Origin of the sequence: Emticicia sp. 21SJ11W-3 (assembly GCF_024138715.1) — a bacterium.
GTDB lineage: Bacteria > Bacteroidota > Bacteroidia > Cytophagales > Spirosomataceae > Emticicia > Emticicia fluvialis.
In genome coordinates, this window is the sequence record NZ_CP092074.1 from 2,075,391 (window position 1) to 2,133,061 (window position 57,671).

Below are 57,671 nucleotides of genomic sequence, written 5' to 3' on the forward strand. Positions count from 1 at the left end.
CACAGCTACTTTTGGTGAAAAATATGGTGATTTTGTGCGTGTAGTAATTTTTGACCCTCAGTTTTCGGTTGAGCTTTGTGGAGGTACACACGTGCCCTCAACCGGGAACATCGGCTTGTTTAAATTTATTTCAGAAGGGTCGGTTGCCGCCGGTGTGCGCAGGGTAGAGGCTTTGACAGGCGAAAAAGCAATGGAGAGAATCAAGGAAGACCTGAAAGTAAAAGATGAGATTGCAACTTTACTGAAAAATCCTGCTGATTTGTTAAAAGCTGTTGAAACGCTCATTGCCGACAAGGCCGCCTTACAGAAAAAACTGGAGGTGCTTGAAAACGAGAAATTGCAGGAATTGAAGAAAGAATTGCTCAACAGGGTTGAAGAAATTAACGGGGTAAATGCTTTGACGGCCAAGGTTACCGTACCATCAGCCGATGCACTGAAACAACTGGCCTTTGAATTGAAAAATCAGGTGGGTAGTTTCTACGGGGTTCTAGGTGCCGAAATTGGTGGCAAACCTCAGTTGGCGGTAATAATTGATGAGGCTGTGCAGAAAGACAGAAACCTGCATGCAGGCAATATTGTGAAAGAACTGGCCAAAGAAATGAAAGGCGGCGGTGGTGGACAACCACATTTTGCAACCGCAGGCGGTAGTGACGTGGCAGGCCTTGAAAAGGCCATCGAGAAAGGCAAAAGCCTTATCTAGAACCACGTTATGGTTTTGGCAACATTTAAAAGGCCCTTCCCTGGCAACGGTGAAGGGCCTTTTATGCTATTAGCTTTGCTGCTACTTTTAAACGTTAATCGGTTATAGTTTTTAGCCTTTTCTGGTTGTATGAGAATCAGTCTGCCAGCCGTACCATACATTTTACAAGGTTATCGTCCAGATACCACTCTATGCAGGCGCCATTCGGGTCAATACCAGGAAACGAAATTAGCTTCTGAAAGCCAACACCAATGGCCTCTATGTTTTCCATGAAATCAGGTATATCAATGCTAATGTAATTCCCTTTTTTAATAACAAAAGTTTTTAGCCCTAATTGGATGGCTTCGCCATCTGTAACCTCCTCAGCTGCGGCTTTATAGATAATAAAGCCGCTCCGGTCAGGAAAGGAAATGCCGAAGTATTTCCGGTTTTCAGTTCTTTTCACGAGGCCATGCAATTGTTGGTGGGCTTTCAAGACACCGTCAGGATAAGAATCCGCTTCAATGTACATGGCCTTTATGTCGGCATCTAAATCATAACTTACCATATCTTTTATTTTATGGGGTTTAGTTTATGATAATACACATAAGAAACCATCAGAATAGCCAGAATGATTAACGGAAAAGGTGTCTGGGCATTCATGCCGTCAACAGCCCAGTGACTGATAAAAGCAGATATTAATGAGAATGAAAGACCTGCATACGCCCATTCTTTAATACGTGCAGGAACCACAGGTAAAATGAGGGCAACAGAGCCAGCTACTTTGTACACCGTCAGCATAACCCCGAAATAAGCAGGGTATCCTAAGTGGCTGATGCCCTCTTTAGCTAATTCAGTTTGCGATGTAAGCGCAGGCATAACCCCTTCCCAAAGGAAAATAATAGTAGTAGCAACCCAGTAAATAATTTTGTCGCGTTTCATGCTCTTAAGTATTTAGTAATGATAGTATTTATTTAAAAATGAGGAGATAGACAGGTAACGTTAATGATTGCTGGGGTATCCGTTCGGGTCCATCCAAAATACCTCCCATTGATGACCTTCGAGGTCGGCAAAGGCATGATGGTACATCCAGCCATAATCTTGCAGATTTCTAACAGGTAGATTCAAAAAAATCTGTTTTGCCATTGTAATTATAATATTATTTGGTTCAATTAAGAATCAACAATACAAAAGTAGAGCAAAGCAGATTGTCAGTTGGTGGTTAAATACGCCAATAAAAGGGCTATTTACGACAAGTTGATGATTAATAATCAAGACCTGCTCAGGACTTGAATAAAGTAGAGTAAAGAATAAGTCAGTTTAAATTATAACGAATCCAGATATTTCAATAAATCGTCTTTTGTGGTAGAGACGAGTTTAATTTCAATAGTTTGTTTTTCCTGAACCCTTGTTTCTGCCAGAAAAGAGTACCATTCATCTTTGTCAGTAATCGAGATAGCAATTATTTTAACTTTGCTTCCAATGGGTACTGGGTCTAAACTTCCGTTATTCACTTTCACAACTGATTTCATATCAGGGAAATACAGGAAAATGTTAATGTTTTTAATTTCGGGGTATTCTGAAACGAAATTTATGTTGGTGAATGGTCCAGGCGAGTCAATCAATTTGTCGCAATTAATCCACCCAATTTGTGAAGGGAAAGCGGTATATCCATCTCTATCAGGGTACAAAGGCAGATTTTTTCCTGTGGTATCGGCCGGAAGCCATTTTATTACGATGCCATCTTTTTCAACTCCATAAAATAGCCCCATCTTTTGGTCTACGCCATTAGCAGCCGGAAACGCAATTACTAAATCGTTGCTTTTGTTTAGTTTTAACTCTTTCGCATCTTTAAAGGCTGTTACTTTTATTTGTCCGGCCGTGCTTAACATTCCTCTGTCAGTTACCGTCGATATACCGTTTAAAATCATATCTTTTGGCTTATATACCTCAAGTATTTCAACCTGAATTGGGTAGGTGGCCGGCTTGCCATCAGGTAAAACCAAATCATCTGGGGTCAGCCAAATCTCAGTACCTTGTTTACCTTTTATAGGTAAGTCTGTGTCCTTGCCAATCGTTTTCTTTTCCGGAAGCGTGGCAGCCTGTTTGAGTTTTTCTCCTGCAGTATCAGTAAACTTTTTTCCTTTGATACCCAGGTCTTTCAGAAAAACGGCTCTGTCATTAGAGCAAGCAATTGTAAGCAAAGTTGTTAACAGAATTATAAAACTGTTTCTTTTCATAATCTATACGGGCAGTTGTTTTTTCGTGGAGAAGGCGCATTGAACGGGAATAGCAAAAAACCTATTTCGCCATAGCTTTCCTGCCAAAGCATGTTATATTTTACCTCAGCAAATACCCTCACAAAATTTAAACCGGCCGATACCCCTATACCTGCTTCAGGTAAAAGATTTTGAGCTTTTGCCTTGCTGTTTAAGGTAGCTTCATAATTCAGCCATTTATTGTAATCAACCCCGGCAGAGACATATACAACCGGGCGGTTTGGCACCACCAGATTTTTTGTACCACGGGCAACGGTGTTATTTAAGATGTTGTATTGAAGGCTTAGGCCGCCATAAACCTCCTGAATGGTATTAAAGGCCGGCATGTACTTCAGCTTTGGTACAAGCGAGATCCGGTGATTAACAGGTAGCTGGATTCTGAAACCGCCGCCAATTGAATGTAAAGGGAAATTGTAAATACCAGAGAAGCCGACGGCGGCTTTATCCTGAGCAAAAAGTGCACAGGAGGTCAAAAGTAGTATTGCAGCAGTTTGTATTAATTTTATCACGAATAGCAAAAAGTAATAGCACAAAGTAATTTACAAACCCTTAGAAATCAAACAGGGATTTTACGTGACTTTTTAAATATTATTGGCAATTAATATTAATTAAGAGGATTTCTGCTTGAAGTGGCCTACTCTTTAAACGCAGTTGCTTATAAGACAAGAATATTTGTTGCATAATTACCTTACGGGCCATAAAAAAGCCCCCGCCTGTTTAAAGCAAGGGCCATTTTATTATATTGCCAAACCTGTTTACTGAACACTCACCAGCTCAATTTCAAAGATAAGGTCTTTACCTGCTAATTCATGATTCGCATCTAATTTTACTTTAGTGGCAGTTACCTCACGAACAATAACCGGAATGGCCTGTTGCCCATTATGCATATTCAGGGTGCCGCCTATTTCAAGAGGTACATCGTCAGGTATATCCAGACGATTAAAAGTAAATATCATATCTTCTCTTACAGGGCCATAGGCTTCTTCTGCCGGTATGTACACGGTTTTCTTATCTCCAATCACCATTCCTGCTACTCCGTTATCAAAACCAGGTATTACCATACCGCTACCTACTGTAAATTGTAGTGGCTCGCGCCCTTCCGAGCTGTCAAAAACTGTTCCGTCGCCTAAAGTACCTTTATAATGAACCTGTACTGTATCGCCTGATTTAACCATAGTCGTAAATTTTATGTCTGTTTTAATTGTAACGTTTTAATTCTTACATAAGCTTCTGACTTACAAAGTTCTGTAAATGTTTTTGTTTTAAAGTATTATATTGTAAAAATGCAATTTAATTTTCAGGTTTGTATTATCAAATTGCTAATTATTAGCTATTTATGTCTTGGTTTTTTTATTTTAATCTTCTTTTAATGCTTGTTTAATTTGGGTATAATTCAATAAATACAATTTTGCTGAATCAAAATCACAAAAATGAAACGGATTCACTACGCCTTTTTATGGATAAGCCTTCTGGCAGCACCAATTGCCAAAGCCCAGGACTCGCTGAGCCTGAACCTACCCGATGCAGAACAACAGTTTAACCAGAAAAATCTCCAGTTAATTGCTGCCAGACTTGGTATTGCAGAAAGCAAAGCCTATGAGATTCAGGCCGGTTTAAAACCAAACCCATCAGTTTACCTTGAACACATGCCTTATAACACGCAAAAAAAAGAAATAGGCGGTTTTAGCAGCAACAATGCACAGCAGGTTGTGCAATATCAGCAGTTAATTGAGGTGGCAGGTAAAAGAAGCAAGCGATTGGCATTGGCCAGGTTAGGAACAGAACAGGCGCAAAATCAGGTTCAGTCGCTATTAAGAGACCTTCAATATGCCCTGCGCACTACTTTTTATGACCTATATTACCAACAACAGCAATTAAAAGTGTATGATGAAGAAATTCTGACACTTCAACAAACGGTAAGTCTGTATCAGCAGCAATATGATAAAGGCAATGTGCCTTTAAAAGATTTGGCTCGTCTGAAAGCATACCTTTTTAATCTGAATAGCGAGAGACAAACGATTCTTGCCACCATTGCCGACGACGAAGCCGACCTGAACATTTTAACAGCCAACCGAGGCAAATATTTTATAGCCGCAGCCAATTTGCCGGAGGTAAACCTTGGACAATTTAAAATAGGCGATTTATTAACACAGGCAGAAGACAACCGGAGCGACCTGAATTTAATAAAAACCGGCGTAAAACTTGAAAACCAGAATCTTATCCTGCAAAAAGCCTTGGCGAAGCCGGATGTGAACCTTCAATTTACATACGACCGAAACGGAGGGTACATTTCCAATTATCTGGGTGTAGGTGTTGGTGTTACATTGCCGTTCTTTAATAAAAATCAGGGAAACATCGAGGCCGCCAAAATCAGAGTTCAGTCAAGTCAGGCTGCTTTGCAGGCCTACCAGTTGCAGGTTCAGCAAAATGTAATAACGGCTTTCAATAAGGCGCTTCAGGCAGATAAAATGTACCAGACCTTTGATAATCGTTTTGCTGTAGATTTTTCAAAACTCATTGATGGCGTTATACTCAACTACAAAAAACAGAATATTGACGTGGTTGAATTTATAGACTTCTTTGATTCTTATAAAAGTACGGTTATAGAGTTTAATCAATTACAAAACAACCGTATGAAAGCCATTGAAGACCTCAATTATGCTGTTGGCAAGATAATCATCTAAATAATAAAGCGGGTATACTGCCAATTGCAGCCTGGGTGAAGTTGATAACCTTCGCCCAAAAAAAAGTACTAACCAAATAAATGAAATATAAAATAAAAAAGAAATGAAAACGCTTCGTGTATTCAATATAGTTATTTTCTCATCTTTCATCTGCCTTTCGTCTATCGGGTTTACCTCATGCACTGGCGCTGGAGGTGAAGAGAAAAAGACAGATTCTGCCGATAGTTCCTCGCCTTTATCTGCAGAACAAATGAAAAGGCTGGTGACAGAAACTGCTGAAATGAAGACAGTAGCCAATGACCTGAACCTGACAGGAAAAATTCAGTTTAATGAAGATAAAATTGTAAAGGTATTTCCGTTAGTGGGTGGGCATATTGAAGATGTTAAAGTTGAACTGGGCGACTACGTAAAAAAAGGGCAGGTATTGGCCATTATTAAAAGTGGTGACCTGGCCGATTTGCAGCAACAAGCCATTACGGCTCGCTCGCAATTGTCGGTAGCGCAGAAAAATGCACAAGTGGCAGAAGATATGTCTAAATCCGGGTTGGCATCTCAAAAAGACCTGGTAGCTGCGCAAGAGCAATTACAGGCAGCCAAAGGAGAATTGCACAGGGTGGCCGAACGCCAGAGTATTTTGGGTGGCAATGGTGCTGCTTATGTAGTAAAAGCACCAGTAGGCGGATATGTGGTTGAGAAAAAGGCTGCCCCCGGTATGGAGTTACGGTCTGATGACCCCGAGAGCTTGTTTACGATAAGCAATCTTGACCAGGTATGGGTTATTGCTAACGTGTATGAGTCTGACCTGGCCAATGTAAAGCAGGGTTATGCCGCCGATATTTCAACGCTTGCTTATCCGGATAAAGTATTTAAGGGTAAAATTGATAAAATTTTTGATGTGCTTGACCCGTCATCAAAAACTGAGCAGGTAAGAATTGTATTACCTAATAATGATAAAAACTTTTTTCTGAAACCCGAGATGTTTGCCAACGTGCATCTTGAATATGCCGGAACCGACCAGAAAGTGTCTGTTCCTTCTAAAGCAATTGTATTTGATAAAAGCCAGAATTTTGTGGTGGTTTTGAAAGGCAGTAAAGACCTGATGATAAAAACGGTTGATGTTTACAAATCAACAGGCACAACTACGTATCTGAATAGTGGCCTTGAACCGGGAGAAAAAGTTGTTACCGAAAATCAGCTTTTAATTTATCAGGCTTTAAACAACTGATAAACCGGTTAGGTTATTAATCTATTATTTTCGATTCAGCATAAAAACAGGTCTTTTGTTTCAGCAGAGCCACCGGCTTCCTGCATGGCCCCAGACCGTGCCTAAATCACAAAAACCATGAACAAATTCATAAAAAATATAATAGCATTTTCATTGAAAAATAAGTACTTCATATTTTTCATGACACTGCTTGCCATTGTAGCCGGGTTTATCAGCTACCAGAACACTCCGGTTGAGGCTTTTCCGGATGTAACCAATACACAGATAACTATTATTACGCAGTGGCCAGGCCGTAGTGCAGAAGAAGTTGAAAAGTTTGTAACTATTCCGCTTGAAATTGGTCTGAATCCGGTTCAGAAGAAAACAGATATCAGATCTACCACCGTATTTGGTTTGTCGGTAGTAAAAGTAATGTTTGAAGATGAGGTAGATGACGCCTTTGCCCGCCAGCAGGTAAATAACCTGCTGCGTGAAGTTGACCTGCCCGATGGCGCCAACCCTGAGGTAGAGCCTCCGTATGGTCCAACAGGTGAGATTTTCAGATATACCCTTGAAAGCCCGACCAGAAGTGTGAGAGAACTAAAAACACTGCAAGACTGGGTTGTAGAAAGAAATCTGAAAAGTGTGCCAGGTGTGGCTGATGTGGTTAGCTTTGGCGGCGAAGTAAAAACTTATGAAATATCTGCCGACCCACGTCGGTTGCTCGACTATGATATTACACCGATACAATTGTATCAGGCGGTGTCGAATGCTAATATAAATGTTGGTGGAGACGTAATTGTAAAAAACTCTGAGGCTTACGTTGTGCGAGGTATAGGGTTACTGAAAGGCGTTAAAGACATAGAAAACATTGTAATTAAAAACAGCAACGGTGTGCCCATTTATGTTCGCAATGTGGCTAACGTGTCAGAATCAGCACTGCCAAGATTAGGGCAGGCCGGAAGAGACGAACGCAGCGACGTGGTTGAGTGTATCATTGTAATGAGAAAAGGCGAAAACCCAAGCCAGGTAATTGAAAAAGTAAAGGCAAAAATTGAGGAAATCAACACCAGTATTTTGCCTAAAGATGTAAAAATCAATACTTTTTATAACCGCGAAAACCTCATTCATTTTGCTACCCATACAGTAACACATAACCTGTTAGAAGGAATAATATTTGTTACCTGTATTGTGTTTATTTTCATGGCCGACTGGCGCACTACCGTAACGGTTTCTATTGTTATTCCGCTGGCATTGTTGTTTGCTTTTATATGCCTGCGCTTAAAGGGTATGTCGGCCAACCTGCTTTCAATGGGCGCTATTGATTTCGGTATTATTGTTGATGGCGCGGTGGTAATGGTTGAAGGTATTTTTGTAACACTTGACCAGCTCTCGCACAAAATAGGTATGGAGCGTTTCAACAGGTTGTCTAAACTGGGTTTGTTGAAAAAGACCGGAACCGAGCTTGGTAAAGCCATTTTCTTCTCCAAAGCCATTATTATTACCTGTCTGATGCCCATTTTCAGTTTTCAGAAAGTAGAAGGGAAGATGTTCAGCCCTCTGGCCTGGACCCTTGGTTTTGCCTTATTGGGCGCCTTGATTTTTACCCTTACGCTTGTGCCGGTTCTTGCCAGTATACTGTTAAAGAAAAACGTAAAAGAAAAACATAATTTCTTTGTTGATTTTATTGAAAAGAAATCACTGAAGTTGTTCTCATACACTTACAAGCACAAAAAAGTAAGTATTATTATCGCAGCGATTCTGGTTGTGGTAGGTTTCTTTAACTTTAAGTTTCTGGGTACAGAGTTTCTTCCTGAGCTGAACGAGGGTTCAATTTATGTAAGAGCAAGTATGCCTATGAATATATCGCTGGAAGAGTCGGTAAAACAAACCCAGCAGATGCGCGCGATATTCCGTAGTTTCCCTGAGGTAAAACAGGTTATTTCTCAAACCGGAAGACCCAATGACGGTACAGACCCAACCGGGTTTTACAATATTGAGTTTCTGGTAGATATTTACCCTAAAGAAGAATGGAAACGGCGCATTTCAAAAGAAGAACTGATTGACGAAATGAATAAGAAGCTGGAAATTTATCCGGGTGTTCTTTTTAACTTCTCGCAACCTATTATGGACAACGTTGAAGAGGCTGTGTCGGGGGTAAAGGGTAGTATAGCGGTTAAAATATACGGACAAGACCTGCCTACTTTAGAGAAAAAAGCCTTAATGGTATATGACCAACTAAAAACCGTAAAAGGAATTGAAGACCTGGGGGTTATCAAAAACATTGGCCAGCCTGAATTAAGGATAGAGCTTGATGAACAAAAGCTGGCACTTTACGGAGTAAATAAAGCAGATGCCCAGGCAGTTATTGAAATGGCAATTGGTGGCAAAGCCGCTACCCAAATTTATGAAGACGAGCGCCACTTTGACCTCCGAATTAGGTATGCGCCGCAGTTCAGAAACAATGAAGAGGCCATTGGGAATCTGATGATACCTACTTCAATTGGTAACCAGATTCCGTTAAAGAGTGTGGCGCATATTTACTCGCAAACAGGTCCGGTTCTGATTTTCAGAGAAGCCAACCAACGTTTTATTGGTGTTAAGTTCTCTATCAGAGGCCGCGATATGGGGTCGGCCATTGCAGAAGCGCAAAAGAAAGTAAATGCAGTAGTTAAGCTAGATAAGGGATATAAAATGAAATGGGCCGGTGATTTTGAGAACCAGCAAAGAGCTACTGCCAGACTGGCTCAGGTAGTGCCTATCAGTCTTTTGCTCATATTCCTGATATTGTTTGTGCTTTTCGGCAATATTAAAGATGCAGCCCTTGTGCTCACCAACGTGCCGTTTGCAATTATCGGTGGCATTGCCTCATTGCTTATATCTGGCACCAACTTTAGTATATCGGCGGGTATCGGGTTTATTGCGTTGTTTGGTATCTGTATTCAGAACGGCGTTATTTTGATATCGGTATTCAAGAAAAACCTGCACGAGAAAATGACACTTAACACGGCTATCTATGAAGGGGTGCGCTCAAGGGTTCGCCCGGTTATTATGACAGCCCTCATGGCCATGATTGGTTTGATACCTGCTGCCATTTCAACCGGCATTGGTTCTGAAACCTCAAAACCGCTGGCTATTGTAGTTATTGGCGGGCTTATTACAGCCACAGTTTTAACACTTTTCGTATTTCCGCTTATTTTCTTCGTGTTTTATCGTAAGAAATTTGCAGCTGCACTTGAAGAGTAATATTTGGATACAATATTTTTTTTATATTTCACGGTAGTTTCTAATAACAGGGGGCAATGCCCTCTGTTATTATTTGCAAAAAAATATTTGAACCTAAAAAACAGCTTTATGAATAAGGATATTCTGAATGAAGAAGATAATGCAAACCTGTCGTTTGGTGACAGAATGGCTGATAAGATAGCCACCTTTGGAGGAAGCTGGACATTCATTCTGTCGTTTATTGGTTTTTTAATAATCTGGATATTTATTAATATTTTCTGGCTAAAAAACCGTGCTTTTGACCCTTACCCGTTTATTTTACTTAATCTGATATTATCTTGTATAGCAGCTTTGCAGGCGCCTGTTATTATGATGAGCCAGAACAGGCAGGAGGAAAAAGACAGAGAGCGCGCAAAGATTGATTTAAAAATCAACCAGAAAGCTGAGAAAGAAATCAGGAGCCTGCATAAAAAACTGGATTTGCTGATAAAACAGCATGACGAGTTCAGACATGAAATGAATGAACGCCACAGATAATGCTGAAAACCCAGGTTGGCTCAATCAAAAGCATGCATAAGTTCGTTTCCTTTCATCAGAATAGGCAGCGAGTCTACATCTCTTAAAAAGATGAGGTCTTTTTCAAACTCATACATCTGGTAGGTTTTATTAAACTCTGCGTCTCCATCCAGCAGGCGTATGGTATCCAGCGCAAAATTGGCACCCCCGGCAGCAAAGCACTGGGTGGTAGCAATATGCCTGATGTTTACCTCTGTTATATACGGCTTACCGTTTTCATCTTCTTTCAGGTCTACCGTAAAAAAACCGTGTTTTTGGGCGTTGGTGTAGGCAAAAAGGTAGTTCATGGCTCTTTCAACCTCCTGAACCAGCAATGGGTCATTGATTAACCTTCCGAATGAAACATTTCCTGTTATGCCAGATGGTGCCACTTTAGCCATAATGTATTTCATACGCTCGCAGCAGGCTGCCCTCAGAAATACACCTTCATAATATAGCACCTTACACGCCAGATTTCGGCCTGGCAGGTATTGGCTTGCCATAAATTCCTGCACGTTCGGGTTAATTTCAATCCAATTGCGCAAGGCGGTTTTATTTTCAATTTTCAAAGCGCCCAGGCCACTGGTGCCGGTGGTGCTTCGCACCCAAAAGCTTTTATTGAAGGTATCGAATATTTCGTCGGCATTATAGTTGTCTCGAGTAAAAGTAATCGACAAGGGGGCCATGTCTATGCACTGAAGCACAGCTGTCATACGTGATTTATTAACTAACAACTCTGCAATTGAGTTATCAGGTATTAAAGTTTTGCAGGGTAAATTACCGGCGGCTTTCTTTTTGCTCCATTCAATTACTTCGGCCTCTGGCAAAATAACAGCCAAATCAATGCTTTGCCCGGTTATCAGCTTTTCTATTACCGGCCAGTAATCGGGGCTGCCAGCTGGTGGCACAATAAAAGTATGATTGAATAATTCGTTCTGATAAAGCCCAATAGCTAAGGGGTTGGTATCGGTTCCAATAAGTTCGAAACGCTTGTAAACGGAGTATTTTCTTAATGCGGTGGCAAAACTTCTTGGGGTAGGGCCGCCAACACCGGTTATAAGTATTTTCATGCTATAATTACAATCTGGTTCTTAAAATCCTTCAAACAATAGCTAAACTGCTTAAAATGTAAATTTCATGCTTATCCGGTAAAACCGAATTATTTTTTACTTCTGGATAATAAAAATAAGATATGTGAATATTGAGCCGTAAAATACTATTACAACCACGGCATTGTACTTAATTGCAATATTGTAAAAAAAAATTATATTTTACAAATATTCGTTTGGCCAAAGGCTGTCAATGATGCTTCTACAACGAAGGTTCGGCAACTATAAGTATATATCAGGAACAATTAAGGCCTGATATGGAATAAACAATGAAACAATAAATTTGTTTAGTCTCAAACCTGAAAAAAAAGCAAATGCCTGAAAGACCTGGCTTCAATATGAATTACGGTCTTTCAGGCATTTGCTGTGAAACTCACAAACAACTTATTAATAAGCCCTTGCAAAAATAACTCTTTTTGATGAAGGTTTGCCAGTTAAAATACACTTGCCTTCTTCCTCTTTAGTGTCTAACGGAATACAGCGGATAGTCGCTTTGGTAAGCTCCTTTATTTTTTCTTCTGTTTCTGAGGTACCATCCCAATGGCAGTGCAAGAAACCACCTTTTTCTATCTGTTCTTCAAATTCCTGCCAGGTGTTTATTTCAAAAGAGTTTTCTTTTCTGAAATTCAATGCTTTCTGATAAATGCTCTCCTGAATTTCATTCAACAAATCTTTTACATAAACGGCTATGCCTTCTATTGGACGTGTTTCTTTGCTTAAGGTGTCTCTTCGGGCTACTTCTATTACACCATTTTGTAGGTCTCTCATACCTATGGCCATGCGTACAGGCACCCCTTTCAGTTCATATTCTGCAAATTTCCATCCCGGGCGGTTGGCGTCGCTGTCATCAAACTTAACGCTGATACCATAAGATTTAAGCTCTTTGATAATTGGCTGAATGGTCTCTTTAATGGCCGATAAATCTTCTTCACCTTTATAGATAGGCACAATAACTACATGTATTGGCGCTAATTTTGGAGGAAGCACAAGCCCGTTGTCGTCTGAGTGAGCCATTATTAAGGCACCCATTAAACGTGTGCTCACACCCCATGACGTACCCCATACGTGTTCCAGTTTCCCTTCTTTCGACTGGAATTTTACATCAAAAGCTTTTGCGAAATTCTGCCCAAGGAAGTGGCTGGTACCAGCCTGCAGGGCTTTACCGTCTTGCATCATGGCCTCAATACACATGGTTTCTTCAGCACCGGCAAAACGTTCATTTGCAGACTTGAAACCTTTTACCACTGGTACTGCCATAAATTCTTCGGCAAAAGTGGCATATACATCAAGCATTTGTTTGGTTTCTGTCAAGGCCTCTTCGCTGGATGCATGAGCGGTGTGTCCTTCCTGCCAAAGAAATTCGGCTGTACGTAAAAACATACGGGTGCGCATCTCCCAACGCACTACATTGGCCCACTGGTTAATCAGTATCGGTAAATCACGGTATGATTGTATCCAGTTTTTGTAAGTGCTCCAGATGATGGCTTCACTGGTAGGTCTTACAACTAATTCTTCTTCAAGTTTAGCTTCAGGGTCAACCATGAGCGAGCCAGGTTTATCCGGGTTGCTTTTCAATCTATAATGCGTTACAACGGCACATTCTTTGGCAAAACCCTCGGCGTTTTTTTCTTCAGCTTCAAACAAACTTTTGGGTACAAAAAGCGGAAAATAAGCATTGGTATGCCCTGTTTCCTTAAACATGTCGTCAAGGGCGCGTTGCATTTTTTCCCAGATTGAATAACCATAAGGTTTTATAACCATACAGCCTCTTACTGCCGAATTCTCGGCCAAGTCTGCTCTTTTAACTAATTCGTTGTACCACTCCGAATAATTCTTACTGCGTTTTGGAAGACCTTTACTCATAATTGTCAGTTAAATTAAACTTTATCGCCTGTAATGAATCTAACAGGTGTATATTTACGTTATATCTATAAAAAGCACAATCCTGCCTACTTTTAATTAAACTTTCATTTGGATTGGCTTGCAAAGATAAGTTTTTATATTAAGTTTGTCATAGTTAAATTCGTTACTTTTAGGTAATCTGCGGTAACGGAATGTGATGTAAAAATCTGGTTTTACTGGTTTCTGAATTTTTTTTAATTTTTTCAATAAGCCATACAACCATTTAAGGTGCCTGTGCATCATTCACATAGACAACAGGTTATATTTGCTCACAATTAATTCAATATAAAATGAACACTTTCAAATCTTTCAGGTATCTGTCGGTTGCAGTGCTTTTGGGTGCCTGGGGTTGTAGTCAGAAGCAGGTTGCCACCAAGGGCGATTATGATGACTTGTACGGTTCATCAAAAGATGCCCCCGAGGTAGCTTATAAAACATCTACACGACCTTCTATATACCAGAATCCGGACTTTGAAGATAATTTGCGTTATCAAAGAGAAGAGTCGCCAGTTCAGGCTGAAGGAACTGATGAATATTATGATGAAAATTACGTAAACTCACGCAAGGTGAAACGTTCGTATTCTGCCGAGCCGGGTTATTCATCAGGTTTCTCAGACGGATATCAATCAGGTTGGAATGATTATGCCTGGAGCCAGCCAATGGGATGGGCAAGTCCGTTCAGCCGTTTCGGATATTATTCGCCATTCGGCTATAATTCTTTTGGTTACAATAGCATTAATATTGGTTTTGGTTTGGGCTTAGGCATGGGTTATGGTGGTTTCGGTGGCAGATATTATGACCCTTTCTGGGGAAGCCGCTTTTATGACCCATTCTGGGGCGGTGGTTTTTACAGCCCATATTACAGCTCTATTTATTCGCCTTGGGGATACTCTCCTTGGGGTGGTGGTTTTTACAGCCCTTACGATTATTATGGTTATGGTGGATACTACGGTGGTTACCCGGGCTATTATTACAACGCAACAGCGGGTGTAGTTGGCGCTGCAAGAAACCGTACTTATGGCCCACGTGACGGTGGCAGAGGCTCAGCTTACTATAATGATCGCTTCAATAATACCGCTATCAGAACCAATGAAAGCGGACGCCGGGCTGATGGAAGCAATGCCAGAACTACCTCGGTAGGTAGCGGTGGCAGAACTTATACCGGAAATGATGGTTATTATGCCGCACCAAGAAGAAACGGAGGCTATAACTCTTCATTTGATAATACCCCGAGCGCTTCGCGTTCAAACAGCAGCAGTAATGATACTTACTACGCCCGGCCTCGCCGAAACGGTGGTTACGAAACCCCCGGCAGTAGCAGTAGTTCATATAGCCGTCCGTCTTCAAGCAACACCCGTTCGTCTAACAGTTGGTCAAGCGGTAGCGGAAGCTCATCAAGAGGTTCTGACAGTTGGAGAAGCTCAGGCTCTTCAAGCAACTCAAGCTGGAGCAGCGGAAGCAGTAGCCGTGGTTCAAGTTCAGGTAGCAGCAGTAGCAGCGGCGCCTCACGCGGCGGCGGTGGTGGTGGCGGCGGAAGCCGGGGCCCAAGATAATAACCTGCCGGCCGAACAATTGAACGATGGTGCTTGTTAAGCTCTTGCGAGCGTACGTGAAAACGGTTTTATTTTGTAAAATATTCAGAAACCTCGCTGAATCAACTTTGTTTGGCGAGGTTTTCTATTAAATGAAAAAGCTTTTTTGTTGTACCCTTAATTTAGAAGAATGGTAAAACTTATACACGGTTAATACCGGTAAATGCATGTTGTGGCATGCAGGCTGATTCTTCAATCATAAAGTATAAAAAAAATGAAAATCTCACGCATTCTGATTACCGCGTCCTTTCTTTCAGGAGCAATCGGAGCCAAGGCACAATTAAGTTTGGGTGGCCACTTTTATGGTGAAGAAGCCCTCAGATTCTCGGAAACAAAAATTTCAGGTTCGGCCCGTATGCAGGGTTTAGGTGGTGGATACGTTTCTTTAGGTGCAGATGCTACCAATAATTACACTAACCCCGCCGGATTAGGATTTTACAATCGCTCAGAGTTGAGTATTACCCCTGTATTAAATTCTATTAATACCTCTTCGGTATATGCCGGTGAACAATTCGGCAGATCTACTACCAGTCCGAACATCGGGCAGCTAGGGCTTGTTTTTAGCAGTGGTGGCGTTGGTACAAGAAAAAAACGCTCGGCATTTGCCATTACCTATTCAAGACAAAACAGTTTTTTGAGTGATTTCCGCTATAACGGTCTTAATCAGCGAAGTTCAATGATGGATTTTTTTGCTCAAAAGGCTTCGCTGCGCGGTGCAGATTCTAAAACACTTGATGATGAGTTTAACCCTAACACCGGTACGGCGTTTACTTCAACGTCAATGTATTACCAGGCCTACATGATAGACCCATCGCAAAATGGCGGAGCGCCTTACAGCAAAATTGAGCAGGCTCTTCCGGCTGACCAGGTAGGTAATGTTTCGGCAACTGGTTCTACCAGCCAGTGGAATCTCGGTTATGGTATCAACTTTGACGATAAAACCTATATAGGCCTTGGTATTGGTTTTGTTAGACTGAACTATGAAAACACCAATTCGCATAGTGAAAGATTTACCAACGGAGTTATTTTTAACGGATTCGACTATAACGAGAACCTGTATGTTAGAGGCTCAGGCGTGAACTTTTCACTGGGTGCTATTTACAAAGCAACAGAGTCAATCAGTCTGGGTGCCAGTTTAACTACCCCTTCCTGGATTAGTGTTAGCGAAATTTATAATTCAAACATAAGAACAGACCCCAAACCCGGAAACCCGGTAATTCCTTCTAAAGCTTCTAACTATGTGGCTACAGAAGAGAACGTATTTTCTTATAACCTTACTACCCCATTAAGAGCCAGTGGTGGCGCTACTTTCTTTTTGCCTAACAAAGCAGGTTTTATTACTGCTGATGCTGAGTATGTTGGTTATAGAGGAATGGGAATAAAAGATACTCAGGACAAAGACTGGAGTTCTGATCAGAAACGTGGTATACAATCAACTTATGTAGACGCTGTAAATGTAAAAGTAGGGGCAGAGTACCGTATTCAGAGTATAAGATTACGCGCCGGGGCCAAATATATGCCAGACCCTTACAAAGTAAAAGCAGATAATCTGGACCGTTCTCAAATGTTGTTTACCGGTGGTATTGGGTACCGCTCTTCCAAATTCTTTATTGATTTGGCGGGTGTATTTAACCAGTTTAAAGGCGCTTATACTCCTTATGAATTGTCTAATCCAACAAATTATGGTTCTGCTGCCTTAACTACCAAGGCAACCAGTTTTGTGGTGTCGGTTGGTACATTCTTCTGATAAGGTTTTGGAAATGATATTAAATAAATGAAATACAAAGGTGTATAAACAAAAATGACAACCCGCAAGAGTTGTCATTTTTGTTTTACCGGATTTTCCTGGCAAATTCAGCCTCTAAAATCCAGAGAATGGCATCGGGGTCGGTGTCTCCCTCAATGGTAATATCGGCCTGTTGATAGTAGGTCAGGCGTTCATTATATTTTTCTGTTAATGTGTCAAGCAGATTTTTATTCTCGAGGTCATAAAGGGGTCTTTCATTTTTCTTCGATAACTGCATTCTTTCCAACAATCTGTCGGGCTTTACATCCAGAAAAATACTGATACCATTTTCTTTGATATACGCCAGTCCGTCCAGAAAACAAGGTACACCTCCTCCTGTGGCAACTACAGAACGCATATCTTTTTGAACTTTCTTCAACTGCTGATTTTCTACCTTACGAAAATATTCTTCGCCGTTTAATGCAAATATTTCAGAAATCTTCTTTCCCTCTGCAAGCTCAATCCGGGCATCTAAGTCAATAAATTCGTATCCTAAACTCTTGGCCAGTTGCCTCCCCAAAGTACTTTTACCTGACGACGGCATGCCAATCAAAAAAATGTTAGTAGTCATTCTGTCTGCTTGGGCGTAATTATTAAGTATTTAGTATATAACTATTTGAGCAGTTTAGTTAAATCTTCTTTATTGGGTATGCTATTGTTGCCCCATTTGCCTTTTACCACTCCGTTTTGTAACAAAATCACGCAAGGATTTGTTCGTGCCATGGTTTTTAATACGGTGGCATCGGCAGTAAAATAAGGAATTGAAAGGGCATTGGCCTGCCTGAAGGCTTCAAATTCAGTTTGAATGGCCGAAGTTAATATAATGGGTTTTATACTGCTGCCTTGCACGCTTCCGGCCAAAGCTTTTATCTCAGTTATTTCTGCCTCGTTTACGTCTTTTATATTTTTGAAAACAAACATCAATTTATTGCCAATAAAAGTAGAATCGGTATACACGTTTCCCTGCGCATCATTCACAAAATAATCGGTGATTTTTGGCTTTACTTTATCATCATTCAGAGTAATGGATGTTACATATTTATATGTGGTGGTATCCATCAGAAACTCTGCCGATTTTACCTCTTCGTTGGTTTTTTTGTTCAGAAAAGTATATTCAAAAACGGGTTTAATGCCCGTGGGTTTCATCTGCTCGGGTATGCTTTTGCCAACTGCATAAGGAAGGAAATCAATAGGAGGCAGGTAACGGATGGCGTAAATGCCAATACCAAACGAGACTACCGAAACCAATGCCATAACACTATGCAGGTTAGAATCTTTGTATCCGTTTCTGTATATAAATATAATTACAATCAGTACCGTAAGGAAAATGTCCTTGTTGAATGACGTCCACGGTTTTAGTCTCAGAAAATCGCCAAAACATCCGCAGTCTGTTACTTTATTGAAATAGGCAGAGTAAAAAGTAAGGAAAGTAAAAAATACAATAATGCCAAGCAGCAACCACGAGGTGATTTTCATGCGGTAAGAAAGCAACGTAGCAACACCCAGAATAACCTCTAAAGCGCAAAAAATAAGCGACAACGCAAGCGAGTTATGCGCAAAAAACATAAAGAAGCCCTCTAAAGTTGGGATATCCTGCGAGAAAACCTCAAAATATTCTTCCAGCTTTATGCCTGTTCCTACGGGGTCAACTACTTTTACAAAACCAGAAAAAATAAAAATGACACCCACTATGATGCGAGCAATTTGTGCAGGTATTTTCATAAAAGAACAAGGTAAAGTTCGAACAGCTTATTGAATTATAATTTAGTTTTCTGCTTGTAGCGCTTTATTGCTGGCTTTGTGCCTGGCCCAGTTTTATCATGCAGAAAACGGCATAATTGATGATGTCCTGATAGCCAGCCCTTATGCCCTCAGAAACAATGGTTTTGCCCTGATTGTCTTCAATTTGTTTGATTCTGAACAGCTTCATTAGAATGATATCAGTCATTGAACCCACGCGCATATCGCGCCAGGCTTCACCGTAGTCATGGTTTTTATTGAATAAAAGTGCCATTACTTCATCTATTTCCTTATTGTACAGTTCATGCAACTCATCAAACGGAATCTCGATTTTGGTTTCGTCAACCAGCTTTTGTTGAATAAGGGCCATTACGCAATAATTGATAATGCCTATAAACTCTGGCACTATGCCTTCGTCTACTTTGCTGAAGCCTTTATCCTGGATGGTTCTGATGCGCTGCGCTTTAATAAAAATCTGGTCGGTGATGCTCGGAAGGCGCAGAATACGCCACGAAGTGCCGTAATCTTTGTTTTTTTTCTCGAAAAGATCCTGACAAATTTTTATAATATATCTGTATTCAAATTCGGTCTGATTCATGCGCACAATCCAAAAAAGGATAATTTTAAGGAATTCCGGAATATATAATCTATTATTGCAAAACTATAAAACTTCATGGCTATAAACAAATGTCAACCTTAAAAAGCAATGCCCTGGTGTGTCTTCCGAATGGACGATTGATGGATTTAACACGTCCGTCAGTAATGGGTATTCTCAATATTACACCCGATTCTTTTTTTGAAGGAAGCCGTTATCTGGCAGCGCCACAACAGATTGTAGATGCGGCAGGGAAAATGCTGGAAGAAGGCGCATCCATACTAGACATCGGCGGATACTCAACACGGCCCCATGCAGCAGATGTAAGTATTGAGGTAGAAACTGAGCGAATTCTTAATGCTATAGAACCAATAGCCAAGCATTATCCCAATGCCGTTATATCTATAGACACGTTTAGAAGCGCAGTAGCTAAAGCAGCTGTAAAGGCAGGGGCATCGATAATTAACGATATTGGCGGCGGCAATTTAGACAGCCTTATGTTTGGCACAGTGGCTGAATTAGCCGTTCCTTACATACTTATGCACAGCAGGGGCAACCCGGAGACCATGAGCAGGCTGAATGATTACCACGACCTGACTGTTGATGTGCTGGGCGAACTGCAAATAAAAGTAAACAGTTTAAGAGAATCAGGAGTAAAAGATGTTATCATTGACCCGGGTTTTGGCTTTGCCAAAGGCCCCAGACAGGGTTTTGAAATGATGAAAAATCTACCTGCCTTTCAGGTGCTTGGCCTACCAATGCTGGTGGGGGTTTCTCGCAAATCAATGATTTGGAAAACTCTGGGTATAACTGCTTCAGAAGCTTTAAACGGCACAACGGCACTGAATATGGTTGCGTTGACGAATGGTGCGAATATCCTGAGGGTACATGATGTGAAAGAAGCCATGCAGACCATCAGGCTCTATGAAGAAATTTACGGGTCAACGGCTGGAAGCAATGTTTCTGATTAGACGAATAACTATGCCATAAAAAATAACAGCTCCGATAAATATCAATCCCCATGATACGAGTTTGCTTTCAGTAAAGTACAGAAAAAAAGCAGTACCTGCTATGCCCACCCAAAAAAACAAACGGGCGGTAAAACGTTGCAACTGGCGATAGTTTTTTTCTTCAAAACTCTTGGTAAACCAGTTATTACCTGCAAATGCGCTACTTGGGTGCAAATTTGACTGAAAATTACCACTGGCAAATAAAAATAATGATAAGGCCACACCGAGGTAGCGGGGAGGGATGCTTTCTCCTTCAGAATCATGCAGCACATAATAGAAAAGAATAAAACCCAGCGCTGAAAGGTAGGAAGACCAGATTAGTCTGATGCGTTTATCGCTGCGAATGAGAAAATCGGCATTGGGTTTCTGGCTGTCAAGATACTGCATCACTAAAGGCAGGAAATAAAAGAAAAGTGCTGCCAGGCCGTATAGTACCAGAATGCGTATTTGCGCATCTAAAATGGCATGGTTCCAGCTAGCCAGCAAGTAAGCAAAAGGGGCAAGTACAATGCCAATAATGAGCATTTCGAACATCAAACTGCGTTTCATGACATTCAAAGTTTTGGTCGGCTTTTATTCAGAAATAGTGCGGGAATTAACCTGAAGACGGATTCTTGGTTTTTCGGCTGCAGCAGGTTTAAACTGAATAAACCACGCCAGAATTTCGTCCATCACAGTCATATTAAGCGAGTAATATATAAACTGCCCTTTTTTTACGGCAGCCACAAGGTCGGCCTGTTTCAGCAAATCAAGGTGATGCGAAATGCTGGGTTTGGTCATATCAAAGCGCTCTGCAATGTCTCCTGCAGTCATGTCTCCATCTTTCAGCATCTCCAGTATTTCCCGACGGGTAGAGTCGTTCAGCGCTTTAAATAAACTATTCATTTGGAAAAGAGAATCGGTAGTTATTGAACAAATGTTATTGATACGAAATTCTGAAAAAAAATCAGTTTTGCCAAATAATACTGCTTAAATATTTAGATAATCTTCTAAATAGCGTTTGCCTTCCGAGTCTATTCTTTGAAAAACACAATTTTGCAGCTATTTTTCTTTCTTTGGTATTTAAATCATTATATTTGCGCACACTTCATCAATAAACGCCCCATTCCTTGCCGAAGTGGGGTATTTTTTTGTTCGGCGGCAAACAGAAGCGTAATTGCTTGTGCAGATTAATGATGTAGTAATTTATCAACCAGAAGATAATGAAAGTTTTAAAGTTTGGGGGCACCTCGGTAGGCACAGTAGAAAGTATCAATCAGGTTATTCAGATTATCAAAGAGAATCTGGACGAAGGAAGTAAAATAGCTGTAGTGTATTCTGCTATGGGTGGTGTAACCAACAGGCTGATTGAAATTGGCAAGATGGCGTCGCAGTCAGACCCTGAATTTACCGAACAATTGCGTTCGGTAGAAGACAGACATTTCAATGCAGTTAAAGGGCTTATTGATATAAAGAACCAGAGCAGTGCCATTGCAAAAGTAAGAGGGCTGTTTAATGAACTGGAAGACCTGCTCAAAGGCGTGTCGCTTATAAAGGAATTATCGAATCGGACACTGGATTTAATAGTGAGTTTCGGTGAAAGGCTTTCTACTTCTATTATTACCGAGGCTTTAAAAAACAAAGGCATTGAAGCAGAGTTTTTAGATGCACGAAAGGTAATTAAAACTAATGATGCGTTTGGGCATGCTGATGTAAATTTTGAGCTGACCAATGAGCTGATTCGCAAGCATTTTGCCCAGACTAATAAACTGCAGTGTATTACCGGCTTTATTGGTTCTACTATAGACGGGGTTACTACTACCTTGGGCAGAGGAGGCTCTGACTACACCGGGTCAATTTTTGGTGCTGCCCTGAACGCCAGCGTGATAGAAATCTGGACGGACGTAAACGGTATGATGACGGCAGACCCGCGCAAGGTAAAGAATGCTTTTACGATACCAACCATAACCTATGCCGAGGCCATGGAGCTTTCGCACTTTGGGGCTAAGGTTATATATCCGCCAAGTCTTACACCTGCTTTTTACAAGAATATCCCAATTAAGGTTCTCAATACTTTCAATCATAAGCATCCGGGTACGTTTATCAGCAAAACCGCCGAAACCAAAGAGTATTCTATAACAGGCATATCTTCTATTGATGACATCGCCCTCATCAATGTACAGGGTGGTGGTATGATAGGCGTGGCGGGTATATCGGCCAAGTTGTTTTCTATACTGGCCAAGAACAAAATCAGTGTAATACTGATATCGCAGGCTTCGTCTGAACATTCCATCTGTTTTGCCGTAGAGCCGAAGTCAGCCTATGGCGTAAAAGAAATTCTGGAAGAAGGATTTGCTACTGAAATAGCCCAGGGATTGTTAGATAACATAGCCATTGAGCATAACCTTTCTGTGCTTGCCGTTGTAGGCGAAGGAATGAAATCAAGCTCGGGTACATCCGGCAAGTTGTTTTCTGTTTTGGGTAAAAACGGTATTAATGTGGTGGCTACGGCTCAGGGGTCTTCTGAGCTTAACATTTCGGTTGTAATACATAAAAAAGATATTGGCAAGGCGCTTAATGCTATTCATGAAACCTTTTTTCAGGTAGATGGGCTTACGCTCAATCTGTTTGTGGTGGGTGCAACCGGGCTTATTGGCAGTACGCTGATACGCCAGATTCGCGAGCAGAAAGATTACCTGAAGTCTCGCAAGAATTTGAATATCAGGCTGGTGGGTATCACCAATACCCGTAAAATGATATTGAATGAAGGAGGCATAAGCCTGGAAACCTGGAAGGAGGAACTACTGGAAAACGGAGATATAGCAAACATAGGCTCTTTTGTATCTGACGTACAGGATCTGAACATGCCCTATAGCGTGTTTGTTGATTGCACGGCCGATAAAAACATTGTTCAGTACTATTATTCGCTTCTGAGTTCAAGCGTATCAATAGTAACCCCTAATAAGGTGGCTAATTCTGGAAAGTTTGAGCAATACTTTATGCTGCAAAAAGCTGCCCAGAAACACGGCGTGAAGTTTTTGTATGAAACCAACGTTGGGGCAGGGCTACCCATTATTAACACGCTTCAGGGGCTTATAACGAGCGGAGACAAAATTCATAAAATAGAAGCCGTATTGTCGGGTACATTGGCCTATATCTTCAATAATTTCAGAGTAGGCGAAAGATTTGTGGATGTAGTTAAGGAGGCCAAGGCCAAAGGCTACACAGAACCAGACCCACGTGACGACCTGAGCGGCCAGGATGTAGCCCGCAAGATTTTGATTTTATCAAGAGAATGCGGATTGAGACTGGAACCCGAAGACGTAAAAATCATCAACCTTTTGAACGATGCCTGTCTGCAAGCCAAAACAGTTGAAGATTTTTTTGTGGAATTAGAAAAAGATAATAACCGTTTTGAGCAACTTCTGGCTGAAGCCGAAGCAAAAGGCGAGGTGCTGCGCTATATTGCTACTCTGGACGATGAAAAGGTTACCATTGAACTGAAATCGGTAGGTCGTAACCATCCGTTTTTTAATCTGGCGGGTTCAGAGAATATTGTGTCATTTACTACCGAGCGGTATAAATTTAACCCATTGGTTATTAAAGGCCCGGGTGCAGGTGCTGAGGTAACGGCATCTGGTGTATTTGCCGATATCATGAGCATCAGCAGTTATCTGGGTTAAATGTCGGTACCCATTATTGTATTTAATAGGCAGATTGAAAGTAGCCTGATTGGCAGATAATTATTTAATTGTTCAGATACCTGGCATGGTAATTTTTTTTAACAGGCAAATTCTGACGGCATAACACTACTTAATATTTTGGAAAAAGTAATTCTTTACAAAAACGCTCAGGCATTTGATACTAAAATTCTGTTGGCTTCATCTAAATCTGAAAGCAACAGAGCCTTGATTATCAATGCACTGTCTGGTTTTAAAGGCGATTTGAAGAACCTTTCTTCGGCTCGTGATACCCAGACCATGATTCGCCTTTTGCAATCTGCTGATTCAGTGGCCGATGTGATTGATGCCGGAACAACCATGCGTTTTTTAACCGCCTATTTTACCGCAACCAACCAAAACAAAACCATGACAGGTACGCCTCGTATGTGTGAGCGCCCCATAGGTATTTTGGTTGAGGCCCTTAAAACCATCGGAGCCGATATTGAATATCTGAAAACAGAAGGGTATCCGCCTTTACATATAAATGGCTTGTCGGCGCAGAAAAGTAGTGAAGTAACTATAAGAGGAGATGTAAGCAGCCAGTATATTTCAGCTCTCTTGATGATTGCACCCACATTACCGCAGGGGCTGACCATTTGTCTGACAGGTGAAATTGGGTCAATACCTTATATTAACATGACCCTGGCGCAGATGAAAGCTTTTGGGGTAGATGCCAAAGCCGATTGGGATGCCAAAGTGCTGACAGTTGCTTCTCAGCAATACAAGCCAACCAGCTATCAGGTAGAGTCTGACTGGTCTGGGGCCAGTTATTGGTATAGTATTGTTGCGTTATCAACCTTTGAAGACACCCGGGTAGAATTATTAGGTTTGAAAGAGAACTCATTGCAGGGCGATAGCGCTATTGTAGCTATTATGACCCAACTGGGTGTGAAAAGTACTTTTACTGCCGATGGCGTATTGTTAACAAAAATACCTGCCCAGCCTAGCCTTCAATGGGATTTTGCCAATTGCCCCGACCTGGCGCAAACCGTTGCAGTAACCTGTGTAGCCAAAGGTATTGAAGCTGTTTTTACAGGCATAGAGAGCCTTAAAATAAAAGAAACAGACCGGATCTTAGCTTTGCAGAACGAGCTTAAGAAGTTTGGAGGAAGCCTGACAGAAGTAGTAACCAATACCGAATACCGGGTGTCTGGCTCAGGTTTTGAGTTCGGCAGCGCCCCTGTAAGCATTGCTACTTATGACGACCACCGGATGGCTATGGCTTTTGCACCTCTGGCAATGCTGACAGACGTAACCATAGAAGAACCCAATGTGGTAGTGAAATCGTACCCGAGTTTCTGGGACGATATCAAAAAAATTGTTGAGATAGAACGGCAACCGGCTGCCAATGTTTCATGATTTTCATTAGCCCCTTTTGTGTATTGGGGCTTTTTTTTTAATTTTGCCAAACATACTTCTCTTATTAAGATGCAATCATTGAGTACCAAACATCTACTCGGTATAAAAGACCTTACAACAAACGATATTCAGCTTATTTTAGAAACTGCCAAAGAATTTAAGGAGGTTATTAACCGACCGATAAAAAAAGTACCTTCGCTGAGAGATGTAACAATTGCCAATGTTTTTTTTGAAAATTCTACCCGTACGCGTCTGTCATTTGAGTTGGCTGAAAAAAGGCTCTCTGCTGATGTCGTTAATTTTTCGGCTTCAGGTAGCTCTGTAAAAAAAGGAGAAACCCTGCTTGATACCGTTAATAATATTCTGGCTATGAAGGTAGATATGATTGTAATGCGCCACAGTAGCCCGGGAGCGCCTCATTATTTGTCTAAAAAAATAAAGGCCAATATTGTAAACGCTGGTGACGGTACGCATGAGCACCCGACACAGGCTTTGCTTGATTCTTTTTCTATGCAGGAAAAACTTGGAGACCTTACCGGTAAGAAAATTGCAATTATTGGCGATATCCTGCATTCGCGCGTGGCGCTTTCGAATATTTTCTGCTTGCAGAAACTGGGTGCAGAAGTTACTATTTGCGGGCCTAACACCCTTTTGCCCAAATATATTAATGAAATTGGTGTAAGAATCTCTCATAGCGTAAAAGAAACACTACAATGGTGTGATGTGGCCAATGTTCTGAGAATACAACTGGAACGCCAGCAAATTAAGTATTTCCCTTCATTGCGTGAATATTCGCTCTATTTCGGAATCAATAAACAAATGCTCGATGAGTTGGATAAAGAAATTGTACTAATGCACCCCGGGCCGATAAACAGGGGTGTTGAGTTATCGAGCGATGCCGCTGATTCACATCATTCAATTATTCTCGACCAGGTGGAAAACGGCGTAGCTGTCAGAATGGCCGTACTTTATTTGTTGTCTCAGCAAAACTAAATTTAAAAAAACTACAAAAACAAAGGCATAACCGGTAAAAGTTATGCCTTTGTTTTTTAAAGCCTGGGCTTATCTTCTTCCTCTTCTTTCCTTCCAGTTATCCCTTATTTCGGCTCTTCTTTTTTTAGCTTCTTCACGTAATTTTGTCATTTGCTCGGGTGTCAGAACACTCTCATAGCTTTTCATGGCGGCGTCGTAGTTAGACTTCATTCTTTTACGGCTGGCAAGCATTCGTTCTCTTTCTTCGTTTCTGTACTCATCCCTTTTTTTCTCCTGCTCCAGATTAATAGCCAGCATTTTCTTATATTGATCATCATTTAAGGCCAGCGATTCCTTCATGCGGTTTGTTCTCATTTCTGCGCGTTGTTCTGGTGTTTTATGAGGTCCGTCTCCACGCCCTGGTTTGTCTTGCTGGGCAAATGCTCCGGTAAGTACTCCGCCAATAAGCGTGCACACTAAAAGTATTTTTTTCATTTTTTGAATTGGTTGATTGTAAGAAAATTGTCCTTTTTACAACGTTGCAATTGTTAGAGTGAAATCATTAAAAAAGGTTTAAAAGCCATAATAAACTAATTTGATTTTCAGGATAACAGATTATGTTTTAACTTTAGGAATCAATATATATTAAACAGATGGTAAAGGTATTGACGATATATATAGGAATGTATTAATCTGTAAATAATCAGTCAGTCACGCATGCACCCAATTGGATAATTATGGATTTTGAACAAATAAAGCAGGTAATTGCAGATAAGTTTGGTGAAGCAATTGTACTGAAAGTTGAGAGCAATGTTCTTCAACCCAGCTTAACGGTTCCGGCTGAAAGCATTGTGGATGTCTGCACATTTATGCATGAAAACCCCAATTTGTATTTTGATTTTCTGGCCTGCATTACAGCCATTGATAACGGCCTTGACGTTGGCACCATTGAGGTAATTTATAATCTTACCTCAATTCCGTACGAACATAATTTCGTTTTGAAGGTGGAAGTACCCAGAAATGCAGAAGGAGAGCCCTTGCCACAGGTGCCTTCAGTAGCAGGTATCTGGCGCACGGCAGACTGGCACGAACGTGAAGCCTTTGATTTGGTTGGAATTGATTTTACCGGCCACCCCGACTTGCGGAGAATACTGCTTCCGGCTGATTGGGAGGGGCACCCATTAAGAGCTGACTATCAGGAGCAGGAAGAGTACCACAGCATAAAGGTAAAATATTAATAAAAATGGTTTAGTGAGCGTTTCACTAAACCATTTCTGTTTTAAATTCAGAAGTAGTATGAAACTTGATGTCCGGATTATTCTGGATATTCATTCGTAATATCCAGTCGGTCTCTGCCAGAAAAACCGGATTCTGGTCTTTATCATAAGCAATATAATTGCCTTTCAGGCGTACAAACTCAGCCAGCTTATCTTTATCTTCTGAGGTTATCCAGCAGGCTTTAGAGTAAGGGCGGGCATCAAATCTACAGCTGGCGCCATATTCATTCAGCAGTCGGTATTGAATAACCTCAAACTGAAGCTCACCAACTGTGCCTATTATCTTACGGTTACCTGGTTGCTGGGTAAATAACTGGGCCACGCCTTCATCTGTCAGCTGCTGCACACCTTTTTCTAATTGTTTCGATTTCATAGGGTCATTGTTAATTACCTCTTTGAATATCTCTGGCGAAAAGCTTGGAATACCCGTAAATTGAAGCGCTTCTCCTTCGGTAAGCGTATCGCCAATTTTAAAAGTACCGGTATCGTATAGACCAATTACGTCTCCCGGGTAGGCATCCTCAACTACATCTTTTCTGTCGGCCAGAAAAGCAAACGGGCTTGAGAAACGCATATCTTTACTTAAGCGTACGTGTTTATAGAATTTTCCACGTTCAAACTGTCCGCTGCAAATTCTCAGGAAAGCAATTCTGTCACGGTGGCGTGGGTCAATATTGGCGTGGATTTTAAAGACAAATCCGCTGAATTTCTTTTCCTCAGGTTCCACCATACGTTTGTCTGTCATGCGGTGCACAGGCAGAGGAGACACATCACAAAAAGTATTCAGAAGTTCCATCACGCCAAAGTTGCTTACGGCACTACCAAAAAATACAGGAGCCAGGTTTCCTGCCAGGTAAGCTTCTTTATCAAATTCGCTATACACCCCTTCTATCAGTTCTACATCTTCCCTTAGCTGGTTGGCATCTTTTTCACCAACTTTTTTGTCCAGCACCTCCGACTCCAGCTCAATCACATCAATATCGTCTTCCAGGCGTGTTTTGTTTACGGCAAAGTGGTTCATCTTTTTTTCCAGCAGGTGATACACCCCTTTAAAGTTAGAGCCACCATTAACCGGCCATGTAATAGGGCGTACACTGATATTCAGTTTTTGCTCCAGTTCATCCAGCAAATCAAAAGGGTTTTGTCCCTCGCGGTCCAGTTTATTTACAAAAATAATCACCGGCGTATTACGCATCCGGCAAACTTCCATCAACCTTTCGGTTTGTTCCTCAACGCCTTTTACGCAGTCAATTACCAGAATTACACTATCTACGGCAGTAAGCGTTCGATAGGTATCTTCGGCAAAGTCTTTGTGGCCGGGGGTATCCAGAATATTGATTTTAAGCCCTCTATATTCAAAAGTCATTACAGAAGTGGCCACCGAGATACCTCTCTGCTTCTCAATTTCCATGAAATCGGAAGTAGTAGATTTCTTGATTTTATTCGATTTTACCGCCCCTGCCGTCTGAATGGCACCTCCGAAAAGCAGCAGCTTCTCGGTCAGTGTGGTTTTCCCGGCATCGGGGTGGGCAATGATAGCGAACGTACGGCGTTTGTGTAATTCTTGAAGAAATGACATTTTTATCTAATTTTGCGAACCTGATGTTTACAGCCTTGGTCTGTAAGTGTCAAATAAACGGCCTTGTGGCCAACCTTAAAAACGGGTGCAAAATTACGCATAAATTATGGAAGAAACATGGCAAGTTGCATTTGAATCAATAATTTCTCAGATATTAGACCGGGGCTATGGCATTTTGGACGGATTCCTGTCTGACGAAGAAATATTAGCGCTTAATGAGCGTTTTCTTTTACATTATCAGGCACAAGCGTTTAAAAAGGCTGGTATCAGTAAAAGCCATGAAGTGGTAAAGGATATAAGAGGCGATGAGATTCTGTGGCTGGAGAAAAGCAATGCCGTAGGAATAGAAACCGTATTTCTTGACCGCCTTGAACAATTTATGGGCTATGTAAATTATACCTGTTTTCTGGGGTTACGGTCTTATGAAATCCATTATGCGTCTTATCCGGTAGGTACGTTTTATAAACGGCATCTCGATAAATTCAGAAATGACTCTGGGCGAAAACTATCTTTCATTTGTTATCTGAACCAGAACTGGCAGCCTGATAATGGCGGAGAACTCGTTTTATTTTTGCCGGACGGCGACAAAACCGTTTTGCCGCTGGGTGGCAGGCTGATTGTATTTGAAAGCGATAAAATAGAACATGAAGTACTACCTGCGAACCGCGAACGCCGAAGTCTGACAGGCTGGTTACGCAATATTGATTAATGAGAACCTTTAAATTTAGTATTGCTTTTACAAACGCGTTATATGGCTAAGCCTTTAAAGTTTTTTTATAAATTTGTACAAAATCATGAAACTATGACTTTCGAAGAATACCTGATAAGCAAAAAAATAGATAAAGATAAGTTTGCGCAGGCCGAGCCTGAAAGGTTCAGAGAATGGAGTGTGCTGTTTAGCCAGATGCACCCCGAAAGTTTTACCATGCACAAGAAGTTTCTGATAAATCCCACGCGCCGCAAATACCATTTATAGTATTCTTCAGCTTTTCTTATTCAAGTCTAAAGTATCGCTTATCTACTTTTCCGGTACTTTCATCTATTGTTTTCAGGTAATGGTGTTTTTTATAAATCTTTTAATGTGAAATACGGTATTTAATGAGGGTTTGAGTGGTAATTTTGCACAAAATCAAGATTTTTTAGCCACGACAGACACCATATTTTTTAACCGTTATTTACACAAATGAAAAGAAAATTTTTACTTACAATCCTTTCATCGGCATTACTTCACACAGCTTTTGCGCAGTTTCCGGGTGGAGGAGGTTTTGGAGGAGGAGGCCGTAGTGGGGGAGGCTTCCCGGGGGGTAATCCACAGCAACAGCAAACGCCACAGAATGATGTGCCTCGTGGTTCGGCTAAAATTGTTGGTATTCTGGTAGACTCTACAACCAAAAAACCTGTTGAATTTGCCTCGATTGCAGTATATGACAAAAACAATAAAGTAGTAGAAGGCTCAATGACCGATATGAACGGTGCATTTACTGTGAAGAACCTGGCTAAAGGAACTTACAAAGTGGTGGCCTCTTTTATTGGTTATAAAAATACCACATTAAACAAAGTTGATGTTCCTACCAATAAAGCAGAGGTTAATCTGGGTAACCTGGTGATGGCTACAGATACCAAAATTCTGAATGAGGTAACGGTAGTTGGGCAGGCTGCTCTTGTAGAAGATAAGGTTGACCGCCTGGTTTACAATGCCGAAAAAGACATTACCAGCCGCGGTGGAACAGCAGAAGATGTATTAAGAAAAGTACCTATGCTTACCGTTGATATGGACGGCAACGTGCAGATGCGCGGCAGCAGCAATATCAAGGTATTGATTAATAACAAGCCGTCGAGTATTCTGGCAACGAATATTGCCGATGCCTTAAAACAGATACCGTCTGACATGATAAAATCGGTAGAGGTAATTACCTCGCCGTCTGCCAAATATGATGCAGAGGGTACGGCCGGTATTATCAATATCATAACCAAGAAAAATACCCTGCAAGGCCTTACCGGATTTGTAAATGCAGGTGCCGGTGTGCGTGGCGCCAATGCCTTTGGTAATCTTAACCTTCGTCAGAAAAAAGTAGGTACTTCGTTGAGCTTTGGTGGTAACTCAGGTTATAATACACCCAGTGACGGAAGCACTACCCGCGAAAGCTCGGTACGCGGCACAACCACAACCCTGGCACAGACTGACGCTAATAATGTGAGACGTATAAATGGTAATACGCAGTTGAGTATTGATTATGACATTAACTCAAAAAACTCAATGACATTGACTGGCCGTTTGGGTATCGGAAATTTTGATACCAGAGGGCCACAGACATCTTTACTGACAGGGTCGTCAGGTGAGGTAATGCAACAGTTTACACGCTATGTGAAACAGCTACGCACCAACAACAGCCTTGATATTGATTTCAACTATACACGTACATTTAAACAACAGGGGCATGATTTTACTTTGCTGATACAGCATGGCAGAAATACCCGTGATACTGATTTCAGAACTGACCAGGATAATAAACCATTTAATAAAAGTAACAATGATGGGCTGAATAACGAGACTACCTTTCAGGCTGATTATAACCTGCCTTTTAAAAAGAATATATTTGAAGCAGGTGCCAAGTATATTATCCGCGATGTATCCAGTGGTTATGACTTCCTGCAGTTTAACGAGCAAACAAATGATTATGTAATCATCCCGTCAAGAACCAACGACTTTAACTACGAGCAGAAAGTAAGTGCAGCCTATACCACACTTACCCTGGCTTTACCACAAAAATGGGGCTTGAAAATGGGTGTTCGCTACGAAAACACCTCAATTAATGCCAAGTTTCAGAATTCAGACAAACCTACTACCATTGCACCTTATGATAACATAGTGCCTACGGTTACGGTTTCTAAAGATTTTCCTAAAAATCATAAGGTAAGATTCAGCTACGGTCAGCGTATTCAACGCCCGTCTCTTGAGTTCCTGAACCCTTTTGTAAACTATGCCGACCCTCTGAATATCTCTTACGGTAACCCGCTTTTGAAACCAGAGCTGAGCCATAACTTTGAAATCAACTACAATACTTACTTTAAGGCTAACTCGGTTAACGTAGCTGTTTTCAGAAGATTCACGAATAACAACATTACATCAGTTCGCTCGGTTGATGAGAAAGGGGTTGTTACATCTACTTTCGACAACATCGGTAAAACCAACTTTTATGGTGCCAATATATTTTTAAATGTGCAGCCAACCAAAAGCCTTAGAATAGGTGGCGGAGCCAACTTTACTTATAATCTGTTAAATGGTACCGTTGTGATTCCGGTATTACAGGCAGACAATACGTATAAGAGCAGTCTGGTGGCTATTGAAAACAAAGGGTGGAACTCCAACTTCAACTTCAATGCCTCTTATACCTTTACAAAAGGCTGGGGTGCGCAGGCTTTTGGGTTTATGGGTAGCCGCCGGGTGCAATTACAGGGGTATCAGGGAGCTTTCCGCTTTTACAATATCGGGGTGAAGAAAGACTTCAAAAACAAAAAAGGAAGTTTCAATTTTGGTTTAGATAACCCGTTTGCCAAGAAGATGGTTATCAAAAGCTATGCAAGCGACCCAACCTTCGTATCCAATTCAGTACGTAATGTGTATAACAGAGGTGTGCGCTTCTCTATCAATTATTCATTCGGCAAGATGGATTTCAACGGTGGTGGTGGTTTATTCCGCAACAAGAAAAAAGTTAATAACGAAGACATCAAAGAAGGTGAAGGCGATGGCGGCACACAAGGACAGCAAGGTCAAGGTGGCGCTGGCGGTGGCGTACGCCCGCGCTAAACATTTTCGGTTATAATCAGTAATATCCAAGTTTTTCTTCCCATTTTGAGAATTTGTTACTCAGGAATAGATTCACAAAATGGGATTCTTTTTTAGAGATATCTTTATTGCTCCCGGCTTTCAGAAAATTAGTATCTTGCTTGGCTGTTTAAAAAGAGCTAAAGCTCCATCAGGATATTTTTTCGACCTGTTTACCTGTCTATTGTTATGAAATTACGCACCAACTCATTTATTTTTACTCTTCTCTTTTTGTTTTTTTATCAATCCTATGCACAAAGCACTGCTGAGCCACCTGGGATAGTGATAGACTATATGGCGAAAGAGACAGGTAAGTATATTGGCTCGCCTTCGATCTGCATTTTGCCGGACGGTACCTACATGGCATCGCATGATGAATTCGGACCTAAATCAAAAGAGTTTGCTTCAGCCCAAACCAGAATTTTTTTTTCTAAAGATAAGGGCAAAACATGGCAGCAAATCGCCATTATTGATGGTCAGTTCTGGTCGAATCTGTTTACGCATAATGGTGCCTTGTATATTATGGGTACTAATAAGCATCATGGCAATTTCATTATTCGTAAATCGGTTGATGGTGGACACAGCTGGACAACCCCCTACAGCAAAACAACGGGTTTGTTACTGGAAGGCGAGTACCACACGGCCCCTGTGCCAGTGGTTATTCATAAGGCAAGAATCTGGCGTGCTTTGGAATACGCCACTGCCCCCACAACACGTTGGGGCAAGCGCTATAGTGCTATGATGATTTCGGCGCCTTTAAATTCGGATTTACTGAATGCAGATAACTGGAGGGCTACTAACAAGCTGCCTTATGATTCTACCTACCTGAACGGCAAATTCAATGCATGGCTTGAAGGCAATGCAGTGATTAGCAGAAATGGTGAAATGCTTGATATACTAAGAGTTGATGTGCCGCAAGGTAATGCAGAAGTGGCAGCTTTTGTGAAAATTGGCAGGAATGGTAAAATGGCTACCTTTGATAAGCAAACAGGGTTTGTACCCATGCCCGGTGCGAGTAAGAAATTTAGTATCAGATATGACAGCAACTCTGACAGGTATTGGGCATTGGTGAATACGGTGGACACACTCTATAAAAATAAAACACCTGCTTCAATTAGAAATCAATTGGCGCTTGTTAGCACTAAAGACCTGAAAAAATGGGAGATTCACCGACAATTACTGTACCATCCTGATGTAAGCAAACACGGTTTTCAGTATGTTGACTGGCAGTTTGAAAATGACGACATTATTTTTGTTTCAAGAACTGCCTATGATGATGCCGTAGGAGGCGCCAATAATTTTCATGACGCCAATTTTCTTACTTTTCATCGCATTGAAAACTTCAGAAAGGAGATTGATAAACGCTTAGAATAACTGCCAAATTAAATATATCTGTTTATTCTGAAGCTTTTGACTGTTAATTTGTAGATAAATTTAAAAAGATTTTAATAGGAAAAGCCATATCATTAGATGTGGCTTTTTCGTTTTTTTTGTACTTTCGCAAATCACGCACAAAAAATACCAACTTATGCAAATTGGCTTTCTGGAGATAAAGTGGACAGATGTATTAGATGTTGTATTAGTAGCTTTTCTCTTATATTATATATATAACCTGGTTAGAGGTAGTGTAGCAAGTAAAGTTTTTCTAGGGTATTTGCTCATTTATTTGTTCTATTTAATAGTTAAAGCCATTGGACTGGAGCTGCTTACCCGCATAATGGAGTACTTCATGGGGGTAGGAGCGGTGGCGCTTATTGTGCTTTTTCAGCAGGAGATACGCAGATTTTTATTATTAATTGGTAAATCAACCACTTTAACCAATAACAAGTTTTTTGCCAAACTATTGGGCACCAAACTGGAGGAAGAAGAAAGTACTACTCCGCTTAAAATTATTACCGAGGCTACCAAAGCTATGTCGAGCGAGTTTACAGGTGGAATTATTGTTATTCAGAAAGATGACGATTTAAGCAAGTTTGTAGAGTCTGGCGATGTGCTTGATGCCCTTTTATCTAAAAAATTATTGATTTCAATTTTTAGTCAGTACAGTCTTCTTAACGACGGAGCAGTGGTAATCAGCCGCAACCGCATTCAGGCAGCTCATTGTATTCTGCCAATTGCCAGTAGCGACGAACTGCCTACGCATTATGGTTTCAGGCACCGGGCAGCTTTGGGTATTTCGGAGGCGACTGACGCAGCCGCCATTTGTATTTCTGAAGAAAACGGCCGTATTTCTCTTGCGCTCGACGGGAACATAAAAGTTGTAACACCTGTTGAACTGGAAAGAGAACTAAGTGCCTATTTTCTTGACCAGATGCAATAAAAGGCCAGTGCGCTTTAAATGGTTTTAGCCGATACTTCCACAGTCGGTTTTTCCGGCTGTTTTCCTGTTATTTTTAAACCCATGATTACATTCTATCCGGGGCCTTCAAAGATTTACCCACAAGTAGCAGGGTATCTGCAAGATGCCTTCAATGAAGGAATTTTAAGCCAGAATCACAGAAGTACTGCTTTTATGGGTTTACTTCAGGAGAGCATTGAACTTCTGAAACAAAAACTTAATATCCCTGCTCGTTATCACGTTTACTTTACCTCGTCAGCTACTGAGTGCTGGGAAATAGTGGCGCAGTCTTTTACTTCTAAAGGTAGTTATCATTTGTATAATGGGGCATTCGGACAGAAATGGTTTGAGTACGCTCAAAAAATAGCCGGAGGCAATGTGGCAGGGCAAAAGTTTGATGCAGAAGAAACCATACCAGTTATAACACAGGCAACTGGCGAATTTGACGTTTTTTGTATTACTCAAAATGAAACCTCTAATGCTACTCAGGTAGATTTAAGTAATATACCGTCGCTCAATGCAATGGTGGCTTTTGATGTTACGTCGTCTATGGGTGGTGTTGCCTTAGATTGGGTAAAAGGAGATATCTGGCTGGCCTCGGTACAGAAGTGTTTGGGCTTACCGGCCGGTCTTGGGTTAATGGTATGTTCGCCCAAAGCCATCCGACAGGCAGAAATGATCGGAGAGAGGCAGCATTACAACAGCTTTTTGTTTATGCACGAGAATTTTGAGAAATACCAGACCCATTATACGCCTAACGTGCTGGGTATTTATTTGCTAAACAGGGTAATGCGCCAGGTAGAAAACATTGAGCTGGTTAGTAAAAAGACAGTTGCCAGAGCCTTAAACTTTTATAAGTTTATAGAAAACCAAACGGCGTTTGAGTTATTGATTAAAAATGCCCGAGTGCGCTCAGATACCGTAATTGCAATTGAAGGTAGTGCAGCCGCCATCAGGCTTTTAAAAGACAAGGCAAAAGCCGCAGGTGTAACCTTAGGTAATGGTTATGGCGCCTGGAAAGAAACTACTTTCAGGATAGCCAATTTTCCGGCCATTGAGGATTGGGAGATGGAGCAACTAAAGCAAGTTTTAATTGATTTTTGAGGTAATTTTAACAGTTAAGTATTTTTAAAAACCTATATTACTCAGATAATGAACTTCAGTTTTAAAGAAATTATTTCTGTTACAATTATTCTTTTTTCAGTAATTGATATTCTTGGGTCAATACCCATAATTATTGATTTACGGAAAAAAGCGGGCGGTATACATGCTGAGCAGGCAACTGCCGTGGCCGGATTACTCATGATTATCTATTTGTTTCTGGGTATCAGCATTCTGAAACTCTTCGGGGTTGACGTGGAGTCTTTTGCAGTGGCCGGGGCATTGATTATCTTTCTGATAGGTATGGAAATGATATTGGGCCGGAATATTTTCAAGCATGAAACGTCGTCAAGTAAAGCTACTTCAATTGTGCCGCTGGCGTTTCCGATTATTGCCGGAGCCGGAACCATGACCACTATTTTATCTTTGAAGGCGGCCTATCAGCAAGAGAACATCATTGTGGGTATTGTGCTTAATCTGGTAATAGTTTATATTGTTTTAAGAAGTTCGGTCTGGATTGAAAAGAAATTAGGACAAACAGGTGCTGATATTCTGAGAAAAGTATTCGGGATGATTCTGATAGCCATTTCTATTAAGTTAATTAAAGCCAATCTGGTTTAGAAAATATAAGGGCAAGACAAAGCCTCGCCCAATACTGATAGATTAAATTGTATGATTAAATTTGTTTTTCTAACCTAAAAGAAATGAACGGTGGGTTAAATAATACGTCGTTGCTTTCAAAACTGGTTTAAAATACTAAACGGTAAACAAAAATCTATTGCTGGATGCCATTAGCTTTTGAACAGATTCATCTGCATCAGTTTTACTGCGCTTTACTTTATTTAGTTTTTTTTTGCCGTAGGTAAATATTACCATGCTCTGACTTTAATTCTACCAGATTTCCTCCACCGTTCAATTGGGTGGTTATTGTATTCTGATTGTTTTCCGTTACCGGCAGCTGAAAATCTGTAAAAACATCGTTCCATTCTGAAGTCTTGATTTTCAGGTCAGCTTTAATGGTTGGGGGTAATTCAGCCACTACTTTGCCAAAAAGGCTTGACAGATACAAACTATGGGTTTGGGTCAGATAAGCATTTACTGAGCCATGCCTGCTATATGCTTTTATGCTGCCACTTACATTCTGCAGGTAAATGTGGCCAAACTCGGTGCTTGCATCAAAGTTGCCTTGCATATCTTTAACAGCCCAGCGTTGCCCGTTTTGTGGTGAGTTTTCATAAAGCATCAGGTTTAACCTGTTGGGCAGATACACGGTGTATGTTCCGTTGTAACAATTACATACTTCCCTTATTACCAGCATTGAATCTTCCTGCAATACGTTTAATCCAAGTTGGGTATTATCTTCCAGTCCCTTTATGGGTACTCGCTTTAATCCATCAGCCTGCTTGGGTGTCGAAATTGGATTTTCAATTTCAATCCTAATTTCATTTCCATCATAACCCTGAATATGGATATTGTTGCGATCTATTAAAATGGCGGCGTCTTTAATCGTATTTTTAGCAACAGCGGCGTATCTAACCTGAGCAAAGCCAACCGGCCCAGCTATAAGGCAGAAAAGAAGTAATAGTTTTTTCATAATCAGGTTCTGGGTAATCAGGTAGCAAACCAGCAAGGCTTGCTACCTGATTGGTTGGCTTATTTTTTCTTTCTGATGTAAATATTGCCGTTGCTCGACTTCAGGTCAATAACCACACCTCCACCGTTAATAGTGCCTTCAAAAGCATCAGCCTTGCTGAATGTTGAACTCACATATACGTATTGGTCTCTTTTAAAGATATCTTTTTCGTCGCAATCGCTACAATCTGCTCTGGCGGCAATTTTAGCTCTAGTGTTGCTGGTAACTTCACTTATTTCACCTTGCCCGTTTATTGTCTTAGCACCTGAACTGGCTACACTTTTGTTATCTTTTTTTGTGGCAGAGATATCCCAGTCGGTAAACAAATCGCCATAATAGTTACGTACTTTCAGGTTAGCCTTGGCGTCAGAAGGAAGTGTTATGTCAATTGCTCCGGAAGCATTAATGGAACTGGGTGAACTTTGTGACAATTTAGAGTAAGTTACAAAAATTTTACCATAGCCGGTATGCGCTACCAAAGGGCCTGTGATATCGTTCAGATAAGCTTTAGAGTTATTGGTTTTCAGTTCAATTTCACCGGCTATATCGCTGATTACGATTTTATGCTCATTCATATTCTGGCTTTCGGTTACACTCAAATCCAGGTTTTTAGGTACTTTAATGCTCAGAATACCAGTGTAACGATTTTTAGGTATAGTAATTTTTAACAGGTTACCTTCTACTTCGGCGTTGGCACCTAAACCGGTGTTATCAACCACACCCCCGGTTACCAGTCTTAGGCCCTCAGCTTCTTTAGGTAGCTCTTTACGGTTTTCGCCTGTTTGCTCAATGGTTACCTCGTTGCCATCAACACCCTGGATACTAACAGAAGCCTGTTGAACAATTATCTGAACTTTTTTGCCCTGTCCGCTGAACGATACTTTATATGGTTTGGTTTGCCCGAAAGAATTGGCATAAGCCATGCAGATTAAAACCGCAATTATTATTTGTTTCATGATTATTTATTGGTTTAGTATGATATATTTTTCTTGAAATTTTACTGTTTTATGGTGAGCCGTTATTTTAGGATATTCTTATGCCCTATGATTAATCGCCACTCTTTTTGTCATCATTGCTGATGCTTTTCTTAGAGCGTTGCGGTTGGCTGGTCATTTTGCCGAACTGGTATGAGAAACTCAACCTCCAGCCCTGATTATAGTATCTTGATTTAGTGGTTTGTGTAAAAGTTGGCCCCGAAAACTCACCGTTTTGTGTAAAGTAAGGTGCCAGAAAGTTGTCGAAACCTAAACCTACCGTGGCTTTTTTATTCATTATTTCTTTCTGGAACCCTACGTTGTAATAAGCAAAGCCGCTTACTTTTCCTTGCAACATTACACGTGGTGAATTAAAGAATCCGAAGAACTGTGCTTTAAAGCCTTTTCCGAAATCATAGCTTGAATTCACATTGAAGCGGTACATCAGGTTTTCGTTCTTGGCCTGTAGGGCGGGGCTGTTCAGAATGTTGTAATACACATTTACTGCGCCGTTTGCTGTAAACTTCTTTATCTTGGTGTTTCCGCTCAGGGTTAGGCCATAAGAAGTATTCTGCGCAATGTTCTGGAATGCTAGTGTTGCTACACCTTCCTGGTCAAATGTTCTGATACGCTCAATGGCATTGTTGGTGGTACGCATGAACAATGAGGTATTGATTGACGATTCTTTGATGTACACATTATAGTTTATTTCTGCACTATGGGTTAACTCAGGTTTAAGATACGGATTACCGGTGTATGTCATCAGAGGTTCGCTGGCATTTACGTAAGGGTTCAGATACCAGAGCATCGGCCGTTGAATACGTTGCGTATAGCTTATTTTCAATTTCTGGTTTTTAGGTAAACTTCTCGACAAACTAATATTTGGAATAATGTTACCATAGTTGTTTGAGAACGGTACTTTACCAGCCAGAAACTCAGCATTGATAAACGTGTGCTCGTATCTTACACCGGCATTTATGCCCCACTTGTTTTTTGATGTACGAGAGTAGGTAAGATAAGAACTGGCCACTTGCTGTGCGTACTCAAAAACATTGGCAAGGGCAGGTACATTTTCAAAATTGGTTGAGCCATCAATTGCATTAGCCACCTGATAATCGCTTTTTACATTTCTGAAAATTGATTTAACCCCTATCTCCATGGTACTGACACTATCTAGCGGATTAGTGAAGTCGAGCTGAACCGTACCTTCATAATTAGCGCTATAGTTTGTACTTTTCTCGCGGTAATTAATTGCTTTGTTTTCGTTGGCCTGGTCTAGCTTATAAAAGCTGTCTTCGCCTTCTTTTGAGAACATGGTAAGCACATTAAATTCTCTTCTCGGTTTTTTGAAAGTCTTGGTATAGTCCAGATTCAAGGTATTGCCTTGCCAGTCATAAATCCGGTACAGATTACGGGTGAAATACTGGTTGGTTACACCTTGTGTTGAGTAATCGTTCAGGTAGTCGAAATTCATACCGTTTTTGCCGTCGTATAGATTCAGGCTGGCACTCATGCGATTCAGCGAATCAATATCCCAATCAGCAGATATAGTGCCGTATCCGTTTTCCCCATCACCTCTGAAGGTCGTTGTCTGAAACAAGGCACTTGAAACACCTTCCACATTGGTTACGCGGTTGCTTTCGTTGCCTCCCTGATTACGCCAGCGGTTAAAACCACCACGCGCCGATATACCAATTGCTTTTTGCCTGTAGTTTACCGAACCATTCATGCGGTCGTTCCAGCGTCCTACCGATAAATCGGCATTACCATTTATTCCCTGAATGCTATTCTTTTTTGTAATAATATTAATGATACCTGCTGTACCTTCTGCATCATATTTGGCCGATGGTGAAGTAATAACCTCAATCTGTTTGATGTCGTCGGCGGGTATCTGTTTCAAAACGTCTGCAATGCTGCGTGCCATCAGGTTTGAAGGCTTGTTGTTAATTAATACCTTAATGTTGGCACTTCCGCGTAGTTCAACGTTTCCGTCCATGTCAACGGCTATTGATGGAATCTTCCGCAGTACGTCTCCGGCGTTGCCACCTTTAATGGTTATGTCTTTTTCTGCGTTGTACACCAGCCGGTCGGGTTTTTCTTCAAACAGTGCTTTTTGCTCAACTACTGTTACTTCCTGCAATTGCTGAGCCGATTGCCCAATTTTAATTACGCCCAGGTCCAGGTCTTCGTTTTCAGTTTTAACGTTGTTGATGATTTTGTCGCGGTACCCTACAAATGTGATTTTGACTTGATAATTGCCTTTGGTTGCTTTTGTAAGTGTAAATTTCCCTCGTTCATCGGCAGTGGTGCCTTCAATAGGGGTGTTATCTTTCAAGAGCGCCACGGTGGCAAACTCAACAGGTTTGTTAGCGGTTGAATCTAAAACAAAGCCTGTAATTTTAATTTTTTGGGCAAATAAAGACCCTGTTGCTCCTAAGAGCAATGTGCATAGTAATAGCTTTTTCATAATTTTTGTTTAAAATTTGATAGTTTATTAAGAGTAACTTCAGATTTTAAAACGTTGCAGTTTCAGGCAATTTTTTTTGAAATGAAACGGTCTTAATTCTCTGAGTCACCAACCCAAACTATCAGGGTTACCATTGTGTGAAAACCAACAAGCAAACAGTTAATACTAAAAAGATGCAGGTTATTGCTGATTCATAAAGTGGGCAATATTACATGCTTAACACTTTTACGCTTTCCTGTGCTTTCCGTTTAACAAAGTCTTCGGTTTCATTATTTTGTAATAGCTTTTGTAATGGTTTTACGGCGCGTTTATCGCCAAGGTTAGCCAGTATATCAATCACGGTTATTTGTAATGTTGGCTCTTGCTGCGTAAGCAGTGTTTGTATCAGGGCATCACGCGCTACTTTCTCATCTCCGAAGTGCGACAGCGCCTCTGCTGCTGCCGTGCGCACATTTATATTCGGGTCATTATTCAGTGTTTTAACCAACGCTTTTAGTACCTCAGTGTCGGGCTTATTAATGTCGTATGAGTAATTAACTGCCTGGATTCTTTCAGAGGCCGACTCCCGCTTTAACATCGACAGCATTACCAGTTCTTTGGTTTCTTCAACATCTCTTTTTAGCTGTGTAAGTTCCTTTAAATCTCCCAGGTCTTTGTCAGCTGTTTTGCGGCCTATCAGAAAAATTCCTAATAAAAATACAACTCCGGCGGCGTATTTTAGTGCTGGCGAGTTTAACCAGCTAACGCGCATATTTCCCTTTTGTGCTTTCTCTTTTCTTTTTTGTTCGGCTCCTTTTTCTTTTTCAAGCATCATATAGAAGCCAAGGTCAAGGTTAGCGTCGGGCTCATGTGCTTCGGGCTGAGGCATATCATGATAAAATGCTTTGAGTTCTTCAAACTCAGCCCTGAGCGATTCGTTGTCTGCCAACAGGGTTTCAAGTTCCTGCTTTTGTTTAGTTGTCAGTTTATTATCCAGGTAATCGGCAAATAATTGTTCCATATCCACATTCCTCCTAATTAGTAATTTAATTTTAAAAATTCTTCTTTTAATTGTTTTAAACCTCTGTGCACCCGTACTTTTACCAACGACACCGAAATATTGAGTACGTCGGCAATTTCTTCGTATTTCAGGTCTTCATATCTGCTCAACCTTAGTACTTCCTGGTACTCCTGTGGTATTTTTTTTAAGGCTTTCTGAATTAAAAGGTATTGTTCATCATCATAATTTTCTTCTTCGGCTAAGTCAAAGTTTTCGTTTAAATCTTTGTGGTTGTGCGATTGCTCTTTCAGGTAATCGTGGTAAATATTTCTGGCTATCCGGTATATCCATGTTCTGAACTCGTAACCATCTTTATAGCTTTGCCGGTAATGAATGATACGATAGAAAACCTGCTGAGTCAAATCCTGACTCGAATCACGCTCTACACCAAATCTTAAATAAAAATTATATAATGGGCGTTTGTATCTTTCGTACAAAATCGCAGCCTTATCCAAGTCGCCTCCGGCTACCAGTTGCATAGCTGCTTCGTCTGTCATAGAGAGCTTTTTCGTTTTAGGTTTCTGAATATGATTACTTGGGTACAGGTAAAAGGTTACAGCGATTCTGAAAATATTTTTGTTATTTCTTGAACATTGCCTGAACTCTGCCGCGACGGCGTACCGTTTTACCTGATTGAATGATTTAGTTGACTACATGCATTTTAACCTGATTATTGTTAAGACGATTGAAGCAGGTATTAATTACATACCAAAACAAATTTACTTTAATGCCAATCAGTGTAATCATTTAATCTGGTAAAACGGTTCACCGTCACGGCAGAGTTCAAGACAACCATTTCACAAATTAGTTGATGCCACAAAGTAAAATTTACTGCAAATTTGGTATTTGGTCTCATATTCAAATTAATTCATCAACATTTAAAAAATTATTCTTTCTCTTCACTTACATTTATGAAATTTTTTTCATCACACTATTATTAATTAATTATGAAATTATTACGCCTTGCACTTGTACCCTGTGCCATTTTTGGTATGACCCTGACGGGGAATGCCCAGAAGAAGGACGACAAGAAAAAAGAAGAACCTGCAAAAACTACCCAGACGCCAACCGCAACACCTCCTGTAGTTAAACCTGCCGAAACCCCCAAACCAGGGCCGAAACCTTACAAAGATGTAATTACTGATAAGGCCAAAACCAGCAAAGGATTGATAACGGTGCATAAAATTGATGAGAAGTACTTCTTTGAAATTGCCGATACCCTGCTGGGCCGTGACATAATGACGGTTACGCGTTATTCTAAAACTGCCGCCGGTGGTGGTATCTTTGGTGGAGAAGAAGTGAACCGTCAGATGATCAGATGGGAGAAAGGACCAGACAATAAGATTTTCTTACGTTCTATCTCTATCGTTATGTCAAGTCCTGATAGCACCAAGCCTATTTTTCAGGCCGTAAGAAACTCAAGCGCCGACCCAATTGTGGGTGCATTTGACATTAAAGCCATTAAGAAAGATACGGTTTCTGTAATTGAAGTAACTGATTTCTTCAAGGCTGATAACCAGATTTTTTCATTAGACCCTGTAAGCAAACAATTACTTAAAATTACGGCGCAGCTGCCAGACCGTTCGTATATTCAGCACATACGGTCTTACCCAATTAATACCGAAATCCGTACGGTTAAAACCTTTGGCGTAGTGCCGCCGTCGGTTTCTTTAATGCCTATTCCGCAAATTGGCCAGTATTTGCCGGCCTCGCGCGATGCAGGTGTGGTAACTATGGAGTTTAATACCTCAATGATATTGCTGCCTAAAGTGCCTATGCGTAAACGATTCTTCGACCAACGTGTAGGGTACTTTGCCAACCAGTACTCTGTATTTGGAGAAGAGTCTCAGAAATCAGACAACGAAGTTTTTGCTGTAAGATGGAAACTAGAGCCAAAAAGCAAAGAAGATGCCGAACGCCAGAAACGTGGTGAAGCAATTGAGCCTAAAAAACCAATTGTTTATTATATAGACCCGGCCACACCTAAAAAGTGGCAAAAATACCTGAAAGCCGGTGTTGATGACTGGCAAAAAGCTTTTGAGAAAGCAGGTTGGAAAAACGCTATCCGTGGCGAATACCTTGACCCAAAAGACAGCCTGAGCCTGGAAGATGCCCGCTATTCGGTTATCCGTTATTTTGCGGCTGATATTCAGAATGCTTACGGACCAAACGTGCATGACCCACGCAGCGGCGAAATTCTTGAAAGCCACATAGGCTGGTATCATAACGTAATGCGTTTATTGCGTAACTGGTATATGATTCAGACAGCCGCCGTTGACCCACGTGCCAGAACCAAAAATTTCAGTGATGAGCTGATGGGAGAGCTTGTACGTTTTGTGTCGTCGCACGAGGTAGGCCACACGTTGGGTCTTCGCCATAACATGGGTGCCAGCTCTGCTACGCCGGTTGAAAAACTACGTGACAAAAACTGGGTGGCTAAAAACGGACATACGTCTTCTATTATGGACTACGCCCGTTTTAACTATGTTGCACAACCGGAAGATGGGGTAACAGATTTGTTTCCGCGTATCGGTGATTATGATGAGTGGGCTATCAAATGGGGTTACGGATACTTTGCCGACGCCAAAGATGCCAAAGAAGAGAAAAAACTGCTTAACGAGTTAACAAAAGAGGCAACCAAAGACCCTCGCAAGAGATTCGGTACTGAAATAAGCCCTTATGACCCTCGTTACCAGACTGAAGACCTGAGCGACAATGCCATGAAAGCTTCTGACTATGGTATTAAGAATCTTCAGAGAATATTGCCCAATCTTACAGAATGGAGTAAGGAAGACGGAGAGTTCTACAAAGAGTTATCGGAGCTATATGGCAACGTGGTAGGTCAATACCGCCGTTATATTGGCCATGTTACCAAAAATGTAGGTGGTGTTTATGATACACCAAAAACCTATGACATGGAAGGTAGTGTATATGAAGTGGTGCCAAAAGCAACTCAGAAAGAAGCCGTTGCATTCCTGAACCGTCAGGTTTTTGCCACGCCAACGTGGTTAATTAACCCTGCCATTCTAAATAAAATCAATATCGAAACAGGTATTGAAGCCATCAAGTCAATTCAGGAGAGTACCTTGAACAACCTTTTGGCTGGTGACCGTGCCGCAAGGTTGATGGAAACAGGCTCAACAAACCCTGCTAACTATAATCTTGATGAATTGATGACCGACCTTCGAGGTGGCATCTGGGCAGAGTTAAAAACCCGCAAAGCGATTGATGTGTATCGTCGTAACCTTCAAAAAGTTTATGTTGAGAAGGTAATTTCATTGCTGAACCCAACTTCAACAATGTTGATGTCGGTACCTCCGGGGGTAACATACGGTTATGAAACCCGCATGGTGGATTTGAAAAAGACCGACTTGCCGTCAATTGCAAGAGCAAATCTTGAATCATTGAAAGCAGAAATAAAAGCAGCTTTGCCTTTAACAACCGACAAAATGAGTAAATACCATTTACAGGATGTGCTAAGCCGAATTGAGAAAGCTTTAGACCCTAAATAATATAGTATTTAGTATAAAACATAAAAGCGGAGGGGCAACCCTTCGCTTTTATGTTTTATAAGTATAAACTGAACTGTGTCTATCTTGAGGAATAATTTCTTTTTATAACACAAAATCAACTTTTTAAATGGTAGGAGATTGAAAAATACAATTGTCTCACATCAAGGAATGCACCTTTTATATTAGCAGCATTGATAACAGATAGTTTATTTGTATAGCATACATAAAAAGCAAAAAATGAGAATTCGACTGGGCAAGCATTGGCATCACCTTAACTCCAGGTGCAAAATCGGAAAAGGCTTACCGGTTCCGTCTAGTTCAGACCGGCTAATCACCGTAAATCCATGATGCAGATAAAACTCAAGGGCTTGGGTATTTTGCTCGTTTACATCTACTTTACTTATTTTTTGTGTGTCTATTGCATGGTTTAACAATGCTTTACCGATTCCTTTGCCAATGGCATCGGGGTGAAGAAAAAGCATTTCGAGGCTATCGTCTATGGTGCCTGAAAAACCAAGAATTTTTCCGCCTTCGTTTCTGATACTATTAAGCTCAACCATTTCGAAATAGTTATGTTCATAAATGGTTTGTTTGAAAAACAAAATGTTCTCTTCTTTCAGAAAATGATGGGTGGCTCTTACAGATGCTTCCCACAAGTCAAGCAGTTCGTCGTATTCTTCGGGTAAAACTCTTGTAATGGTATAACTCAGGTCAGTCATTATTTTAGTGTCATGCTTAGCATAATCATGTGTTTACACTGAACGCCGTTTTCAAGGATGGGTTCAGTATAATTGTTAATAAAGAAATTGAATTTTATATCAGAGAGTTCAAAACCCAGCTTTTGATACAAGTATAATTGCCCAATACTGGCATTACTTGTGCCAATCAGCAATTTTTTAAAGCCCTGTTCTGTGGCAAGTCTGATAGCATGTTTCAAAAGTAGCGTACCTATACCTTTTCTTTGGTGTGCTTCATCAACGGCTATATTTTTAATTTCAGCCTCTTGGGCGTTGATACTACAAAGCACATATACACCAATAATATTGTCTGTGGTTTCAGCTATGTATACTTTTGAATTGGGCAGATAGACCTGAATAGCATCTACTGATGGATCAGCAGATAATAACAATTCTAACGGCAGGGTTTCTTCTGCCCTTAAAAGCCTTAAATGGATATTGGCCATAAATCAGCTATTAGAAATGTCTTTTAATCGGCTGACCCTTACGGATTCATCAATCATTTCTCTCAGCACGTCCATGCTAATATCTGCCATATTTTTTATGTAAATACAGCCTTTGCCTGTTTTGTGCTTACCTAATTTTTGCAGAAGTGCCTCTCTTTTGTCGGGGTCCAGATACGTATAAAGACTGATGGCATCTTTTCGCGGCGAAAAAGCAACCAATGGCGCGTCACCTTCATGCCCGCTATCATATTTGTAATGATAACTGCCAAAGCCTATAATTGATGGCCCCCACATTCTGGCTTCGAGGCCGGTTTGCTGAGACATGATTTGAAGTAGCTGAAAACCGTCCGTTTTTCTTTTCTCTTCAGTAATCTGGTTCAGAAAGTCTTCTACTTTTATTGCTGTTTCGCTGGTTTTATTCTTTGCCATAAGTTTATGAGCAATGGTTGAATTGAAACAAATATAACATATTTGTACTTACCTTTGTATGATAAACTTATAACCGAAGAATGATAAAATTAATAGTGAGCGATATGGATGGCACATTGCTCGACGACCACAAACAACTGAATGAAGAATTTTGGGAAATTGAACAGAAGCTGACCGATAACGGAATAATATTTGCTATTGCCAGTGGCCGGCAATATTATAACCTGGCCGAAAAATTTGCAAAAATAAAAGATAAGCTGATTTTTCTGGCCGATAACGGGTCGTATGTTGTGTATCAGGATGAGCAGATACATATTGACTCCCTTGACAAGGACGCAGCCAACAGGTTTATTGAAATAGGCAGTAAGGTAGAGCAGGGCTATGTAATTGTAAGTGGCAAAAACTCTGCCTATGTTGAAAGTACGGATGAGCGTTTTCTGAGCGAAGCCGGAAATTATTTTAAGCGGATAAAAGTGGTGGAAGACCTGACCAATTTAGAAGACACGATTCTGAAAGTAACTATCTGCGATTTTAATAACTCTGAAACCAACAGTTATCTGCATTTTAAGGCCTTTGAAAACGATTATAAAGTAGCCATTGCCGGGAAAATCTGGTTGGATATAAGCGACTGGGGAGCGAACAAAGGCACAGCGATAAGGAAAATTCAGGAGAAATTAGGTATTTCTTTTGAAGAAACGATGGTGTTTGGCGATTACCTGAATGATATGGAAATGATGACAGCAGGTAAATACAGTTATGCCATGAAAAACGCCCACCCGAAAATTCTGGAAGCGGCTGGTTTTGTAACCCGCCACACCAATAATGAAAATGGCGTTTTGCAAACCATAAAAGAGATGGGTTTGGTATAACACCCATACTGAATAACAATAAAGGGCAGATGAAGAATTGTTTCAATCTGCCCTTTATTGTTATTGAATCAGATTTCAAAATTGTCAGATTCCTGATACGCTTTTATGAGCGCCTGTTCTCCTTCTTTTCCGGGTTTTGAATTGCCATGCTCCATACCAAAAATAAAGGTTTTGTTTTCGGCCTTGCTTTTGTTATAAACATGCTTGAAAATGTTTTTGTAGTTAATCTCGCCTGTTGTGGGTTCTTTTCTTCCCGGGTTATCACCAATCTGGAAATAGGCAATTTCGCTCCAGGTCCAGTCAATATGCGGAATAATGTGGCCTTCATTTTTTTGCATGTGGTAGATATCAAACAATATCTTGCATGACGGACTGTTGACACCCCGGCATATTTCATAGGTTTGGTCTGAGGTACGCAGAAATAAATTCGGCGAGTCGCTCAACGGTTCAAGAACCATTACAATGCCGTGTGGTTCAAGAATCTCAGCTCCACGGCGCAGGGCATCAATAACGTTTCCTGTTTGCACACCAATGGGCAGGTTACGCTCAAAGTCACCCGGAACAACCGTAACAAATTTGGCATTGCAGCGCTTGGCTACATCAACTGCACGTTTGCAGCCGTTCAGAAAAATGTCAATATATTCCTTTTTACCGGCGGCCAAAGTATTGGCGCCATTACCACCTTTATCTACTACAAAGACGCCCATTTGCATACCCAGTTTGGCCATTGTTTCGCCAATTTTGGTTTGCATTTCAGGGGTGCGCCCCATCATTCCGTTATCTTCAAGTGCTGTGAAGCCAACGTCGGCCATAAATTTAAGCTGGTCTATCAAATCTTCTCCTGCCGAATGCCTGAACATACCAAAGTGTGGTGCATACTTTATCTTGAAATTGTTCTGCCCAGCCAAGAAGTTAATTTTATCAGTAAACGGAACGGCCGAAACCCCTGCTACTGAAAATGTGTTTTTAATAAAATTTCTACGTTTCATTGTTATAGTGTTGAATTAAGATGCTTTTAAAAGAGTTCAATAGAAATTACTATTGCCTGGTGCCATGCACTTACCAGATGGCTTGTATATCATGGCAGCCTCTGGGCATAAAAAGTTTGAAATCCTGTTTTTGTAAAGTGGGCTTGTCTCCGTTTTTTACCCGCCAGAATTCAACAGCGCCAAAATGTTTGGCATATACAAAATAATCAAACACGGTAACAGCCAGATTTTTTCCGCTTTTATCAAAACAGATACTTTTGGGTAGTATTCCGTCAAATTCATAGTTGCTGATGTGGGTTAACCGGCCATCTGAAGTCAACTTCAAAAGACTTAGAGAGGCCTTTTTGGTTAGTTCTGCACTTTGCCACGGGTAATGTGTTTGTCTGGCATTGGCAACCACAACCAGGCTGCCATCTGGGCTTAACGCCAGGCCTTCGGGGTTCTGGCCTACTTTTATCCGTGCTAAAGGCGTATGGTCTGCCTGACCCTCCAAACTAAAACGGATAATAAAAACTTCTCCGTCTGCGCCATGCTCGTCTTTTTTGGTGTCAACAAGCAAAAAAAACTTTCCATCAGCAGTAAACTGCCCGACACCGGGAGAAGAACCGACCTTGAGCGATTTACCTTGTAATTCCAAGCGGATAATTTTATTACTTGGCCCATCGCGCGTGGTTTTTACCAGAGCAATTTCGCGCTTGTCGGCCAGAGTAATAGCAAGGTAATTACCCCCCGGATGCCAATTAACATCTGTCATTTTACCTGAAGGCAAGCCCTGAGGTTTATGGATTATCCTGACGGGTTTCCCGTTCTGGTCTAGCTCCAGAACCTGAAGCTCTTTTCCTTCTTCTTCTGAACAGATGGCAAGGTAGTCGCCCTGAGGGCTCATTGAAATTCCGGCTGGGTTTCTGCCCGTCGGGAATTTATATAATACTTTCGGATTACCGATATCTGCAATATCTATTACTGAGATAAATCCACCGGGTGGCAGGTCTTCCTGTATATTTTTTACTTCATTAACGTTATCGGCGATTATGCCCCGACTTTCCAAAACATAGGCAAGACGATGTCTCTGCGACACCACCATACTTTTGGAACGGTTGACTACCGAAGTAGAAACCATAAAGCTGCGGGCGTCATCATAAGACGTACCTAACGGAAGCCGAATGGACACAAAAGCGTCTTTTGCTCCTTTTTCTTTATATAATTTGCCATCAAAAATTGCAGAGGCTGCCTGGTCTGCATCTGAAACAGCAATTAACCCTTTGGCCTCAAACTCTAAACTCTGCGAAAAAGAAGTAATACTAACAAACAGAAATACATAGGGTAGGAGGTTCTTCATAATTAGTATAACTTTGGTTTAATGCAAAAACAAAGGGTATGGTTACCAAAAGACCCTGTTAACTTTCTGCATCATAAACCACTACTTTCTCCCACAGGTGCGAGCATTTTTCAACAAAAGCAAGGTGGTCGGGGTCGGTCTGATACGCCGCCTGTTGCTCTGGGGTATCGAACACAAAGGTGATTGAAAACTGATAAGAAGAGTCAATAACAGCGCGGTTGGTATCTGCAGGCAAGCCTACGTAGGCAGTCTGAATTAAATCAATTTTTGATAGTTCAAGCAAACCTGCGTGCAATTCTTTGTGGTCTGCCTCATTTGTTTTGTCTTTTAACCAGAAAAATACAGTGTGTACGAATCCTTTTTTCAGATTAGCCATGTCAAAAAAGTGTTTTTTATTATTTAATTATTGATAGGATGCAAAAAATGAAATGGTGCTGGTAAGAAAAGACTCAATAGATGAACTATGCGTGCCATTGTTTATACCTATGAGCTTTACGTTAGTGGCTCCTTTTTTCAACATGGCGTCATAAGCGGTTTGCGAATTGAAAAAAGGTACATAAGTATCAGCGGTGCCGTGGACCAGTTGTGTTGGGGTTTTGGGTTTCCAGTCAAAAATATCATTGTCTTTTACTGCATTCATTAATGCGGTGTCAGAACCGTTTGCAAGACTTTGTTTCAGGGCATCGGTCAGAATGGTATTAAAACTTACCGATATGTTTGCGTTTTGCTTGTCTTTCTGAATCTGGCTTGCGTAAGGTTCAATAAAATAGCTTGTTAAAGGCCTGTTAAGTTTATAGATGCGGTCGTAGGTAAGTAATACCCAGATGTACGAAGCATTGTAGCCCGGGTTACCGTCTGTGGTGGTTGAGGCAATGGTTTTAAAACTAAGCGTTTTGTTGTATGCGCCTGCCCCACAGCTTGACGCCTTCAAGTTAAACTCGTTTGTGGTTTCTTCTTCTATTTTTTTCTGTAAAGCCAAAGTTGCAAAACCACCCTCTGAGTATCCGCCTAAAAAAAGATTGTTGTTCCAGTTTATTTTTTCTTTGGCTATAAACTCTTTGGCAGCGCGTAGCATATCCAGGCTGGCAGTGGCCAGTCCTTCGCGTTGTTCGTATGTATGAGGCAAATTATTGCTTGCGCCATAGCCGATGTAATCCGGGGCGGCTACAATATAACCCAGAGTAGCTACCAGAGAAACCAGAGAGCCTTCGCCATCGCTTGTAAAGTAAGAGGGGGCGTCTTTGTCATTAAAAATAGTGCCATGCTGGTAACTTACCAACGGATACGCTGCCGTACGATTGGAGATTACCGGCACAACCAGTGCACCGGAGGCCTGTATCTCGGTACCATCGGTATTTTTAGTTTTATATACCAGCTTGTATTGCTTTACGCCACCTTGTATAAATAAGGCAAATGCCTGGCCCTGAGTGCCAAGCGAGGCAATAAGCTGGTCTTTTGAATATTCTTTAACTAAGGTAGAACTAACAAGTGTAACAGCCTGCGGACTGGGTTCTGAGGTTGTTTTTTCGCATGACCACGTAAAAACAGCAAGTGTGATGGATAAAAAGAAATACTTTAAGAATCTGTTTTTCATGTTGTTAGTGATTGTCAAGACAAAGTTATTAAATTAATTGGATAAGGCTCAGCCGTAAACCCCCTTTTTTGAGCCTTGATCGGTATTTTAGGTTTGCGTTTTTCTTTTTCCGGCTGGCCTGTCAATGCTGTATCATCATTGTGTTAATGCGGTTCTGAACAAAAAAAGCTGAAATGCTATTGCATGTCAGCTTGTAAGCTCAGGGCAAAAGGTTTGGTTGCCTTTACTCGTCTTTTTTGCTTTTGGTGTTCGACTTGATTGCCGCCTGAATGATATCCCACATTTCGTTAGGTATAGCACCCAGATGGTTAAACTGCCCTGCGCCGTTCAGCCATTCGCCACCGTCTATGGTTACCACTTCTCCGTTTATGTAGGAAGAAAAATCTGATAACAGGTAAGCAGCCAGATTGGCCAGTTCCTGATGTTCGCCAACGCGCTTCAGAGGCACATTGCCAAAGTCTGAAAATCTTTCTCTGAGATGCTCTGGGAATGCATCTACTGGAAACAGCCTGTCCCATGCACCTTTGGTTGGAAACGGCCCCGGTGCAATGGCATTAAACCTGATTCCATATTTTGCCCACTCAACCGCCAGGCTTCTTGTCATTGATAACACGCCAGCCTTTGCCATGGCTGATGGCACAACAAATGCAGAGCCTGTCCAGCTATAGGTGGTTATAATGCTTAATACATTTGCCTTTTGTTGGGTTTCAATCCAGTGTTTACCAAAGGCGAGCGTGCAGTAATAAGTTCCTTTTAGTACAATGTCTACAACAGTATCAATGGCGCGGTGCGATAGCCGCTCGGTAGGTGATATAAAGTTGCCCGCTGCATTGTTTAGTAAACCGTCTACTTTGCCAAATTCGGCAATGGCTTTGTCTTTCATGGCTTCAATGGCGCCGTAGTCGCGCACATCGCAGGCTATAGGTAATATTTTGCCACCAGTTTCGCTGGTCAGCTCATGCGCGGTTTCTTCCAGTACATTCAGCTTCCGGCTTGTTATTACTACGTTTGCACCCAACTGCAGAAAATATTTTGTCATTGATTTGCCCAGACCTGTGCCACCACCTGTTACCACAAAGGTTTTACCTTCTAGTGCGCCGTCTCTCAGCATTGGTTCGTTATAAGCCATTTTTGGTATCGTTTTTAATTGTTGATTTGTATTATTTCAAGAAAAATTTAGGCGAAATAATTTTTGTAAAGCTAAAATAAAAAAGCCACAGATGAAACATTCATCTGTGGCTTTTTCGAAACGAATACTCTAAAATCTGCTAACAATTATTTAGCAGCTACCAACTTCACATCAACAAGGAAATTATCGTGGATAGCTTTGTCGCCAATGGCATCAAAGAATGATTTTGAAGCATATTTGCTACCGAATTTAGTGCGGTCAACCTCAAATTTGGCTGTAGCAGTAGCAGAACCTTTTTTATCTACACTTACGGTAGCAGGAAACGTGATAGCCTGGGTAACACCATTGATAGTAAGGTTACCAGCAATGTCATAGTTAGCGCCACCTTTAGGTGTAGCTTTAGTGATTTTAAAGCTGGCTGTTGGGTATTTTGCTGCATCAAAGAAATCAGGGGCTTTCAGGTGGCCTGTTAGTTTAGCGTTGTATTCTGCATCTTTCAGGTCTACCACTTTAATGCTGTTGATGTCAATTACAAAATCTCCACCAACCAGTTTGTCGCCATCAACGGCAAGGCTACCACTTTGAATGTTGATAGTACCGTTGTGTTCACCGGTAATTTTTTTACCAATCCAGTTAAAAGAGCTGGCTTTGGTGTCTACTTTTAATGTTTGTGGGCCTTTTTTACCATTATCGGCCAGCGCTGAAAAACTTACTAAACCTGCAACTGCAACTGTAAATAAACTTCTGATAATTTTCATTGGTTTTGAAATTTAATTTTAAAAAGTAATTAATTAATTTAAATTATTTATAATCAATAGATTAAGTAGATTATAACATCCTTGTTTTAATGACCTATTCCTGGTTAGGCTTATTGGCTGTTTCTGAGTTTATCAAGTAAATTACTCAGGGCTTCGGCTTCTTCCGGTGTCAGGTTTGAAAATGTCGACTCCCAGCTTTCCTGCAGTACATCTATTTCTTCTAATACTTCCAGGCCTTTGTCTGTGATACGAACATCACACGCACGTCTGTCATCCTTGTTGTCGCATCTGGTAGCCAAACCCTTCAGCAGAAGTTTATCAACCAGCCTTGACGCATTAGACATCTTATCCAGCATCCGGTCTATAATTCCGTTTACTGTAATCGGATTCGGATATTGCCCCCTCAAAATTCTGAGTACGTTGTATTGCTGAGCCGTCAGGTCAAACGGTTTCAGAATATTCATGTGGTCGCTGTTCATCCAGTTATTGGTAAACAGTATATTCACTACCAGTTTCTGATACGGGCTCTTAAAAGGTTTTTGTTGTTTTATGTCTTTTTCTATCGACATCTCTCTTCTCTAACTGAGTGTTATAAAGTATTTCAATTATATGTTAGTACATATATTACAAGTGTCAATGAATTTTAGTTCCTGTATCTGAAAAAAAAATTATCGGAGAGGTATGATTGTTGGAGCAGAAATGTCAAAATCGCGGAGACGAAGTGGCTGGATGCCGTCAAAAGCCAAGCGAAGATTTGAGCTAATGGCAGGTATATTAGGATAATAGCCAACACGAATCTGAAAAGTTTTTATAGTAAGGTTTTCATTTCTGAACCTGAGGCCCACACCGTATCCTCTATACAAAGTGCTTGAAAAAAGTTTTGAATCGCTCAAACTTACCAGGCCGAAATTCGCAAAAGTAAAATACGCTATTCTGAAACCCAACAGACTTTTTTTAGAGAATAAGACAGATTCCAGCCCTAGCGTCAGTCGTTTGTCACCGATGAGGGCGTTACTGTTGACACCGATAATGCCGTCTTGCCCGCTTATGTTCAGATAATCAACCGGGTCGCGGTTAATGCCATAAGTAAAGCCAAGATTAATAAAATTACGCGACTGCACCTGCCCCAACCGCATCAACGGGCTGAAATAATAGCTTTGAAAGCTAAGAATACCCTGTTGGGTGGTTTTTTTCTTGAAATAAGTACCTGCACTGGCCAGAAAATAAAGGTATCCGTGATTACGGCTCAGATACGTACCATTGGCATACTGAAGCGCAGCGTATTGGCGTCCGCCAAATTCTGTTTCTTCGCGGCCTACTGTCAGCGAGTGCAGGCTGCCGGTTGGTACGTCTTCGGTTCGTCCGAAACCATAAATAAGTACGTCTCTTTTATAATTTCTGGTTGAATAACCAATGCTGATTAGGGTTGTGTTGCGGTCCCAGTAAATTTTGTTGGTGTCTGCCCTTACCTCCGGTCTTGTTTTGTAATCGTAGCTTAAATTACGGGCGGCTATAATAAGTCTCTGATTATTATTAAAGCTTTTGAGCTTAAAGGCTCGGCCATACCACAGGTCAGAGTAATAATAGCCTGTCTGGTAAACCATTTCTTTATCTGTTGGCGAGTTTCCAAGTTTTTTATATTCTCTTAATTTGTAATAACCCAGCTCAACGGCTCCTGCGTTTTTGGTTTCTACTGTAAGAAATGGACGGGATACCCTGATTGAATACTGGCTTAGGTCTCGTTCATAAATAGCGCTCATTTGCCCCGTAACAAATGATTTGCCAATGTAGGGTATCGTATAAATGCTTCTGTAACCCAGGGGCTGGTAGGGGTCGTCTTTCCGCCAGGTGGCTCTGTTAAGAAATGAATGGCCCGTACCCAGGAAATTCCGGTCTTCAATGCCAAATCTGAAATCGTTTATGCCGCTGGCAGAGGCATCTACATTTATAGACCATACATCTTGCACCAATACTACAACTTCAACCATTTCTTCGCTGGTCTCACTAAGGTTTACCAATATGCGTGCGTCATGGATACTAGGGTTAGCCCGCAAAAGGCGTTCGGTATCTTTTAAATATTGCGGCACAAGTTTATCACCTTCACCAAATAATAAAAAAGATCTTCTGATAATGCCTTCTCTAGTGTTTCTGTGCAGATTTTTGCTAAGAAAACGCTCAAATCTGTCGCCCCGTCGGGTGGTGTCATTCACTGTCGGCCCAAAAATGTCTAACTGCCTTATGGTAACTTTCTCAATTATTTTGCCTTTGTATATCTCAAACGGATTCGCATCCAGTTTGTTAATTTCGTTTTTCAGGGCATTGGTATTATACACATCTCTAAACAAAAAACCATAGAATTGCCTCCCTATCCGGCTTTGCTCCATTCTGGTTTTTAGTTTGGTATACATGACACTATCCTTGGCAGACTTGTCGCTGTCAAATTTTCTGTAGTCTGGGGTTTGTCCGAAAATGTAATGAGAAACCAATAAAAATATAAAGGTCCAATTCTTCATGCTGAAAAGATTCGATTTTTTCAGTACCGATGTTAGCATCTGTTTTGGATTAGCCGGCCATATAGCAACGCAAAGGCGGCTTATTCATTGTAAGTAAATACGAATTGTAATTAAATTGTTTGAATTAATTCAAGAATTGAAATATACGGTTTAATTGTCGGGTTTCCATATTAATTTGTTTTAACGTACCCAGAGCGTAAACTATCTATGTAAGAGATGAGTATTGTAGAAAATAGGTTGTATAGGCGCCGAAACTTTTACAATTGCTCGTTTTTGTAGCAGGTATTTATTTATTTCGCATTTTATTACTTAGTGCAGCATTATGCAATTATCAAAACCGCTTATACTGGCTTCCAATTCTCCGCGCCGGAAAGAAATTATGCACAATGCGGGTTTCGGGTTCTCAATAAAAGTAATACCAACAGATGAGGTTTTTCCTGCTGAAATGCCAGTAGCAGAAGTGCCGGCTTATCTGGCCAAAAACAAGGCCGAGTGTTTCAGAGAAACCCTGTCTGATGAGATTGTTTTATGTGCAGACACCGTTGTGATTGTTGACAACGAAATTATTAACAAACCTGCCGGTATTGATGATGCCAGAAGGATGCTCAGGCTTTTAAGCAATAAGGTGCACAGGGTAATTACCGGGGTTTGTATGATGACAGCCGAAGAAACAATTACTTTCAGCGATACAACCTATGTAACTTTTAAGCCATTGAGCGATTGGGAAATT

General features: G+C 41.0%; 53 protein-coding genes (2 of these 53 cut by a window edge). 22 read left to right on the forward strand and 31 right to left on the reverse strand.

Going from position 1 to position 57,671, the window contains the following annotated elements; genetic code table 11:
• Window positions 1-700 carry the end of an alanine--tRNA ligase gene (gene alaS / locus MB380_RS08750; RefSeq protein ID WP_253534645.1) on the forward strand. The gene continues 1,946 nt to the left of window position 1, outside the view, so 700 of the gene's 2,646 nt are visible here — the last part of the coding sequence; the start codon falls outside the window, past its left edge; the stop codon is at window positions 698-700.
• A gap of 136 nt (window positions 701-836) precedes the next feature.
• Here the strand turns inward: alaS and MB380_RS08755 are convergent, their stop codons facing one another.
• The 6 genes from MB380_RS08755 to MB380_RS08780 form a co-directional block, all read right to left on the reverse strand.
• Complete coding sequence (locus tag MB380_RS08755; RefSeq protein WP_253534647.1) at window positions 837-1,247, reverse strand: transcriptional regulator; 411 nt, start codon at window positions 1,245-1,247, stop codon at window positions 837-839.
• A gap of 5 nt (window positions 1,248-1,252) precedes the next feature.
• Window positions 1,253-1,621: a DoxX family protein gene (locus MB380_RS08760; protein ID WP_253534649.1), complete on the reverse strand. Its 369-nt coding sequence runs from the start codon at window positions 1,619-1,621 to the stop codon at window positions 1,253-1,255.
• Between the two features lie 60 nt (window positions 1,622-1,681).
• Window positions 1,682-1,825, reverse strand: coding sequence for a hypothetical protein (locus tag MB380_RS08765; protein WP_253534650.1), 144 nt, complete (start codon window positions 1,823-1,825; stop codon window positions 1,682-1,684).
• Window positions 1,826-2,004: 179 nt separating this feature from the next.
• Window positions 2,005-2,919 carry a hypothetical protein gene (locus MB380_RS08770; protein WP_253534652.1) on the reverse strand — a complete coding sequence of 305 codons (915 nt, stop codon included), beginning with the start codon at window positions 2,917-2,919 and terminating at the stop codon, window positions 2,005-2,007.
• Entirely contained in the window at window positions 2,916-3,431 is a 516-nt protein-coding gene (locus tag MB380_RS08775; protein ID WP_253534654.1) for a hypothetical protein, read from the reverse strand. The genes MB380_RS08770 and MB380_RS08775 overlap by 4 nt, the downstream gene beginning before the upstream one ends.
• Before the next feature lie 282 nt (window positions 3,432-3,713).
• Window positions 3,714-4,133, reverse strand: coding sequence for a peptidylprolyl isomerase (locus MB380_RS08780; RefSeq protein WP_253534656.1), 420 nt, complete (start codon window positions 4,131-4,133; stop codon window positions 3,714-3,716).
• 255 nt (window positions 4,134-4,388) lie between these two features.
• On the opposite strand from MB380_RS08780, the gene MB380_RS08785 reads away from it, so the two are divergent.
• From MB380_RS08785 to MB380_RS08800, 4 genes are all read left to right on the forward strand, one after another.
• Window positions 4,389-5,642: a TolC family protein gene (locus MB380_RS08785; protein ID WP_253534658.1), complete on the forward strand. Its 1,254-nt coding sequence runs from the start codon at window positions 4,389-4,391 to the stop codon at window positions 5,640-5,642.
• A gap of 103 nt (window positions 5,643-5,745) precedes the next feature.
• Window positions 5,746-6,867 (forward strand): efflux RND transporter periplasmic adaptor subunit, encoded by a 1,122-nt coding sequence (locus tag MB380_RS08790; protein WP_253534660.1) that lies wholly within the window; start codon window positions 5,746-5,748, stop codon window positions 6,865-6,867.
• A gap of 117 nt (window positions 6,868-6,984) precedes the next feature.
• A complete protein-coding gene (locus MB380_RS08795) occupies window positions 6,985-10,092 on the forward strand; it encodes an efflux RND transporter permease subunit (RefSeq protein WP_253534662.1) in 3,108 nt (1,035 codons plus the stop codon).
• Between the two features lie 108 nt (window positions 10,093-10,200).
• Window positions 10,201-10,608 (forward strand): DUF1003 domain-containing protein, encoded by a 408-nt coding sequence (locus MB380_RS08800; RefSeq protein ID WP_253534664.1) that lies wholly within the window; start codon window positions 10,201-10,203, stop codon window positions 10,606-10,608.
• A gap of 20 nt (window positions 10,609-10,628) precedes the next feature.
• Here the strand turns inward: MB380_RS08800 and MB380_RS08805 are convergent, their stop codons facing one another.
• Together MB380_RS08805 and proS are read right to left on the reverse strand one after the other, a co-directional pair.
• A complete protein-coding gene (locus MB380_RS08805) occupies window positions 10,629-11,696 on the reverse strand; it encodes a hypothetical protein (RefSeq protein ID WP_253534666.1) in 1,068 nt (355 codons plus the stop codon).
• Between the two features lie 426 nt (window positions 11,697-12,122).
• Entirely contained in the window at window positions 12,123-13,598 is a 1,476-nt protein-coding gene (gene proS / locus MB380_RS08810; protein ID WP_253534668.1) for a proline--tRNA ligase, read from the reverse strand.
• 329 nt (window positions 13,599-13,927) lie between these two features.
• Here proS and MB380_RS08815 point away from each other — a divergent pair, with 329 nt between their 5' ends.
• Both MB380_RS08815 and MB380_RS08820 read left to right on the forward strand, forming a co-directional pair.
• Window positions 13,928-15,190 (forward strand): hypothetical protein, encoded by a 1,263-nt coding sequence (locus tag MB380_RS08815; RefSeq protein ID WP_253534671.1) that lies wholly within the window; start codon window positions 13,928-13,930, stop codon window positions 15,188-15,190.
• Window positions 15,191-15,443: 253 nt separating this feature from the next.
• A complete protein-coding gene (locus tag MB380_RS08820; protein WP_253534672.1) occupies window positions 15,444-16,976 on the forward strand; it encodes an OmpP1/FadL family transporter in 1,533 nt (510 codons plus the stop codon).
• A gap of 85 nt (window positions 16,977-17,061) precedes the next feature.
• Here the strand turns inward: MB380_RS08820 and MB380_RS08825 are convergent, their stop codons facing one another.
• The 3 genes from MB380_RS08825 to MB380_RS08835 all read right to left on the reverse strand — a co-directional run bounded on the left by MB380_RS08825 (window position 17,062) and on the right by MB380_RS08835 (window position 19,353).
• The gene (locus tag MB380_RS08825) at window positions 17,062-17,586 is read right to left on the reverse strand and encodes a shikimate kinase (RefSeq protein ID WP_253534673.1); all 525 of its coding nucleotides are present in this window, start codon (window positions 17,584-17,586) and stop codon (window positions 17,062-17,064) included.
• Between the two features lie 41 nt (window positions 17,587-17,627).
• Window positions 17,628-18,737 carry a BT_3928 family protein gene (locus tag MB380_RS08830; protein WP_253534675.1) on the reverse strand — a complete coding sequence of 370 codons (1,110 nt, stop codon included), beginning with the start codon at window positions 18,735-18,737 and terminating at the stop codon, window positions 17,628-17,630.
• A gap of 64 nt (window positions 18,738-18,801) precedes the next feature.
• Complete coding sequence (locus MB380_RS08835; RefSeq protein WP_253534677.1) at window positions 18,802-19,353, reverse strand: DUF1599 domain-containing protein; 552 nt, start codon at window positions 19,351-19,353, stop codon at window positions 18,802-18,804.
• Between the two features lie 89 nt (window positions 19,354-19,442).
• Between MB380_RS08835 and folP the strand changes: the two genes are divergently transcribed.
• Complete coding sequence (gene folP, locus MB380_RS08840; RefSeq protein WP_253534679.1) at window positions 19,443-20,321, forward strand: dihydropteroate synthase; 879 nt, start codon at window positions 19,443-19,445, stop codon at window positions 20,319-20,321.
• Here folP and MB380_RS08845 read toward each other — a convergent pair.
• Together MB380_RS08845 and MB380_RS08850 are read right to left on the reverse strand one after the other, a co-directional pair.
• On the reverse strand, window positions 20,292-20,909 hold the full coding sequence (locus tag MB380_RS08845; RefSeq protein WP_253534681.1) for a hypothetical protein: 618 nt from the start codon (window positions 20,907-20,909) through the stop codon (window positions 20,292-20,294). The two genes, folP and MB380_RS08845, sit on opposite strands and share 30 nt — an antisense overlap.
• Window positions 20,910-20,933: 24 nt before the next feature.
• Window positions 20,934-21,245 (reverse strand): autorepressor SdpR family transcription factor, encoded by a 312-nt coding sequence (locus MB380_RS08850; RefSeq protein WP_101727892.1) that lies wholly within the window; start codon window positions 21,243-21,245, stop codon window positions 20,934-20,936.
• A gap of 317 nt (window positions 21,246-21,562) precedes the next feature.
• Between MB380_RS08850 and thrA the strand changes: the two genes are divergently transcribed.
• The 3 genes from thrA to MB380_RS08865 all read left to right on the forward strand — a co-directional run bounded on the left by thrA (window position 21,563) and on the right by MB380_RS08865 (window position 26,413).
• Complete coding sequence (gene thrA, locus MB380_RS08855; protein ID WP_253534683.1) at window positions 21,563-24,022, forward strand: bifunctional aspartate kinase/homoserine dehydrogenase I; 2,460 nt, start codon at window positions 21,563-21,565, stop codon at window positions 24,020-24,022.
• Window positions 24,023-24,160: 138 nt separating this feature from the next.
• Window positions 24,161-25,420, forward strand: coding sequence for a 3-phosphoshikimate 1-carboxyvinyltransferase (locus tag MB380_RS08860; protein WP_253534685.1), 1,260 nt, complete (start codon window positions 24,161-24,163; stop codon window positions 25,418-25,420).
• 69 nt (window positions 25,421-25,489) lie between these two features.
• Window positions 25,490-26,413 carry an aspartate carbamoyltransferase catalytic subunit gene (locus MB380_RS08865; RefSeq protein WP_253534687.1) on the forward strand — a complete coding sequence of 308 codons (924 nt, stop codon included), beginning with the start codon at window positions 25,490-25,492 and terminating at the stop codon, window positions 26,411-26,413.
• Window positions 26,414-26,482: 69 nt separating this feature from the next.
• On the opposite strand, the gene MB380_RS08870 is transcribed toward MB380_RS08865, so the two are convergent.
• On the reverse strand, window positions 26,483-26,887 hold the full coding sequence (locus MB380_RS08870; protein ID WP_253534689.1) for a DUF4890 domain-containing protein: 405 nt from the start codon (window positions 26,885-26,887) through the stop codon (window positions 26,483-26,485).
• 242 nt (window positions 26,888-27,129) lie between these two features.
• Here MB380_RS08870 and MB380_RS08875 point away from each other — a divergent pair, with 242 nt between their 5' ends.
• A complete protein-coding gene (locus tag MB380_RS08875; RefSeq protein ID WP_253534690.1) occupies window positions 27,130-27,630 on the forward strand; it encodes an NADH-quinone oxidoreductase subunit C in 501 nt (166 codons plus the stop codon).
• A 25-nt stretch (window positions 27,631-27,655) separates the two neighbouring features.
• On the opposite strand, the gene MB380_RS08880 is transcribed toward MB380_RS08875, so the two are convergent.
• Entirely contained in the window at window positions 27,656-29,248 is a 1,593-nt protein-coding gene (locus tag MB380_RS08880; protein WP_101727887.1) for a peptide chain release factor 3, read from the reverse strand.
• 106 nt (window positions 29,249-29,354) lie between these two features.
• Here MB380_RS08880 and MB380_RS08885 point away from each other — a divergent pair, with 106 nt between their 5' ends.
• The 7 genes from MB380_RS08885 (at window position 29,355) to MB380_RS08915 (ending at window position 37,134) form a co-directional block, all read left to right on the forward strand.
• A complete protein-coding gene (locus MB380_RS08885; RefSeq protein ID WP_253534692.1) occupies window positions 29,355-29,957 on the forward strand; it encodes a 2OG-Fe(II) oxygenase in 603 nt (200 codons plus the stop codon).
• Window positions 29,958-30,050: 93 nt separating this feature from the next.
• Window positions 30,051-30,224 carry a hypothetical protein gene (locus tag MB380_RS08890; protein WP_173830566.1) on the forward strand — a complete coding sequence of 58 codons (174 nt, stop codon included), beginning with the start codon at window positions 30,051-30,053 and terminating at the stop codon, window positions 30,222-30,224.
• A gap of 207 nt (window positions 30,225-30,431) precedes the next feature.
• Window positions 30,432-33,056, forward strand: a complete 2,625-nt coding sequence (locus tag MB380_RS08895; RefSeq protein ID WP_253534701.1) for a TonB-dependent receptor domain-containing protein — start codon at window positions 30,432-30,434, stop codon at window positions 33,054-33,056.
• Window positions 33,057-33,263: 207 nt separating this feature from the next.
• Window positions 33,264-34,448, forward strand: coding sequence for a sialidase family protein (locus MB380_RS08900; protein ID WP_253534703.1), 1,185 nt, complete (start codon window positions 33,264-33,266; stop codon window positions 34,446-34,448).
• A 154-nt stretch (window positions 34,449-34,602) separates the two neighbouring features.
• Window positions 34,603-35,394 (forward strand): diadenylate cyclase CdaA, encoded by a 792-nt coding sequence (gene cdaA / locus MB380_RS08905; protein ID WP_253534705.1) that lies wholly within the window; start codon window positions 34,603-34,605, stop codon window positions 35,392-35,394.
• A gap of 81 nt (window positions 35,395-35,475) precedes the next feature.
• Window positions 35,476-36,516 carry an aminotransferase class V-fold PLP-dependent enzyme gene (locus MB380_RS08910; RefSeq protein WP_253534707.1) on the forward strand — a complete coding sequence of 347 codons (1,041 nt, stop codon included), beginning with the start codon at window positions 35,476-35,478 and terminating at the stop codon, window positions 36,514-36,516.
• Between the two features lie 48 nt (window positions 36,517-36,564).
• Window positions 36,565-37,134: a MarC family protein gene (locus MB380_RS08915; protein WP_253534709.1), complete on the forward strand. Its 570-nt coding sequence runs from the start codon at window positions 36,565-36,567 to the stop codon at window positions 37,132-37,134.
• Between the two features lie 217 nt (window positions 37,135-37,351).
• Here the strand turns inward: MB380_RS08915 and MB380_RS08920 are convergent, their stop codons facing one another.
• The 5 genes from MB380_RS08920 to MB380_RS08940 form a co-directional block, all read right to left on the reverse strand.
• Complete coding sequence (locus MB380_RS08920) at window positions 37,352-38,107, reverse strand: hypothetical protein (RefSeq protein WP_253534711.1); 756 nt, start codon at window positions 38,105-38,107, stop codon at window positions 37,352-37,354.
• 59 nt (window positions 38,108-38,166) lie between these two features.
• A complete protein-coding gene (locus tag MB380_RS08925; protein WP_253534713.1) occupies window positions 38,167-39,102 on the reverse strand; it encodes a DUF4097 family beta strand repeat-containing protein in 936 nt (311 codons plus the stop codon).
• Between the two features lie 91 nt (window positions 39,103-39,193).
• A complete protein-coding gene (locus tag MB380_RS08930) occupies window positions 39,194-41,587 on the reverse strand; it encodes a TonB-dependent receptor domain-containing protein (protein ID WP_253534715.1) in 2,394 nt (797 codons plus the stop codon).
• Window positions 41,588-41,795: 208 nt separating this feature from the next.
• Window positions 41,796-42,587, reverse strand: coding sequence for a HEAT repeat domain-containing protein (locus MB380_RS08935; protein WP_253534717.1), 792 nt, complete (start codon window positions 42,585-42,587; stop codon window positions 41,796-41,798).
• Window positions 42,588-42,604: 17 nt separating this feature from the next.
• Window positions 42,605-43,123 (reverse strand): RNA polymerase sigma factor, encoded by a 519-nt coding sequence (locus tag MB380_RS08940; protein ID WP_253534719.1) that lies wholly within the window; start codon window positions 43,121-43,123, stop codon window positions 42,605-42,607.
• 450 nt (window positions 43,124-43,573) lie between these two features.
• Between MB380_RS08940 and MB380_RS08945 the strand changes: the two genes are divergently transcribed.
• Complete coding sequence (locus MB380_RS08945; protein ID WP_253534720.1) at window positions 43,574-46,138, forward strand: zinc-dependent metalloprotease; 2,565 nt, start codon at window positions 43,574-43,576, stop codon at window positions 46,136-46,138.
• 266 nt (window positions 46,139-46,404) lie between these two features.
• Here the strand turns inward: MB380_RS08945 and MB380_RS08950 are convergent, their stop codons facing one another.
• From MB380_RS08950 to MB380_RS08960, 3 genes are read right to left on the reverse strand one after another with little or no spacing between them, the layout of a single operon-like run.
• Complete coding sequence (locus MB380_RS08950; protein ID WP_253534722.1) at window positions 46,405-46,857, reverse strand: GNAT family N-acetyltransferase; 453 nt, start codon at window positions 46,855-46,857, stop codon at window positions 46,405-46,407.
• Window positions 46,857-47,321, reverse strand: a complete 465-nt coding sequence (locus MB380_RS08955; protein WP_253534724.1) for a GNAT family N-acetyltransferase — start codon at window positions 47,319-47,321, stop codon at window positions 46,857-46,859. The genes MB380_RS08950 and MB380_RS08955 overlap by 1 nt, the downstream gene beginning before the upstream one ends.
• Before the next feature lie 3 nt (window positions 47,322-47,324).
• Window positions 47,325-47,750 carry a DUF1801 domain-containing protein gene (locus tag MB380_RS08960; RefSeq protein ID WP_253534726.1) on the reverse strand — a complete coding sequence of 142 codons (426 nt, stop codon included), beginning with the start codon at window positions 47,748-47,750 and terminating at the stop codon, window positions 47,325-47,327.
• A gap of 80 nt (window positions 47,751-47,830) precedes the next feature.
• Between MB380_RS08960 and MB380_RS08965 the strand changes: the two genes are divergently transcribed.
• Window positions 47,831-48,619, forward strand: a complete 789-nt coding sequence (locus tag MB380_RS08965) for an HAD family hydrolase (RefSeq protein WP_253534728.1) — start codon at window positions 47,831-47,833, stop codon at window positions 48,617-48,619.
• Window positions 48,620-48,687: 68 nt separating this feature from the next.
• Here MB380_RS08965 and MB380_RS08970 read toward each other — a convergent pair whose 3' ends face one another.
• From MB380_RS08970 to MB380_RS09005, 8 genes are all read right to left on the reverse strand, one after another.
• Window positions 48,688-49,608: a hydroxypyruvate isomerase family protein gene (locus tag MB380_RS08970; protein ID WP_253534729.1), complete on the reverse strand. Its 921-nt coding sequence runs from the start codon at window positions 49,606-49,608 to the stop codon at window positions 48,688-48,690.
• Between the two features lie 70 nt (window positions 49,609-49,678).
• Window positions 49,679-50,947, reverse strand: a complete 1,269-nt coding sequence (locus MB380_RS08975) for a WD40 repeat domain-containing protein (protein WP_253534731.1) — start codon at window positions 50,945-50,947, stop codon at window positions 49,679-49,681.
• A 58-nt stretch (window positions 50,948-51,005) separates the two neighbouring features.
• Window positions 51,006-51,323 (reverse strand): Dabb family protein, encoded by a 318-nt coding sequence (locus MB380_RS08980; RefSeq protein WP_253534733.1) that lies wholly within the window; start codon window positions 51,321-51,323, stop codon window positions 51,006-51,008.
• A gap of 27 nt (window positions 51,324-51,350) precedes the next feature.
• Window positions 51,351-52,541 carry a S9 family peptidase gene (locus MB380_RS08985; RefSeq protein ID WP_253534735.1) on the reverse strand — a complete coding sequence of 397 codons (1,191 nt, stop codon included), beginning with the start codon at window positions 52,539-52,541 and terminating at the stop codon, window positions 51,351-51,353.
• Between the two features lie 223 nt (window positions 52,542-52,764).
• Window positions 52,765-53,670 (reverse strand): SDR family oxidoreductase, encoded by a 906-nt coding sequence (locus MB380_RS08990; protein ID WP_253534737.1) that lies wholly within the window; start codon window positions 53,668-53,670, stop codon window positions 52,765-52,767.
• A 146-nt stretch (window positions 53,671-53,816) separates the two neighbouring features.
• Complete coding sequence (locus MB380_RS08995) at window positions 53,817-54,428, reverse strand: YceI family protein (RefSeq protein ID WP_253534739.1); 612 nt, start codon at window positions 54,426-54,428, stop codon at window positions 53,817-53,819.
• A 110-nt stretch (window positions 54,429-54,538) separates the two neighbouring features.
• Window positions 54,539-54,997: a MarR family winged helix-turn-helix transcriptional regulator gene (locus tag MB380_RS09000; protein WP_101727864.1), complete on the reverse strand. Its 459-nt coding sequence runs from the start codon at window positions 54,995-54,997 to the stop codon at window positions 54,539-54,541.
• A 99-nt stretch (window positions 54,998-55,096) separates the two neighbouring features.
• The gene (locus MB380_RS09005) at window positions 55,097-56,980 is read right to left on the reverse strand and encodes a hypothetical protein (protein WP_253534741.1); all 1,884 of its coding nucleotides are present in this window, start codon (window positions 56,978-56,980) and stop codon (window positions 55,097-55,099) included.
• Window positions 56,981-57,263: 283 nt separating this feature from the next.
• Between MB380_RS09005 and MB380_RS09010 the strand changes: the two genes are divergently transcribed.
• Window positions 57,264-57,671 carry the 5' portion of a Maf family nucleotide pyrophosphatase gene (locus MB380_RS09010; RefSeq protein WP_253534743.1) on the forward strand. It continues 168 nt past the right edge of the window, so the window shows 408 of its 576 coding nt (coding positions 1-408); its start codon is at window positions 57,264-57,266; its stop codon lies off the right edge, out of view.

Excerpts from the sequence above, each read along its gene's own strand:
- MB380_RS08900 (WP_253534703.1), top strand. The coding sequence starts at position 33,264 with ATGAAATTACGCACCAACTCATTTATTTTTACTCTTCTCTTTTTGTTT.
- MB380_RS08950 (WP_253534722.1), bottom strand. The coding sequence starts at position 46,857 with ATGACTGACCTGAGTTATACCATTACAAGAGTTTTACCCGAAGAATAC.
- MB380_RS08980 (WP_253534733.1), bottom strand. The coding sequence starts at position 51,323 with ATGGCTAATCTGAAAAAAGGATTCGTACACACTGTATTTTTCTGGTTA.
- MB380_RS08890 (WP_173830566.1), top strand. The coding sequence starts at position 30,051 with ATGACTTTCGAAGAATACCTGATAAGCAAAAAAATAGATAAAGATAAG.
- MB380_RS08845 (WP_253534681.1), bottom strand. The coding sequence starts at position 20,909 with ATGAAACGCAGTTTGATGTTCGAAATGCTCATTATTGGCATTGTACTT.
- cdaA (WP_253534705.1), top strand. The coding sequence starts at position 34,603 with ATGCAAATTGGCTTTCTGGAGATAAAGTGGACAGATGTATTAGATGTT.
- MB380_RS08985 (WP_253534735.1), bottom strand. The coding sequence starts at position 52,541 with ATGAAAAACAGATTCTTAAAGTATTTCTTTTTATCCATCACACTTGCT.
- MB380_RS08895 (WP_253534701.1), top strand. The coding sequence starts at position 30,432 with ATGAAAAGAAAATTTTTACTTACAATCCTTTCATCGGCATTACTTCAC.
- MB380_RS08930 (WP_253534715.1), bottom strand. The coding sequence starts at position 41,587 with ATGAAAAAGCTATTACTATGCACATTGCTCTTAGGAGCAACAGGGTCT.
- MB380_RS08990 (WP_253534737.1), bottom strand. The coding sequence starts at position 53,670 with ATGGCTTATAACGAACCAATGCTGAGAGACGGCGCACTAGAAGGTAAA.
- MB380_RS09000 (WP_101727864.1), bottom strand. The coding sequence starts at position 54,997 with ATGTCGATAGAAAAAGACATAAAACAACAAAAACCTTTTAAGAGCCCG.
- MB380_RS08935 (WP_253534717.1), bottom strand. The coding sequence starts at position 42,587 with ATGGAACAATTATTTGCCGATTACCTGGATAATAAACTGACAACTAAA.
- MB380_RS08970 (WP_253534729.1), bottom strand. The coding sequence starts at position 49,608 with ATGAAACGTAGAAATTTTATTAAAAACACATTTTCAGTAGCAGGGGTT.
- MB380_RS08910 (WP_253534707.1), top strand. The coding sequence starts at position 35,476 with ATGATTACATTCTATCCGGGGCCTTCAAAGATTTACCCACAAGTAGCA.
- MB380_RS08965 (WP_253534728.1), top strand. The coding sequence starts at position 47,831 with ATGATAAAATTAATAGTGAGCGATATGGATGGCACATTGCTCGACGAC.
- MB380_RS08850 (WP_101727892.1), bottom strand. The coding sequence starts at position 21,245 with ATGAATAGTTTATTTAAAGCGCTGAACGACTCTACCCGTCGGGAAATA.
- MB380_RS08760 (WP_253534649.1), bottom strand. The coding sequence starts at position 1,621 with ATGAAACGCGACAAAATTATTTACTGGGTTGCTACTACTATTATTTTC.
- MB380_RS09005 (WP_253534741.1), bottom strand. The coding sequence starts at position 56,980 with ATGCTAACATCGGTACTGAAAAAATCGAATCTTTTCAGCATGAAGAAT.
- MB380_RS08880 (WP_101727887.1), bottom strand. The coding sequence starts at position 29,248 with ATGTCATTTCTTCAAGAATTACACAAACGCCGTACGTTCGCTATCATT.
- MB380_RS08820 (WP_253534672.1), top strand. The coding sequence starts at position 15,444 with ATGAAAATCTCACGCATTCTGATTACCGCGTCCTTTCTTTCAGGAGCA.
- MB380_RS08815 (WP_253534671.1), top strand. The coding sequence starts at position 13,928 with ATGAACACTTTCAAATCTTTCAGGTATCTGTCGGTTGCAGTGCTTTTG.
- MB380_RS08885 (WP_253534692.1), top strand. The coding sequence starts at position 29,355 with ATGGAAGAAACATGGCAAGTTGCATTTGAATCAATAATTTCTCAGATA.
- MB380_RS08805 (WP_253534666.1), bottom strand. The coding sequence starts at position 11,696 with ATGAAAATACTTATAACCGGTGTTGGCGGCCCTACCCCAAGAAGTTTT.
- MB380_RS08790 (WP_253534660.1), top strand. The coding sequence starts at position 5,746 with ATGAAAACGCTTCGTGTATTCAATATAGTTATTTTCTCATCTTTCATC.
- MB380_RS08960 (WP_253534726.1), bottom strand. The coding sequence starts at position 47,750 with ATGGCAAAGAATAAAACCAGCGAAACAGCAATAAAAGTAGAAGACTTT.
- MB380_RS08765 (WP_253534650.1), bottom strand. The coding sequence starts at position 1,825 with ATGGCAAAACAGATTTTTTTGAATCTACCTGTTAGAAATCTGCAAGAT.
- MB380_RS08975 (WP_253534731.1), bottom strand. The coding sequence starts at position 50,947 with ATGAAGAACCTCCTACCCTATGTATTTCTGTTTGTTAGTATTACTTCT.
- MB380_RS08800 (WP_253534664.1), top strand. The coding sequence starts at position 10,201 with ATGAATAAGGATATTCTGAATGAAGAAGATAATGCAAACCTGTCGTTT.
- MB380_RS08865 (WP_253534687.1), top strand. The coding sequence starts at position 25,490 with ATGCAATCATTGAGTACCAAACATCTACTCGGTATAAAAGACCTTACA.
- MB380_RS08830 (WP_253534675.1), bottom strand. The coding sequence starts at position 18,737 with ATGAAAATACCTGCACAAATTGCTCGCATCATAGTGGGTGTCATTTTT.
- MB380_RS08925 (WP_253534713.1), bottom strand. The coding sequence starts at position 39,102 with ATGAAACAAATAATAATTGCGGTTTTAATCTGCATGGCTTATGCCAAT.
- MB380_RS08785 (WP_253534658.1), top strand. The coding sequence starts at position 4,389 with ATGAAACGGATTCACTACGCCTTTTTATGGATAAGCCTTCTGGCAGCA.
- MB380_RS08955 (WP_253534724.1), bottom strand. The coding sequence starts at position 47,321 with ATGGCCAATATCCATTTAAGGCTTTTAAGGGCAGAAGAAACCCTGCCG.
- MB380_RS08755 (WP_253534647.1), bottom strand. The coding sequence starts at position 1,247 with ATGGTAAGTTATGATTTAGATGCCGACATAAAGGCCATGTACATTGAA.
- MB380_RS08825 (WP_253534673.1), bottom strand. The coding sequence starts at position 17,586 with ATGACTACTAACATTTTTTTGATTGGCATGCCGTCGTCAGGTAAAAGT.
- MB380_RS08870 (WP_253534689.1), bottom strand. The coding sequence starts at position 26,887 with ATGAAAAAAATACTTTTAGTGTGCACGCTTATTGGCGGAGTACTTACC.
- MB380_RS08915 (WP_253534709.1), top strand. The coding sequence starts at position 36,565 with ATGAACTTCAGTTTTAAAGAAATTATTTCTGTTACAATTATTCTTTTT.
- proS (WP_253534668.1), bottom strand. The coding sequence starts at position 13,598 with ATGAGTAAAGGTCTTCCAAAACGCAGTAAGAATTATTCGGAGTGGTAC.
- MB380_RS08795 (WP_253534662.1), top strand. The coding sequence starts at position 6,985 with ATGAACAAATTCATAAAAAATATAATAGCATTTTCATTGAAAAATAAG.
- MB380_RS08875 (WP_253534690.1), top strand. The coding sequence starts at position 27,130 with ATGGATTTTGAACAAATAAAGCAGGTAATTGCAGATAAGTTTGGTGAA.
- MB380_RS08945 (WP_253534720.1), top strand. The coding sequence starts at position 43,574 with ATGAAATTATTACGCCTTGCACTTGTACCCTGTGCCATTTTTGGTATG.
- MB380_RS08770 (WP_253534652.1), bottom strand. The coding sequence starts at position 2,919 with ATGAAAAGAAACAGTTTTATAATTCTGTTAACAACTTTGCTTACAATT.
- folP (WP_253534679.1), top strand. The coding sequence starts at position 19,443 with ATGTCAACCTTAAAAAGCAATGCCCTGGTGTGTCTTCCGAATGGACGA.
- MB380_RS08835 (WP_253534677.1), bottom strand. The coding sequence starts at position 19,353 with ATGAATCAGACCGAATTTGAATACAGATATATTATAAAAATTTGTCAG.
- MB380_RS08780 (WP_253534656.1), bottom strand. The coding sequence starts at position 4,133 with ATGGTTAAATCAGGCGATACAGTACAGGTTCATTATAAAGGTACTTTA.
- MB380_RS08995 (WP_253534739.1), bottom strand. The coding sequence starts at position 54,428 with ATGAAAATTATCAGAAGTTTATTTACAGTTGCAGTTGCAGGTTTAGTA.
- thrA (WP_253534683.1), top strand. The coding sequence starts at position 21,563 with ATGAAAGTTTTAAAGTTTGGGGGCACCTCGGTAGGCACAGTAGAAAGT.
- MB380_RS08920 (WP_253534711.1), bottom strand. The coding sequence starts at position 38,107 with ATGAAAAAACTATTACTTCTTTTCTGCCTTATAGCTGGGCCGGTTGGC.
- MB380_RS08940 (WP_253534719.1), bottom strand. The coding sequence starts at position 43,123 with ATGACAGACGAAGCAGCTATGCAACTGGTAGCCGGAGGCGACTTGGAT.